The sequence below is a fragment of the Marinobacter sp. genome, from assembly GCF_041687235.1.
Taxonomy (GTDB): Bacteria; Pseudomonadota; Gammaproteobacteria; order Pseudomonadales; family Oleiphilaceae; genus Marinobacter.
This window is the reverse complement of the sequence record NZ_JAWLCH010000005.1, coordinates 165,672-219,458: the sequence shown is the minus strand read 5'-3', so window position 1 is coordinate 219,458 and position 53,787 is coordinate 165,672. Positions and strand designations below refer to the sequence as shown.

Annotated in this window: 73 protein-coding genes (1 of these 73 cut by a window edge); 69 read left to right on the top strand and 4 right to left on the bottom strand. The window is 54.8% G+C overall.

Going from position 1 to position 53,787, the window contains the following annotated elements; all coding sequences use genetic code 11:
• The 9 genes from ACESMK_RS09865 to ACESMK_RS09825 form a co-directional block, all read left to right on the top strand.
• Positions 1-226, top strand: partial view of a DNA topoisomerase 3 gene (locus ACESMK_RS09865; RefSeq protein ID WP_372997738.1) — the final stretch only. It extends 1,964 nt beyond the left edge of the window; the window shows 226 of its 2,190 coding nt (coding positions 1,965-2,190); the start codon falls outside the window, past its left edge; its stop codon occupies positions 224-226.
• 95 nt (positions 227-321) lie between these two features.
• A complete protein-coding gene (gene ssb / locus ACESMK_RS09860) occupies positions 322-846 on the top strand; it encodes a single-stranded DNA-binding protein (RefSeq protein WP_372997736.1) in 525 nt (174 codons plus the stop codon).
• 387 nt (positions 847-1,233) lie between these two features.
• Positions 1,234-1,635 carry a hypothetical protein gene (locus tag ACESMK_RS09855; protein ID WP_372997734.1) on the top strand — a complete coding sequence of 134 codons (402 nt, stop codon included), beginning with the start codon at positions 1,234-1,236 and terminating at the stop codon, positions 1,633-1,635.
• 229 nt (positions 1,636-1,864) lie between these two features.
• The gene (locus tag ACESMK_RS09850; protein WP_372997732.1) at positions 1,865-2,449 is read left to right on the top strand and encodes an SCO family protein; all 585 of its coding nucleotides are present in this window, start codon (positions 1,865-1,867) and stop codon (positions 2,447-2,449) included.
• A gap of 10 nt (positions 2,450-2,459) precedes the next feature.
• Complete coding sequence (locus ACESMK_RS09845) at positions 2,460-3,965, top strand: methyl-accepting chemotaxis protein (protein WP_372997730.1); 1,506 nt, start codon at positions 2,460-2,462, stop codon at positions 3,963-3,965.
• A gap of 3 nt (positions 3,966-3,968) precedes the next feature.
• Positions 3,969-4,616: a DUF192 domain-containing protein gene (locus ACESMK_RS09840; protein ID WP_372997728.1), complete on the top strand. Its 648-nt coding sequence runs from the start codon at positions 3,969-3,971 to the stop codon at positions 4,614-4,616.
• A gap of 203 nt (positions 4,617-4,819) precedes the next feature.
• The gene (locus ACESMK_RS09835) at positions 4,820-5,356 is read left to right on the top strand and encodes a hypothetical protein (RefSeq protein WP_372997726.1); all 537 of its coding nucleotides are present in this window, start codon (positions 4,820-4,822) and stop codon (positions 5,354-5,356) included.
• Between the two features lie 20 nt (positions 5,357-5,376).
• The gene (locus ACESMK_RS09830; RefSeq protein WP_372997724.1) at positions 5,377-5,697 is read left to right on the top strand and encodes a helix-turn-helix domain-containing protein; all 321 of its coding nucleotides are present in this window, start codon (positions 5,377-5,379) and stop codon (positions 5,695-5,697) included.
• 110 nt (positions 5,698-5,807) lie between these two features.
• Entirely contained in the window at positions 5,808-6,671 is an 864-nt protein-coding gene (locus ACESMK_RS09825) for a hypothetical protein (RefSeq protein WP_372997722.1), read from the top strand.
• Between the two features lie 112 nt (positions 6,672-6,783).
• Here the strand turns inward: ACESMK_RS09825 and ACESMK_RS09820 are convergent, their stop codons facing one another.
• Positions 6,784-8,118 carry an IS200/IS605 family accessory protein TnpB-related protein gene (locus ACESMK_RS09820; protein WP_372997216.1) on the bottom strand — a complete coding sequence of 445 codons (1,335 nt, stop codon included), beginning with the start codon at positions 8,116-8,118 and terminating at the stop codon, positions 6,784-6,786.
• Positions 8,119-8,337: 219 nt separating this feature from the next.
• Between ACESMK_RS09820 and ACESMK_RS09815 the strand changes: the two genes are divergently transcribed.
• The 8 genes from ACESMK_RS09815 (at position 8,338) to ACESMK_RS09780 (ending at position 18,221) form a co-directional block, all read left to right on the top strand.
• Entirely contained in the window at positions 8,338-10,467 is a 2,130-nt protein-coding gene (locus ACESMK_RS09815; protein ID WP_372997720.1) for an adenosylcobalamin-dependent ribonucleoside-diphosphate reductase, read from the top strand.
• 60 nt (positions 10,468-10,527) lie between these two features.
• A complete protein-coding gene (locus ACESMK_RS09810; protein WP_372997718.1) occupies positions 10,528-11,217 on the top strand; it encodes an NrdJb in 690 nt (229 codons plus the stop codon).
• Positions 11,218-11,253: 36 nt separating this feature from the next.
• On the top strand, positions 11,254-11,952 hold the full coding sequence (locus tag ACESMK_RS09805) for a hypothetical protein (protein ID WP_372997716.1): 699 nt from the start codon (positions 11,254-11,256) through the stop codon (positions 11,950-11,952).
• Between the two features lie 23 nt (positions 11,953-11,975).
• The gene (locus ACESMK_RS09800; RefSeq protein ID WP_372997714.1) at positions 11,976-12,884 is read left to right on the top strand and encodes a hypothetical protein; all 909 of its coding nucleotides are present in this window, start codon (positions 11,976-11,978) and stop codon (positions 12,882-12,884) included.
• 3 nt (positions 12,885-12,887) lie between these two features.
• Complete coding sequence (locus ACESMK_RS09795; protein ID WP_372997712.1) at positions 12,888-13,325, top strand: hypothetical protein; 438 nt, start codon at positions 12,888-12,890, stop codon at positions 13,323-13,325.
• A 275-nt stretch (positions 13,326-13,600) separates the two neighbouring features.
• Positions 13,601-14,104, top strand: a complete 504-nt coding sequence (locus ACESMK_RS09790; protein ID WP_372997710.1) for a phosphohydrolase — start codon at positions 13,601-13,603, stop codon at positions 14,102-14,104.
• Between the two features lie 253 nt (positions 14,105-14,357).
• A complete protein-coding gene (locus tag ACESMK_RS09785; RefSeq protein WP_372997708.1) occupies positions 14,358-14,948 on the top strand; it encodes a hypothetical protein in 591 nt (196 codons plus the stop codon).
• 162 nt (positions 14,949-15,110) lie between these two features.
• The gene (locus ACESMK_RS09780; protein WP_372997706.1) at positions 15,111-18,221 is read left to right on the top strand and encodes a helicase-related protein; all 3,111 of its coding nucleotides are present in this window, start codon (positions 15,111-15,113) and stop codon (positions 18,219-18,221) included.
• Between the two features lie 89 nt (positions 18,222-18,310).
• On the opposite strand, the gene ACESMK_RS09775 is transcribed toward ACESMK_RS09780, so the two are convergent.
• Positions 18,311-19,555, bottom strand: a complete 1,245-nt coding sequence (locus ACESMK_RS09775) for an RNA-guided endonuclease InsQ/TnpB family protein (protein WP_372997704.1) — start codon at positions 19,553-19,555, stop codon at positions 18,311-18,313.
• Between the two features lie 317 nt (positions 19,556-19,872).
• Here ACESMK_RS09775 and ACESMK_RS09770 point away from each other — a divergent pair, with 317 nt between their 5' ends.
• From ACESMK_RS09770 to ACESMK_RS09740, 7 genes are all read left to right on the top strand, one after another.
• Positions 19,873-20,754, top strand: coding sequence for a hypothetical protein (locus ACESMK_RS09770; protein ID WP_372997702.1), 882 nt, complete (start codon positions 19,873-19,875; stop codon positions 20,752-20,754).
• Positions 20,755-20,763: 9 nt separating this feature from the next.
• A complete protein-coding gene (locus tag ACESMK_RS09765; protein WP_372997700.1) occupies positions 20,764-21,618 on the top strand; it encodes a hypothetical protein in 855 nt (284 codons plus the stop codon).
• Between the two features lie 2 nt (positions 21,619-21,620).
• On the top strand, positions 21,621-21,875 hold the full coding sequence (locus ACESMK_RS09760; protein WP_372997698.1) for a hypothetical protein: 255 nt from the start codon (positions 21,621-21,623) through the stop codon (positions 21,873-21,875).
• Between the two features lie 261 nt (positions 21,876-22,136).
• Positions 22,137-22,523: a hypothetical protein gene (locus ACESMK_RS09755; RefSeq protein WP_372997696.1), complete on the top strand. Its 387-nt coding sequence runs from the start codon at positions 22,137-22,139 to the stop codon at positions 22,521-22,523.
• Between the two features lie 231 nt (positions 22,524-22,754).
• On the top strand, positions 22,755-23,456 hold the full coding sequence (locus tag ACESMK_RS09750) for a hypothetical protein (RefSeq protein WP_372997694.1): 702 nt from the start codon (positions 22,755-22,757) through the stop codon (positions 23,454-23,456).
• Positions 23,457-23,685: 229 nt separating this feature from the next.
• Positions 23,686-24,219, top strand: coding sequence for a hypothetical protein (locus tag ACESMK_RS09745; RefSeq protein ID WP_372997692.1), 534 nt, complete (start codon positions 23,686-23,688; stop codon positions 24,217-24,219).
• Between the two features lie 3 nt (positions 24,220-24,222).
• Positions 24,223-24,780: a hypothetical protein gene (locus ACESMK_RS09740; protein ID WP_372997690.1), complete on the top strand. Its 558-nt coding sequence runs from the start codon at positions 24,223-24,225 to the stop codon at positions 24,778-24,780.
• 32 nt (positions 24,781-24,812) lie between these two features.
• On the opposite strand, the gene ACESMK_RS09735 is transcribed toward ACESMK_RS09740, so the two are convergent.
• Entirely contained in the window at positions 24,813-25,124 is a 312-nt protein-coding gene (locus tag ACESMK_RS09735) for a hypothetical protein (RefSeq protein WP_372997688.1), read from the bottom strand.
• 145 nt (positions 25,125-25,269) lie between these two features.
• Here ACESMK_RS09735 and ACESMK_RS09730 point away from each other — a divergent pair, with 145 nt between their 5' ends.
• From ACESMK_RS09730 to ACESMK_RS09605, 26 genes are all read left to right on the top strand, one after another.
• Positions 25,270-25,833, top strand: a complete 564-nt coding sequence (locus ACESMK_RS09730) for a hypothetical protein (protein ID WP_372997686.1) — start codon at positions 25,270-25,272, stop codon at positions 25,831-25,833.
• A gap of 210 nt (positions 25,834-26,043) precedes the next feature.
• Positions 26,044-27,144, top strand: coding sequence for a hypothetical protein (locus ACESMK_RS09725; RefSeq protein ID WP_372997684.1), 1,101 nt, complete (start codon positions 26,044-26,046; stop codon positions 27,142-27,144).
• On the top strand, positions 27,144-27,572 hold the full coding sequence (locus ACESMK_RS09720; RefSeq protein WP_372997682.1) for a hypothetical protein: 429 nt from the start codon (positions 27,144-27,146) through the stop codon (positions 27,570-27,572). The genes ACESMK_RS09725 and ACESMK_RS09720 overlap by 1 nt, the downstream gene beginning before the upstream one ends.
• Positions 27,569-28,003 carry a hypothetical protein gene (locus ACESMK_RS09715; RefSeq protein WP_372997680.1) on the top strand — a complete coding sequence of 145 codons (435 nt, stop codon included), beginning with the start codon at positions 27,569-27,571 and terminating at the stop codon, positions 28,001-28,003. The genes ACESMK_RS09720 and ACESMK_RS09715 overlap by 4 nt, the downstream gene beginning before the upstream one ends.
• Before the next feature lie 209 nt (positions 28,004-28,212).
• Positions 28,213-28,530, top strand: coding sequence for a hypothetical protein (locus ACESMK_RS09710; RefSeq protein WP_372997678.1), 318 nt, complete (start codon positions 28,213-28,215; stop codon positions 28,528-28,530).
• 14 nt (positions 28,531-28,544) lie between these two features.
• On the top strand, positions 28,545-28,757 hold the full coding sequence (locus ACESMK_RS09705; RefSeq protein WP_372997676.1) for a hypothetical protein: 213 nt from the start codon (positions 28,545-28,547) through the stop codon (positions 28,755-28,757).
• On the top strand, positions 28,754-29,248 hold the full coding sequence (locus ACESMK_RS09700; protein WP_372997674.1) for an exonuclease domain-containing protein: 495 nt from the start codon (positions 28,754-28,756) through the stop codon (positions 29,246-29,248). Before ACESMK_RS09705 ends, ACESMK_RS09700 begins: the two co-directional genes overlap by 4 nt.
• A gap of 180 nt (positions 29,249-29,428) precedes the next feature.
• On the top strand, positions 29,429-29,947 hold the full coding sequence (locus tag ACESMK_RS09695) for a hypothetical protein (RefSeq protein ID WP_372997672.1): 519 nt from the start codon (positions 29,429-29,431) through the stop codon (positions 29,945-29,947).
• 185 nt (positions 29,948-30,132) lie between these two features.
• Positions 30,133-30,285 carry a hypothetical protein gene (locus tag ACESMK_RS09690; RefSeq protein WP_372997670.1) on the top strand — a complete coding sequence of 51 codons (153 nt, stop codon included), beginning with the start codon at positions 30,133-30,135 and terminating at the stop codon, positions 30,283-30,285.
• A gap of 60 nt (positions 30,286-30,345) precedes the next feature.
• On the top strand, positions 30,346-31,785 hold the full coding sequence (locus ACESMK_RS09685) for a DNA cytosine methyltransferase (RefSeq protein ID WP_372997668.1): 1,440 nt from the start codon (positions 30,346-30,348) through the stop codon (positions 31,783-31,785).
• A 3-nt stretch (positions 31,786-31,788) separates the two neighbouring features.
• On the top strand, positions 31,789-32,193 hold the full coding sequence (locus ACESMK_RS09680; protein ID WP_372997666.1) for a hypothetical protein: 405 nt from the start codon (positions 31,789-31,791) through the stop codon (positions 32,191-32,193).
• Between the two features lie 24 nt (positions 32,194-32,217).
• Positions 32,218-32,553: a hypothetical protein gene (locus tag ACESMK_RS09675; protein ID WP_372997664.1), complete on the top strand. Its 336-nt coding sequence runs from the start codon at positions 32,218-32,220 to the stop codon at positions 32,551-32,553.
• Between the two features lie 201 nt (positions 32,554-32,754).
• Positions 32,755-33,903 (top strand): hypothetical protein, encoded by a 1,149-nt coding sequence (locus tag ACESMK_RS09670; RefSeq protein WP_372997662.1) that lies wholly within the window; start codon positions 32,755-32,757, stop codon positions 33,901-33,903.
• A gap of 3 nt (positions 33,904-33,906) precedes the next feature.
• On the top strand, positions 33,907-34,647 hold the full coding sequence (locus ACESMK_RS09665) for a hypothetical protein (RefSeq protein ID WP_372997660.1): 741 nt from the start codon (positions 33,907-33,909) through the stop codon (positions 34,645-34,647).
• Positions 34,648-34,916: 269 nt separating this feature from the next.
• Positions 34,917-35,120: a hypothetical protein gene (locus ACESMK_RS09660; protein ID WP_372997658.1), complete on the top strand. Its 204-nt coding sequence runs from the start codon at positions 34,917-34,919 to the stop codon at positions 35,118-35,120.
• 277 nt (positions 35,121-35,397) lie between these two features.
• Positions 35,398-35,757: a hypothetical protein gene (locus tag ACESMK_RS09655; protein WP_372997656.1), complete on the top strand. Its 360-nt coding sequence runs from the start codon at positions 35,398-35,400 to the stop codon at positions 35,755-35,757.
• Positions 35,757-35,945, top strand: a complete 189-nt coding sequence (locus ACESMK_RS09650; protein ID WP_372997654.1) for a hypothetical protein — start codon at positions 35,757-35,759, stop codon at positions 35,943-35,945. Before ACESMK_RS09655 ends, ACESMK_RS09650 begins: the two co-directional genes overlap by 1 nt.
• Positions 35,942-36,433 (top strand): thermonuclease family protein, encoded by a 492-nt coding sequence (locus ACESMK_RS09645; protein WP_372997652.1) that lies wholly within the window; start codon positions 35,942-35,944, stop codon positions 36,431-36,433. Before ACESMK_RS09650 ends, ACESMK_RS09645 begins: the two co-directional genes overlap by 4 nt.
• A gap of 136 nt (positions 36,434-36,569) precedes the next feature.
• The gene (locus ACESMK_RS09640; protein WP_372997650.1) at positions 36,570-38,156 is read left to right on the top strand and encodes a phosphoadenosine phosphosulfate reductase family protein; all 1,587 of its coding nucleotides are present in this window, start codon (positions 36,570-36,572) and stop codon (positions 38,154-38,156) included.
• A gap of 179 nt (positions 38,157-38,335) precedes the next feature.
• Positions 38,336-38,743: a hypothetical protein gene (locus ACESMK_RS09635; RefSeq protein WP_372997648.1), complete on the top strand. Its 408-nt coding sequence runs from the start codon at positions 38,336-38,338 to the stop codon at positions 38,741-38,743.
• 49 nt (positions 38,744-38,792) lie between these two features.
• Positions 38,793-39,275 (top strand): hypothetical protein, encoded by a 483-nt coding sequence (locus tag ACESMK_RS09630; RefSeq protein ID WP_372997646.1) that lies wholly within the window; start codon positions 38,793-38,795, stop codon positions 39,273-39,275.
• 214 nt (positions 39,276-39,489) lie between these two features.
• Positions 39,490-39,729 (top strand): hypothetical protein, encoded by a 240-nt coding sequence (locus ACESMK_RS09625; RefSeq protein WP_372997644.1) that lies wholly within the window; start codon positions 39,490-39,492, stop codon positions 39,727-39,729.
• Positions 39,730-39,797: 68 nt separating this feature from the next.
• Positions 39,798-40,628, top strand: a complete 831-nt coding sequence (locus ACESMK_RS09620) for a hypothetical protein (protein ID WP_372997642.1) — start codon at positions 39,798-39,800, stop codon at positions 40,626-40,628.
• Positions 40,629-40,630: 2 nt separating this feature from the next.
• The gene (locus tag ACESMK_RS09615; RefSeq protein ID WP_372997640.1) at positions 40,631-40,879 is read left to right on the top strand and encodes a hypothetical protein; all 249 of its coding nucleotides are present in this window, start codon (positions 40,631-40,633) and stop codon (positions 40,877-40,879) included.
• A 53-nt stretch (positions 40,880-40,932) separates the two neighbouring features.
• Entirely contained in the window at positions 40,933-41,394 is a 462-nt protein-coding gene (locus tag ACESMK_RS09610; protein ID WP_372997638.1) for a hypothetical protein, read from the top strand.
• A 25-nt stretch (positions 41,395-41,419) separates the two neighbouring features.
• Positions 41,420-42,754: an IS200/IS605 family accessory protein TnpB-related protein gene (locus ACESMK_RS09605; protein ID WP_372997636.1), complete on the top strand. Its 1,335-nt coding sequence runs from the start codon at positions 41,420-41,422 to the stop codon at positions 42,752-42,754.
• A gap of 144 nt (positions 42,755-42,898) precedes the next feature.
• Here ACESMK_RS09605 and ACESMK_RS09600 read toward each other — a convergent pair whose 3' ends face one another.
• A complete protein-coding gene (locus ACESMK_RS09600; RefSeq protein ID WP_372997634.1) occupies positions 42,899-43,450 on the bottom strand; it encodes a porin family protein in 552 nt (183 codons plus the stop codon).
• A gap of 378 nt (positions 43,451-43,828) precedes the next feature.
• Here ACESMK_RS09600 and ACESMK_RS09595 point away from each other — a divergent pair, with 378 nt between their 5' ends.
• From ACESMK_RS09595 to ACESMK_RS09505, 19 genes are all read left to right on the top strand, one after another.
• Positions 43,829-44,152 carry a hypothetical protein gene (locus ACESMK_RS09595; protein WP_372997632.1) on the top strand — a complete coding sequence of 108 codons (324 nt, stop codon included), beginning with the start codon at positions 43,829-43,831 and terminating at the stop codon, positions 44,150-44,152.
• Complete coding sequence (locus tag ACESMK_RS09590; protein ID WP_372997630.1) at positions 44,149-44,706, top strand: hypothetical protein; 558 nt, start codon at positions 44,149-44,151, stop codon at positions 44,704-44,706. The genes ACESMK_RS09595 and ACESMK_RS09590 overlap by 4 nt, the downstream gene beginning before the upstream one ends.
• A 10-nt stretch (positions 44,707-44,716) precedes the next feature.
• Entirely contained in the window at positions 44,717-45,313 is a 597-nt protein-coding gene (locus ACESMK_RS09585; RefSeq protein WP_372997628.1) for a hypothetical protein, read from the top strand.
• Positions 45,303-45,503, top strand: coding sequence for a hypothetical protein (locus ACESMK_RS09580; protein WP_372997626.1), 201 nt, complete (start codon positions 45,303-45,305; stop codon positions 45,501-45,503). The genes ACESMK_RS09585 and ACESMK_RS09580 overlap by 11 nt, the downstream gene beginning before the upstream one ends.
• Positions 45,500-45,988, top strand: a complete 489-nt coding sequence (locus tag ACESMK_RS09575; protein WP_372997624.1) for a hypothetical protein — start codon at positions 45,500-45,502, stop codon at positions 45,986-45,988. Before ACESMK_RS09580 ends, ACESMK_RS09575 begins: the two co-directional genes overlap by 4 nt.
• A 13-nt stretch (positions 45,989-46,001) precedes the next feature.
• Positions 46,002-46,607, top strand: a complete 606-nt coding sequence (locus ACESMK_RS09570; RefSeq protein WP_372997622.1) for a hypothetical protein — start codon at positions 46,002-46,004, stop codon at positions 46,605-46,607.
• 46 nt (positions 46,608-46,653) lie between these two features.
• Entirely contained in the window at positions 46,654-46,863 is a 210-nt protein-coding gene (locus tag ACESMK_RS09565) for a hypothetical protein (RefSeq protein WP_372997620.1), read from the top strand.
• A 216-nt stretch (positions 46,864-47,079) separates the two neighbouring features.
• Positions 47,080-47,277, top strand: coding sequence for a hypothetical protein (locus ACESMK_RS09560; protein WP_372997619.1), 198 nt, complete (start codon positions 47,080-47,082; stop codon positions 47,275-47,277).
• Between the two features lie 29 nt (positions 47,278-47,306).
• Positions 47,307-47,690, top strand: coding sequence for a hypothetical protein (locus ACESMK_RS09555; protein ID WP_372997617.1), 384 nt, complete (start codon positions 47,307-47,309; stop codon positions 47,688-47,690).
• Positions 47,687-48,355, top strand: a complete 669-nt coding sequence (locus ACESMK_RS09550) for a hypothetical protein (protein WP_372997615.1) — start codon at positions 47,687-47,689, stop codon at positions 48,353-48,355. The genes ACESMK_RS09555 and ACESMK_RS09550 overlap by 4 nt, the downstream gene beginning before the upstream one ends.
• Positions 48,352-48,870, top strand: coding sequence for a hypothetical protein (locus ACESMK_RS09545; protein ID WP_372997613.1), 519 nt, complete (start codon positions 48,352-48,354; stop codon positions 48,868-48,870). The genes ACESMK_RS09550 and ACESMK_RS09545 overlap by 4 nt, the downstream gene beginning before the upstream one ends.
• 74 nt (positions 48,871-48,944) lie before the next feature.
• Positions 48,945-49,223 carry a hypothetical protein gene (locus ACESMK_RS09540; protein ID WP_372997611.1) on the top strand — a complete coding sequence of 93 codons (279 nt, stop codon included), beginning with the start codon at positions 48,945-48,947 and terminating at the stop codon, positions 49,221-49,223.
• Position 49,224: 1 nt separating this feature from the next.
• Entirely contained in the window at positions 49,225-49,707 is a 483-nt protein-coding gene (locus ACESMK_RS09535) for a hypothetical protein (RefSeq protein ID WP_372997609.1), read from the top strand.
• Between the two features lie 210 nt (positions 49,708-49,917).
• Positions 49,918-51,480 (top strand): DNA cytosine methyltransferase, encoded by a 1,563-nt coding sequence (locus tag ACESMK_RS09530; protein WP_372997607.1) that lies wholly within the window; start codon positions 49,918-49,920, stop codon positions 51,478-51,480.
• A gap of 251 nt (positions 51,481-51,731) precedes the next feature.
• Entirely contained in the window at positions 51,732-52,055 is a 324-nt protein-coding gene (locus ACESMK_RS09525; protein ID WP_372997605.1) for a hypothetical protein, read from the top strand.
• On the top strand, positions 52,052-52,246 hold the full coding sequence (locus tag ACESMK_RS09520; protein ID WP_372997603.1) for a hypothetical protein: 195 nt from the start codon (positions 52,052-52,054) through the stop codon (positions 52,244-52,246). Before ACESMK_RS09525 ends, ACESMK_RS09520 begins: the two co-directional genes overlap by 4 nt.
• A 30-nt stretch (positions 52,247-52,276) precedes the next feature.
• Positions 52,277-52,561, top strand: coding sequence for a hypothetical protein (locus tag ACESMK_RS09515; protein WP_372997601.1), 285 nt, complete (start codon positions 52,277-52,279; stop codon positions 52,559-52,561).
• A gap of 82 nt (positions 52,562-52,643) precedes the next feature.
• Complete coding sequence (locus ACESMK_RS09510) at positions 52,644-53,045, top strand: antitoxin Xre-like helix-turn-helix domain-containing protein (protein WP_372997600.1); 402 nt, start codon at positions 52,644-52,646, stop codon at positions 53,043-53,045.
• Positions 53,046-53,726 carry an RES family NAD+ phosphorylase gene (locus ACESMK_RS09505; protein WP_372997598.1) on the top strand — a complete coding sequence of 227 codons (681 nt, stop codon included), beginning with the start codon at positions 53,046-53,048 and terminating at the stop codon, positions 53,724-53,726.
• Positions 53,727-53,787 lie beyond the last annotated feature (61 nt).

Genomic DNA, 53,787 nt, shown 5'->3' with positions numbered 1-53,787 from the left:
GGGATGCCAGGAACGCGATAAATGCGGGGCCACGTTCCCCGATGCCAAAGGGAAGCCCAAGCAGCGGGAGAAGCAGCCAGATAATGCTCCGGAATGCCCGGATTGCGGTAAAACCATGCGCCTGCGTACGGCAAAGAAAGCAAAAGGCAAAGGTAAAGGGCTGTCCAAGTTCTGGGGGTGCAGCGGTTTCCCCGAGTGTAAAAGCACAATGGAATTGGAAAGCTAAAAACCTCTTGCAATATACACCGTGCAAGGTGTATTATATGGGTTCTGGTTAGGAATTCACAGATTATTTTTCAGGATTAGGAAAGAGGTTAAATTATGGGCCGTGGAATCAATAAAGTCATATTAATCGGGAACTTAGGCGCAGATCCTGACACCCGTTATACACCAAATGGTAATGCCGTTGCGAATTTAAATATTGCAACCGATGAGAGCTACAAAGATCGCCAAACCGGCCAGCTGGTCCCTAAAACCGAATGGCACAAAGTCGTGATGTTCGGGAAGATCGCTGAGGTTGCCGGCCAGTACCTGCGCAAAGGCTCGAAGGTTTATATCGAGGGCAAGCTTCAGACCCGCAAATGGCAGAACAAAGAAGGCCAAGACGTCTACACCACCGAAATCGTTGTCGATATCAACGGACAGATGCAGATGCTGGATAGCCGTGGCTCGGACGGCGGCGCTAATCAAGGTGCTCCGGCTGGGCGTCCACAGTCATCAAACAATGGCCCCTCTGGCGGTCATCAGGGCAATCAACAGGGTCAATCTGGTGGCTACAGCAATCAGCCGGCCCAGGGCAGCATGCCTGAGCCCGTTGATGATTATGAGGATGACATTCCCTTCTAGCTTATTGATTTAAAAGGATTTTTATAAATACCTCTCTATCGTAGCTATCATAGGGAGGTATTTTTGGTTTTGCAAAGTTTTTCGCCTATCACCTATTTTCTGCCATGCAATCTCTTGTATACTTTGACTGTTCCGGGTCGGGAGTAATCCCTATCGATGCCTCGGTAGTTCTCAGTTTGGTGCCTCCTGTTTGTCCTAACCTGCAAGCTTGACTCCTTTCTGATCGGCCCGGAACTTCTCTTTCCTTCCCCCCCTCCCTGCTGTGAATTTTGTATACTTCTGTGATGTATTGCGCATTCTTGTAATAAGGCCTTGTTCGTTTTTGTCCGTTCTTAGAATATCCCCGCGTTACTAAAAATTGACCTTCAGGGGTCTCTGGAGATAGCCGTGATTGAGCTTACTGGGCGTGAATGCTTTGGATACTGGGAGCAAATCAAAGATGAGCTTATTGAGATCGGCGAGGAATTGATGGCCCGAAGAGTGATTCGTCACTATGAGGTTGAATGCTTCCCTGGTGTTAACAATATTGGCCAGGAGGTTCATGCTGTTTTTTACAATAGAGGGCATGACCGTAGCGTTAGCTTGTGGGTTACTGAGTTTTTCGGATCGAACAGAAGAGATGGAATCGGTTGTAAGGCACAGCTCTGGGGCAAACCAGTTCAGAGCAGACCAGATGCACACCACAGTGTTCGGCTCTCAAAGCAAGTGGCCATCCCCCTGTCAGGAGAAGCTATATCATCTACGATATGCGACCTTATTTTGGAAAAGACACCTGTCATGGTTGTATAGCCGCATAGCAACGAAAACACGATCCCGAAGCCGGAAATTAACCCCGGCTTTTGCTACCTTTTCTTGCATATCCTCAAAAGTTATAATATCATTTCGGTTAACTTAAACAGCTCCTAGGTTTTCTGGGGGGACTGGACTAACAACCCTCTCACGCACACCCCCAGATCCATTCAGGCCCGCTCAATGAGCGGGCCTTTACTTCTTGGGCTCCCTAGCTGGAAGGTCGACCATGACCATTAAGCAAAAATCCTCAGTCTTAATGATCATTCTGCTCCTGATTGCCATGGTTACCGGGTTGCCTTACCTCCAATTCTTGTTTCAATCCAAGCAGTTCTATGGTCACTACAACCCAAAGACTGTAATGAGCATCCCGGGTGTGAAAACTCCTGCTTCTGGAATAAATCTGGTTTTCTTTGGATTTGGCGACTGCACTGATACCTGCCCTACACAGTTAGCCAACTTGTTATCTATCCGAGAGCATCTTAATCCAGATCAGGTTGGATTCGTATACGTCGCGCTAGATGCAGATGCGCAAAAACAGGATGAGCTTCAAAAAGCATTTCGAACTTGGAATGCCGGCTTTCAGGTTTTTGTTCCAGATACCGTCAAGCAAGCACAGAAGATATTGAGGAACTATGGCGGCAGAGCCGCAGACAGGGGGAGTCATTTCCCATCATCTGAAAGGTTCTCCCATGATGGCTGGCTTTACGCCGTTAACGGAAATAGCGAGCGGTTGATTATTTATGGAACACCAGCACTTGAGATTGCCCTGGTAGTAGAGGATTTAACCAAACTTCTCGACACAAACGGCTGAGGTTAGCCCCATGTTTAAACTTGCTAATACTGCGAAGCAAATGGAAGCTGCTGACAAACAGTTGCTGGTTGTTTTGCTTCTACACATCCCCATTGTCGGCTTTCTCGTTCCTATGGGGTACGGGACTACTGTATTTGCTCTAACGGCTTCGGTGCTGGTTGGGATTATTGCAGGGATCGCGTACGCATCTCTTAAGGGCACTAGGGCCTGCGGGCTTGTCCTTGCAACCTGTCTAATGCTTTTCTCGGCAATCATGATCCAAGCGCAACTTGGTCGGATTGAAATGCACTTCCATATTTTCAGCGCTCTGGCCCTGACGATTCTTTATCGCGACTCACTGGTGATTTTGGCGGCAGCTGCCACCATTGCAATTCACCACCTTGCATTCACTGGATTACAGCTCGCCGGGGCAAATGCCCTTGGTCAGCCTATAACCATTTTTGACTATGACTGCAGCTGGGGCATCGCATTTCTTCATGCTGCCTTTGTAGTTTTTGAAGCTGGTGTATTGGTCTATTTTGCTTCTGAGATGGCATCGGAGCGTCGCCGAAACAACCGGATGATTGACCTGATAACAGAGTTTGATGAGAACAATTCAATCTCTCGCCGACTGGAGGATGATGACCGAACCAGTCTGGCGTTCAATAAAATGCTCGATGGGTTTGTTAATCTGATCAATGGCTTCAAAGGGGTCACCGAAGAGATTTCCAATCAGTCAGATAAATTGGCGGGCTTAAGCACACACACGAAAACTCTTACTGAATCACAGAATTCCGAGTCCCAACAGGCCGCATCGGCAACAGAGGAGATGTCTGCAACCATTCAGGAGGTTGCACAGAATGCCCAGCTGGCTGCCCAATCTGCTACTGAAGCGGCCGAAGCATCGGAAGAAGGACAAGGGTTGACTGAACAGGCGGTTGGTAAAACCATCAAGGCCTACGAGATGCTTGAGGATTCTGTTGAGAAAGTGAGGAGCCTGGCTCAGCAGATTGAAGACATTAACCAATTCATCACTTCAATAAACGAGCTTTCCGATCAGACAAACCTTCTGGCCCTCAACGCTGCAATAGAGGCTGCCCGTGCTGGTGAGCACGGCCGCGGCTTCGCTGTTGTGGCGGATGAAGTCCGTACGCTTTCCCATAGGACTCAGGAATTTACAAAGCAGATTAAGGATACGATTACGAATCTCACAGAAATTGCTGAAAGGAGTCAAAACAGCATTACGTCCAGCAAAGATGTTTCAGAAGAAGCTACGTCCTTGCTAGAAAAGGCTCAGATTTCTATCCAGCGTATTAACGATTCAGTCCAGAAGCTCCAGATGATGAATGAGCAGACGGCTTCTGCTTCTGAGGAGCAGTCGGTTGCCGCAGGAGAAATCAACAAGAGCATCCAGGCCGTTGCTGCCAGCAATGATGAGGTGCTTGAGGGCTCGAAAACCACAGCATCAATTTCTGAGGAGTTGGTTCGCATGGTCGAACAGGCAAGCTCCATGGTTGATAGGTACCGGGTGACTTAATTAATGGGACAGCCTGCGCAAAGCGATCTGGATAACAAGAGCCAGAGCAGCATTTTTGATCACTGGATTTCAGTTTTGGGGATTATCGCATTGGTAAGCTTTATCGGCGCCGGTCTGGGCATCTTCGCTGGTATCAAGCTTGAAAGCCTCCCCTCTAACAGGCCAATTCCTGCTCCTCCGATATCAACTGAGAATAAAACATCGGCCGAGCAGTCCGGCGATTCTTTGGTGCGATCTATCTTTGCTAGGGTCTCTGGCTGCATTATCACAGCCAGAGACGAGATCTCCGTCATCTTCTATATTGCAGACACACCTGAACTTAGGCAAAGAGGGTTGCAAGGTGTTCCAGGGCTCCCAAAGAATCACGGGATGCTATTCGTCTACGACACCATACAGCCATCAGAGTCACAATTCTGGATGTATCAAACGCCGATGAATCTTGATATCAGCTATCTTGACTCAGAAGGCCAGATTCAGAGCATTCAACAAATGCAGGCATGTTCTCTCGACTCTGACTCCTGCCCCCGATACAAGGCCGGAATTCCCTTTAAAGCGGCTGCAGAGTTTCCCCAAGGATTTTACCGCGCTAACGGCATAACAGTTGGCGATCGCATCTCACTCAACGCTTTCGGTTCTTGCGGAAACCCCTGATTTAGCAACAAATCTTCAATACCACCTTCCAATGCAATTTTCATCTTGCATATAATACACCTTGCAAGGTGTTCTTGTTTCTGTATAATGCTCCTTAGGTTAGGACAAAAGGAGATTCCAATGAACTGTAAAACAGGCACCGTAAGTCTGTTCTTTTTACCGCCAGCCCAGGACTTAGCAAGACTCTTTTGGGGAGGTCTGGCATGAGCTACAAGCGCATTATGAGCGGCTTTTTCGTTGAAGTTACAGATCTCAAATCCGACAAGTCTGGGGATATGGCTTCAGTAAAGGTTGAAGTTTTCACAGAGAATGGCGGAACACGCCTCTGTAAAGCTCACCTGAATGCTGGATACGTTGTTCAGGGAGTTGCATGGACTGACAACGGTGAGATGCATCAGCATGCGATCGCTAAGATCGGACTGAATCACCATAACGCCCACGCCCTTAACAACTCCAGGATCCAACGGTACCTTCCTCGTGAACTGGAAACTGATCGAGAAGTGTTCCAGGCAATGCTGGAGCATGGTATTGCGGTGCTGGTTGAGGACCGTTTGCGAGACGATTACTACCGGGCCCGGGCTGACGAATTCATCTTTGCCAGAACCTCAAAAGATCAGATTGCCAGCATTCCTGGCACCTATGATCCGAACAAGAGGGGTTGTTGGCGTGAATATATTAATGAGCGACTTCCTGATGATGAGGATGTCCTCGAGATCATCAACGACCGTTACATCAACTGAACGCACAACATTATTGGAGAATGACCATGGATAAAATTTCAAAGCAGATCTCAAACCGCCGGAACAAACTCGGACTCTATCAGTCTCAGGTCGGCCAGCAGGCCAATATGACCCAGCAGCAATATCAGCGGATTGAAGCTGGTGGTGAGTGCAAGCTGTCTTCTTTGGAACGTATTGCCGAAGCAATGAGCCTGGAACTGGCCATGATTCCCAAAGAAAAACTGGGCTTAGTTGAGGCGGTTTTGAACGCCAGTTCAGCTGCAGAAGCCATGAATGCGATCCACATGATCTCTACCCAGTTCGAAAATTCGGCCGGGAAGGAGTCGTCTGAAGCAGCCTAATAGGCATTTAAAGGTTCCTCAATGCATGTATTTCGGCTAATTTACTGTCGGTGCTCTATAATTTTGAAATTTATTGGACACTGCATGGATTATTAGCGGGAGACAACCCAATGGATGCGAACTACCTCTATATCCCATTGAGCGTTGATGGGGTTAACGGCCTGGAGTCTGTACTGGTGCACAAAGACACCATTAAGCAGGTTATCTTCAAAGGCTGCCGGGTAATCGAAAGTCCGCTCATCCCTTCAAGTGGCAGCGTTGAGTTGCCGCCAATTGAAGAAGGAGTGGTAATTCAGCTGATGTCGAAGCTGAAGCCTGATGAGCTGAGTGACCTGATCGATGACAACTCTCTGAGTTGGCAACAGGGCTACGTTCTACCAATGAACGCGATCGAGACAACTGTTGACGAATCTGAGGAAGTGCAGCCGGTTGGCGCGGGCAAGCTAATCATGGCTGGCACGCTTGATGATGACGGCAATCTCTATCATGTCCTTTCGGCTAATATGGAGCTTGCTCGCCGGTACTGCAGGGTGCACCTGTTGCCTGAGATCATCTACGATCCAGAGGAGGCGCTTGAACGGTTTTACACTTTGCGCCGCGAACTTGAGATTTATCTCGGCTACGGCGTCAAGAAGTTTACCGGATTCCAGAGCAACTATTTCGATTTAAGCCAGGACAAACTCATGAAGGCTGTCCGACTGGTCGAGGTGGTTACGGAAGAGAAGTTCCCGAAATTCAGGGACTGCCTCTTTGAGCCGGCTTTCCGGCAGGATTTCCTGTCTCAATTTTCCGCAGAGATGGATGAAGATGAAGGTGATGGGATAAGTAAAGAGCGCGGAGCTGACCTCTTCATTCTTTTCTGTCTCATCCGTGATCTTGAGGGCACTCCGGAAGCCCTAGAGAACCTGCCGAACACTGTTCCCAGTGCTCTCAAGCAGTTCCTGGGCCGCATTGTGTATCGTCAAAGCGATTAACCAGGCCCGGCAAACGTTCGCATTCTAAAAGGGGCCGATCGGTTCCCCTTTTTTGTGCCTTGAACCCTCCGACGACTCATTCGGAGAATTGAGTCGCGGATTCTGATCACTCTCACGCGGCGTTGGCGGTAGGCCAAAGCACGGAGAGCGTCACCGGGGTTCCCGGTGTACGGGCAGACGTTGGCTGACCCGCACGGGCAGACGGCTTACGCCGACCGCCCTGAAAATAGACCAACCCTCGGGCCGCGATGTTGTAAGCCGCGTTGAGGTCGGCGTGGTACCGCTTGCCGGAGGCAAAGGTACACAGGCTGTAGTTGCTCGCATCCCGCTTCACAGGGCCGGAACCATCGAACGCCTGGGCGCTGGTGCCTCGGGCATAGACCAGCACCGACCGCAGCCCGGCTTCTTGCGCCTTGCTCTGAATCCGATCCACCAGCATCCGGTGAAACCACCGATGGAAGCGAGCTTTCATCGCAGAACGCTTGCGACCGGCTTTCGGACGCCAGCCTTTCAGGTTTTCGGCTACCACGGCTTCGCAGTCATGAGCCATCGCCAGATTGACCAGTTTCCGGCTAATCTGATGCGCCTGGTTATCCGCCAGCCGCTTGAGGCGCTGGTGATCCCGGGCACAAAAACCCGCGGGCAGCCGGCTACCGTGGCGCGTGTGTTGTCGCGCCTTCGAACGGATGCGCTGCATCAGTCGATGTTCCCGGTCTTTATCACTGCGCCTGAGGAATCCTCGGGCGTGGACAGTGCCTTGATCATCGACTACGGCCCAGGTCGCTGCGGTGTTGATGCCTACATCCACGGCCAGCACCCGTTTCGGTGTCCTGGCCGGCGCTGCCGGCGTGAACTGCTCCGGCAACGATAACCCCCACTGTTTGCCATTGAAGGTCAGCAGTGGGGACTTGGCGGTTCCGCGACCGCGATAACGGAGCTTCCCGGACAATCGAAAGCTCATCCAGAGCCAGTCGTTGCGATATCGGACTTTGATGAAGGCCTGCGTGGCGGCCTCGTTGAGCTTGATGCACTGGCCGCCGTACAGGCTTGGAAAGGTGTTGGTGCTGGCGGTCAACCGTGGTGGCCGCGAATGCAGATGCCGGCGCTGGCCGTCGAGCCAGTCGCCATAGCGACTCATGAACGACCGAACCTGGCCGACGGCATCCATGATGGCCACACGGCGCAGGTAAGAGGGGAGCTTGTAGTACCGGTTCTGGAAGTAGCGGTAGCGAACACTCGGACGCTTCGAGGTCGGATGGATCAGCCCCTCGATCACGGCCACTGCCTCGTTGCCTTTGGCGGGGCCAACCGATGGCCAGTGCTTGAAAGCCACCGTCATCAGGTCTCGCACCAACCGACGATACAGCGCCAGCGTCTCGGCCAGCGCGTCGCGCTGGGCCGGACTGTCGGCGTGGATTCGGAGTCGATCGGAGCGAATAATGGTCATGCGAACACTGTATAAATAAACAGTCCCAAAAACAAGCCGCCTTGACTAGCGACTCATTCGAAGAATTGAGTCGTAGAATGCGGCGGCATTTTGTTCAAGAAAATCTCCCCGCTGTTACATTCCAAAACATAAAACTTGTTTTACATAAATCCTCCGCTTTGGTAGTATTATTTTTAACCAATATGCAGAACTACCTTCTTAGAAAAGTTGGAGAACAGAATGAACGCTAAGGCAGACATCGGAACACCCTTCCAGGACGCATCCATTGATATCTGGTCCAGCAAGTACCAGCTGAAGACCAAGGAAGGCGAAGCCGTTGATAAAGACATCAGCGCCACCTATGAGCGAGTGGCCACCGCTATTGCAGAAGTCGAACCCAAGGCAAAGCGGGCTCAGGCGAAAAAAGACTTCATGTGGGCTCTGCGCCACGGCGCCATCCCCGCCGGCCGCATTATGTCCAACGCGGGCGCACAGGATCACAAGCCGGCCACCTCAACAATCAATTGCACCGTCTCCGGCACTATCCAGGATTCCATGGACGACATCCTGAACAAGGTTCATGAAGCAGGCCTGACCCTTAAGGCCGGCTGCGGCATTGGCTACGAGTTCTCCACACTCCGGCCGAAGGGCGCCTACGTCGCCGGCGCTGGCGCGAACACTAGCGGCCCGCTGTCCTTCATGGATATCTTCGATCGCATGTGCTTCACCGTCTCCAGTGCTGGCGGACGCCGCGGTGCCCAGATGGCAACCTTCGACATCAACCACCCGGACGTTATGGACTTCATCCGCGCCAAGCGTGAAGACGGGTTCCTCCGTCAGTTCAACCTCTCCCTGCTGATCACAGAATCGTTTATTGAGGCTGTCCGAGACGGCAAGCCGTGGCCTTTGTCTTTCCCGGTCACCCAGAAAGAGGTTGAGAAAGAAGGCCTCGACCTGTCCGACGAGTCTCAGTTCCTGTGGCGGGAATTCCCGATTCACGACAACTACGTGGTCAATGACGAAGGCCTGGTGGCTTGCAAGATCTTCCGCACAGTTCCCGCGCAAGAGATCTGGGACACCATCATGACCAGCACCTACGACTATGCCGAGCCGGGCTTCATCCTGATCGATAAGGTCAACGAGATGAACAACAACTGGTTCTGCGAAAACATCCGCGCTACCAACCCCTGCGGCGAGCAGCCGCTGCCGCCGTATGGTTCTTGCCTGCTGGGCAGCGTGAACTTGACCCAGTTCGTCGAGAATGCGTTCACTGAAGATGCCTACTTCAATTACGAGAAGTACGCCAAAGTCGTCGCGATTTTCACCCGCATGCTGGATAACGTTGTTGAGATCAATGGTCTGGCTCTTGAGAACCAGCGCAATGAGATTGTTTCTAAGCGCCGTCACGGCATGGGCATTCTGGGCTTGGGGTCTGCGCTGGCCATGCTGGGCATCAAGTATGGCTCCGATGAATCTGTTGCGTTCACCGAGGAAGTAACCAAGAGCCTGGCAATCGAAGGTTGGAAGGAAGGCCTGAAACTGGCGAAGGAAAAAGGCCCTGCCCCGATCCTTTCCCAGGAATTTGAGGTCACCGGTGAGATGCTGCGTAAGCGTCCGGAAATGAAAAAGGATGGCTACAAGGTTGGCGACAAAGTGCCTGGCCGCATCCTTCACGCCAAGTACAGCCGATACATGCAGGCCATTGCCAAAGTAGAGCCCAAACTGGTTGAAGAAATCGCCGAAACCGGCGCCCGCTTCACTCACCATAGCTCTATCGCACCGACCGGCACCATCAGCTTGTCACTGGCTAATAACGCCTCCAATGGTATTGAGCCGTCCTTCTCGCACCACTATGCGCGGAACATTATTCGCCCGGGGCGCAAGACGAAGGAGAAGGTTGATGTCTTCGCATACGAGCTGCTGCATTACCGTCATACGGTAAACCCACACGCCATGCCGTTCAGCGATGATCCCGAGACCAAGCTGCCGGATTACTTTGTTGGCGCAGAGGAAGTGACGCCGACCCAGCACGTAATGGTCCAGGCCGCGGCTCAGAAGTGGGTAGACAGCTCAATTTCCAAAACTGCCAACGTGCCTACTGAATTCCCCTACAAGGACTTCAAGGGCATTTACATGACTGCCTTTGAGCAGGGCCTGAAGGGTTGCACCACGTTCCGCTTCAATCCCGAGGCTTTCCAGGGCGTGCTTGTTACCGAGAAGGACCTTGAGAACACCATCTACGAGTTCACGCTTGATGATGGCAGCAAAGTACAGCTCAAGGGCAATGAGCAAGTCGAGTACGACGGTGAGATCCACAACGCCGCAAACCTGTTCGACGCGCTCAAAGAAGGCACCTACTCCAAGTTTTAAACTGGCTGAATGACACTGCTGGGGGTGTGAGAACCACCCCCAGTGAACGGAGAACTCGAGATGACTGAAGTAGCAAAGAAGATTGAGACCAAGATTGTTGGATTCCGCGTCGCTGGCAAGGACGAATCTCCCGCCCCACAGGAGCAGGCAGCCGAGTCTAACGTTGTCCAGATGAACGAAACCATTGGCCGCCCGGAAGTGCTAATGGGTACAACCTACAAGCTCAAGCCGCCAGTGGCTGAGCATGCGATGTACATCACCATCAATGACATCCTGCTCAACGAAGACACCGAGCACGAGCAACGCCGCCCGTACGAGATCTTCATCAACTCCAAGAATATGGAACATTTCCAGTGGATTATCGCCCTCACTCGGGTTATCAGTGCCTGCTTCCGTAAAGGCGGGGACGTGACCTTCCTGGTCGAAGAGCTGCGGTCTGTATACGACCCAAATGGCGGTTACTTCAAGAAAGGCGGTGTGTTCATGCCTTCCCTGGTCGCGGACCTTGGCGCCGTCATTGAAAAGCACATGAAGGCGATCGGCCTCATTGAAGACGAAGAGATGAGCGAGCACACCAAGAAGATCCTCGAAGAAAAGCGAATTGCCTTTGAGAGCCAGGGCAAGCAGGAGCCTGACGGTGAGCAATACCCAGCAAACGCCACCGTTTGTGGTAAGTGCAACACCAAGGCGGTGATTCGGATGGATGGTTGTGACTCCTGCCTGGCCTGCGGCGAAAGCCGTTGTTCATAGCTAATACAACAAATCGTGGATTTTAAGGGATCTGAAATGAGCGAAGAACAATTGCCGATTTCAGCGATAGTACATGATGCTGCTGCACATTTGTTTTGGATGATGGCTGAAATTTTAGGAGTACAAGAAACAACAGAGGCAGTTATAGAATCCTCAGGGTACTGTCTCATGCAGCAAATCTTTACATCTGAGGTGCTAAGCAAATATAACTTCCATAACCTGCCAAAGGAAGACAGAAACCTTTTTTGCAAAGCGATCGCAACGGAAGCTGAAGAATTTTCAATTAAACGTCAAAATATGGAAGGCATCATTTATGGAGACGATGCTGAAGCAGGTCGATCGCCGAGTGCTCAATATGTAAATACGGCTGATCTCGAAGTCTTGCCTCGCTCTATAACTGCACTTGGTGAAAATATTGAAAAGATTGGGCGACTTTGTATTCGACATCCACTGCCCGCTGTTGTTTTCTCAGATGAATGCCCGCCTCAAGATATAATTCAGGTCGCTTGCACATCTGACGCTTTGGGGTTTCAGTATCCGATCTTCCTTGGCCACATTTCTACACAACAGTTAACTGACGGGCTCTTTGCGTCATCTGGCATCTTCTTTATTCCGGCTCCAAACGGTGAGATCGGCAAAAAATGGAGCCAGGTAATTCAAAATTCAGGTCGTTTTTTTAAAGAAACTCTATTTAATCGGGAATTTGGAACTTCAACCTTGAGAGTTGACTGGTAACCTCAACCTAACAGGGGTGGTATATGAACCGCGGAAGAACGGAAGTTGAGACACTCAAATTGAATGAGTGGGTTCCTGGTGACATCTTGGAAGGTGACGAGGGCCATGGCCCGGACCAGATCAAGATCATCGCTATGGGAAATGAGAAATTCATCTGCCAGTGGCGGGATCGGGAGACCGGTCTCTTCGACCGGGAAAGCAGCAACACCACCCTTACCTGCCGGGAATGGCGCAAGGTTGGCCATGACTCTGATTATCACGTCACCCCCAGCATTGGCTTACGCAAGGCCCAGCAGCTTGGTGAGGTTTGCGGTGTACTGGTGAGAACCAATTCCGGAAAGCAGGCTGCTGTGAGTAATATGGGGCGTGTCACATGGGTTCGAAATCCGGATACCGATCAGGCCGAGACTGATCAATCCACCGATTGGCGTGCGGTTGCCAACAGCGCGATCGCCGATATCTCCGAAGTGACCGAACTTCTGGGGGTGCCGGAGGAAGAATCTTTCAGGCCAATCACTGCCCTTGTTCGTGAGTTCAAGGCAAAGAATCGTATCGAGGACGGCTGGGAAGTCCTGCCTGAAGATCTCCGCACGCACCTCAATGACTTCCGAGAGGCTGTTTCCCAGGTCATGGCTACGGGTGATGAGGATGGCTACTGGAAGCACCAGCTTCAGACGCTGGACCGGGTTCAACTGATGCTGATCGATCGGGCGCTGAAGGACCCAGAGAAGGACACAGCATCAACTCTCAGTTGTGGTTACCCGGAGCTCGATGCCGGCGCCGAGGAGGAGTGTGACGAACACTGTGCCGGCTGCGGCCTGGCCACCATGGACGGTGATTTCCCGATTTGCGACGAGTGCGAGATGTGCGCAGAGTGCGGGCACGAAGACGACTGTCCGAACGTAAACCAATCTGAAACGGAAGCGGCTTGAGCTATGAAAAACCGATTCGGCGTAGACAGCGATTACTTCACTGAGAAACTGGGCATCCTTATTCGGGATATGCCTGGCTACACACCGAAAGAGTTGGCCCGATCGCTTGCCCGTCTTGCCAATACCGCCAGTAGTGAGGTTTTCCAGGAAGCTGAGTTCAGGCCTGCGGTTGAGCCGGTACCAACTCCAGAAGGCTTTAGCCTGGTACCCAGTCGCATGACCTTGGATCTTGAAGCGATGGGCCGGCTTGTAGCCATGACGGGTGACAGCATGGAGGAGGAAGATTTCGGCGAATGCACCCTGTGGGTTGGAGAAACCCAGGACGACGATGGAGAGCGTTTTTATGGTCTCAATGCCTCCCTGACGGATTATCCGGAAGAAGGAGCGCTTCCGATAATTGAATTTCAGCCGCCCAGTTTGGAACCACCGAGCAAGTTCTAACCCAAAATCCAGATTACAAAACCTGCTGAATGCAGGTTTTTTTGTGTCTGGCGTTCCGCCAGCCCGGGCGCACGCGCCCTTTTTTGTGCACTGACGCAGTGGCGTAGCCACCGCAAGCGGTGGGATGATACACCTTGCAAAGTGTATGTAATCGGGTACAATAGTTTCAGGTTAGGACATTTCAGAACACAGAGGCAGGCATCATGGGCTACTCAGCGTTACGCACGGAGATTTCCACTCATTCAGGCAGGTATGTTGACCTAGCCAATCCTCAGGTGACCTCCTTCGTCATAGAGGACATAGCCCGTGGTCTATCTAACACCTGCCGTTTTGGCGGCCAGTGCAATCAGTTCTATTCCGTGGCCCAGCACAGCGTTCTGGTGAGCCACTTGGTTCCCAAGCAGCACCAGATGGCCGCTCTGCTGCATGATAGCAGTGAGGCGTATGCACCGGACCTCCAGTCGCCATTGAAGGCCATGCTGCCTGAGTTCAAAGAAATCGAGGAGCGCATTCAGGCGGCCATATTTAAGCGTTTCGGCCTGCCTTACCCGATGGACGCTTCGATCAAAGAAGCCGACCTGAAGGCTCTGGCGACCGAGAGACGCGATCTTACGCCGTGGGGTGAGGATTACTGGCCGCTGCTGGGTGACGTGAAGCCCCTGCCCTTTAAGATCACTGCCATGAATCCTCAGGAGGCTTTCAGTGCCTTCATGGATCGGTTCTACGAACTGGCAGACGCCCTGATCTTCGATAATTCCGCAGGACTTGGGTATGCTTGAGGGGCAATGCTGACGTTCTCGGCATCGCGGAATAGGCACTTTTGAGCCCGCACAGTTTGTGCGGGCTTTTTTACGCCTGCATGCCCGCCAGCCAGGGGCGCGGGGCGCCCTTTTTTTGTGCACTGAGGCCGGTTGGCTACGCCACGGCTGCGCCGTGAAACACCGGATGTGAAACATACACCTTGATTGGTGCCTTTGGCATGGTAAAGTGATACCCGGTTAGGACAAATTTACGAATTACCAGGGGCATTGCGTGGGCTACCGCATCCGATCATTGAATGAATTGACTGATCGCCAGTCCGGCAATCAGATCAACCCGAAAATAGCCGAGCGAATCGAGCGCGAGCTCAAGGAAATTAAGGAAGAGTCCGCCAGCTCTCCGCTCAAGCGAGCCAAGAAGCAAAAGCGCCCTGCCAACGAAGCGGAACTTCTGGGCCTGCCTTTCAGCCCGGTACCGCCGGAGAATCCTGCAGATATTCTTTACCAGGGCATGGTACGACGCTGGGGACGCTTCTACACCGGCGGCGAGGTTGTCTGGGAGCTCCGGCCGTTTACCGATAGTGACTACCGGCTTGATGCAGCCCTTCCCTCCTGGAGGATTGGCTGTGAGCTGGACGGGTGGCAATTTCATGCGAAATACGTGGAAAGCTTCAAGAAAACCCGGGAGAAGCAGTTCTTTTTCTGCCGGCGCGGCTGGCTGCTTTTCCAGTTGTCAGCAGAACAGGTCAAGGAATCGCTTGACGAGGTTCTTGATGGGATTGCTGAAGCCATGGAGCACCAGGCCTACCGTAAAGATTTCCGGCTACACCAGTACCCCAAGGGCTGGTCAAAGATGATCAAATGAGTGATTCCTGAAGACCAAAGAACAAGGCGAGATGCGGCCGGCAAATACATCATATCTGTTGTTTTGTTGGCTGCATTAGACCACCAACTAACACCTTGCATGGTGTATCTGTATTTGATAATATAACTCTCAGGTTAGGACAAGTAATCAGAGGGTTTACCAATGGCAGGCACTATTCAGGGTTGGCGCAACAAAGCGCTTGAGGTTACCGCCAAGGGCACGATCGTACGTAAAGCTGACAGCCTGGCAGATCTACACCGTCGACGGGATGAGGCCGAGGGCCAGTTTTACACCCCGGATTGGGTTGCTGCCCGGATGTGGTCCCTTCTCTCCCCGGTCTTTGAAGCCGTTCAGGCCGCCAATGAGCGCAAGCCTGTTGTGCTGGATACTTCTGTTGGCTCAGGCCGGCTGCTGCAGTATGCAGACCCTGAGCGCCACGTACTCTACGGTATCGATGTTGACCAGCGCTGTGTTGATGCACTGTCCGAAGACGCCTCGGCCGCTGGCTTTGAGTTCGAGCTCGAGTGCGCCGGGATGGAAGAGGTGAAAGCCAAGAACTTCGATGCGGCCATTATCAACCCGCCTTTTGGCCTGCACCTCGAGCACCCCCAGATGCAGCCCTATCCTTGCACTACGTTCGGAATGTTTGGCCCAAATACCTCAGCGGTAAGCCATCTGTATGCGGTTGATCAGGCCCTGGCTGCCTCTCGCTATGTTGTGGCACTGCTGCCGACGTCTGCTCGTGAGGAATGCTTCACCCGGCGCCGGATGTGGGCGGAACTGGTATTGCCCATTGATACCTTCAAATCCGAAGGCGCCAGCGTACGCACGGCGATCTATGTCTTTGGCCCCAACAAGCCGGCATCTTCCCCTCAGTCTCTGGAAGTGTCGTCCGAGGGCCCCTGGCCTGCGCTGTTCACCGGTACCGAGATCCCGCACACCAATGACCGGCCCCGGCTGACTGTTGGCGGCGTCGATGTCTCTGAACCGACCATCCACACACCGGTTACCCATGACACCCGTGTAGAGCTTCATCATCACCGCCGAACTATCAAACTGAAGTTTGCCTGTGGCCTGACAGAAGCGAAGGTACGCAACGCCATCTTGCGGGAGCCAGTGGAGCCGGTTGAGGGGCAGAAGCGTGGCAGTCTCAAGCACCGGTACCCGGAGAGCATTCAATTCAAAGGCGATGGCCTTCTGATGTTGGACGCTTACCTACTGCAGGATAACCCACAGCAGGCCTTTGATGAGCTGCTTGATCTGATCCGTAATGCAGGCGGTAACCCCCAGGTCTCGCCCACTCTGGCCGGGTACTGGGAAAAGCTCAAGCGTAAGCATATCCGGGCCCTGACCCCGTTCCGCCATGTCGTTAAGGCTTCCACCGTTGCAAAGCTCGAACTGACCGCCAAGCGTGGCATGCTGCTTGAGCAGGGTAACGTGAAGTCTCCGGCGATCCGGAAAGGTGAACAGGTTTTTGCTGAACCTATGGGAGGCGATTACCTGGTTGAGAAGGACGGGTTCCGCGTTCAGTACCGCCGAGACCAGCTGCAGCGGCTGTTTGCTTTTTCTGGGGGTGAGGACGAGCGTTCCTCTACGGATTGGCAAGTAGCTCATGAGGGCCTTTGCGCTGCATTCCCTGAGCTGGCCCACCAGTACCGGGAGCAAATCAAGGCAGCGGGTATTGATTGGCTCTGGCCGTATCAGCTCGAGGGCCTGATTGAGTTGCTGATTAACCCCTATGGCTGCATTTCTGCTTGGGAACAGGGCACCGGTAAAGCTCGCCTGTCTCTGGCGCTGGCATTACTGTCTGGCCGGGGCCTGATCTGCGTTGAATCCGGGCTTGTTCCGGAGATGGTCCGAGAGTTGAAAAAGATTGGTTTGCCGGCGGACCAGTGGAAAACCATCGACTGCCTGGCGGATACTCGGGAGCTGCGTGCAATCAACATTGTCAGCTACAACCGGTTAAAAGCCGTTGTTAAGGGCAAGAACCAGACAATCGCGCACCACCTGCGGCGCCGGGCCCGGGTTGTTATCGCCGATGAAGGCGGGATTCTGTCCAACCCGGGCAGCCAGCAGAGCCGCGCCCTGCTCCAGCTTGCCGCTCGCAAGCTGTACATTCTCGATGGCACCCCCTGCGGTAACTACCCCCGCGATATTCTGCCGTTGGCGGCGTCCTCTGCCGGCGGTTCCCGGGCCCATCAGCCATTCGGTATTCGCTCAGACGTGTTCATGGAGCCCCGTCTTCTGACCAGCGCCCAGGCTGCCGGCCGTGGCATTGATGTCTTCCGGGAGCGTCATGTATCGCTTGAGTGGGCCACCAACGAATTCAAAGACGACCTGCGCGGCGGCGCCAAGCGGGAAATTCCGAAGATCAACAACGTGGTTCAATTCCGTGACTGGGTAGCGCCGTTCATTCAACGCCGTTTGCGTAATGAGCCGGAAGTTGAGCCGTTTGCCGGTTGCCCGGATCCGGAGAAGAGCACCGTAACCCTCGGCTGGGACCAAGAGCACCTTCGCCACTACCTGACGCCGGCGGTTGATTTCGCCCGTTGGTACGAGCAGCACAAGAAGGAACGCAACATGGAGGGCAAAGGCTCTAACCTGGTTGCGGTTCTCGCCCGGATCAACGCGGTTATCCAGGCCGCCAATGCCCCGCATGCCCATGACGCCGGTGTAGGCCGTTGCTATACGCCCCTCACCAGTAAACAGCGGTGGACGATCGACCGTCTCGAGCAGCTGACCGCCCAGGGCAAGAAGACCATCGTTTACGCGAGCTCGCCTGAGACTCTGGAGCGTCTGCAGCAGGCTCTGGCCGATCGAGGCATTGAAGGGGTCATCTTCACCGGCAAGGGCTCCATTAAGGCCCGCACAGAGCGCCTTGATAACCGGTTCCGGTTCGGCCCTGCCCCGGTGCTCCTCGCCTCTCTGGGGGTGAGCCAGCGCGGCCTGAACCTGCCCCAGGCCAGCCACATCATTTTCTACAACCGAGACTGGACGGCCGACGCGGAGGCCCAGGCCATCGCCCGGACTACCCGCCCGGATCAGGAAGCGACGGTACAGGTCGAGTTCGCCCATCTGCGAGGTAGCATTGATGTGTATATGGCCCAGGTGGTCGAATGGAAGCAGGCAGCGGCCGACAGCGGCCTTGATTGGGGCGACGGGGCCACCGAGTCCGATGTGTTCCAGCACATGGACGCAGTACTTGAGGCCTTCTGCCATGAGGTTCTGGAAATGAGCTCCAGGGAGACCTACGAAACCCTGTGTGCTGCATAGGTTAGTAGGAAAACGAGATACAACACACTTTCATGATTAAGGACTTGAACGTTGACATCCTCCCCCACCTAGCGTCGGTGGGGGATTCCTTACGCAGCGTGCGCTGCGCCGGGTGCTACTTCCTCGCGGTTTTGCACAGGTTCCTGCTTCTCGGAGTCCGGCAACCCAGACTCTCCACAGGCTAAGACGCGATGCCCTCGCGCTTTAACATTGATCGCACCGACCAGATCGGCATTCTCCTCGAAGCCACACTGAACACACTGGAACCGCGCCTGAGAGGTGCGACTGTCTGGACTGATATGCTGGCACTCTGGACAGGTCTGACTGGTGTGGTGCGCGGGTACGGCTAGCACTCCACCACCGCGAAACGCCTGCTTGTATTCCAGTTGTCGCCGGAACTCGAACCATCCCTGATCCAGTATGCTCCGATTCAGCCCGGATTTGGCTTTGACGTTCACGCCCGGATTTTCTGCATCGCCTTTAGCCGAGCGCGACATATTCCCTACCTGCAAGTCTTCGATCACGATCATCGCGTGGTTTTTGCTGAGTCGATCGGAGGCTTTGTGCAGGTAGTCGCGCCGGATGTTGGCGATCCGGGTATGAAAACGGTTGATTTTGGCCTTCTGCTTGTGCCAGTTGGCCGAGAATTTTACCTTCCGGGCCAGGGCGCGTTGCGCCCGGGCCAGCTTCTCCTGATTCGCTTTGAACGCGGATACCGGTTCGATAAAGGTGCCATCGGAAAGCGTGAGGAAGCGGGCAATGCCCATATCCACACCAATCATCGAGGACGAGGGGTGCGCGGGTTCCGGTATCTTACGCTCGGTCTGAAAGCTGATGAACCAGTGCCCGCCCTCAAAGCCCACGGTGCAGTTCTTGATCGTGCCGACGATCTCGCGGGATTTGCAAAAGCGCACCCAGCCGAGACCGGCTGGCAGCTTCACCCGCCGATTGTCGATCTGGCAGTATTTGTTAAAGTTGACGAACCGAATGCTGTCGCGGGACGTGCCTTTCTTCTTGAAGCGAGGGCGTTGCGCACCTTCCACTTTCTTGAAATACCGCTGCCAGGCGGTATCCAGGTCTTTGAGCTTTTGTTGCAGATTATCGGTGTAAGCCTCTTTCAGCCATTCGCTCTCCGGCTCCCGCTTCCAAGCCGTGACCCACTTGGCCATTGTCTCGTACCGAGGCACATACTCGCCTTCGGCCTCTGCGGCCTGATTGCACTTCGCTAAGGCCTGGTTCCAGACAAACCGAGCATGACCACAAAGCACCCGCAAGCGGGCACTCTGCGTGTCACTGGCATCCAGTCGGAATTTGAAGCCTTGGCGAATCATCATGCCGTCACTATAGCAAGCACTGTCTATTTGTACAGCATGCAGCGCTATCAATCTGTTAGAGAAATCGGTAGCGCTGAGACGCTACACCGCATTCACCCCACACCTTCTTCGGTGTGGGTACCCTGCGGAGGCTTTGATGGGCGTCACCACATTCTTGATAACACGTTTCATAAGCGCCCGGTAACCAATCACCACCCCCAGCGATCAAGTGCCGCTCAATGAGAGGCGTTTTATTCCTGCCTAAATACACCTTGCATGGTGTATATTATCTGGTACAATGGTTTCCAGGTTAGGAAAAAAACGCAGGAGATAAAACCATGTTGAAGATCGCCATTTTCGGAAAGCCCATTCTTGAGTTCACAGGTGCAGAGCTCAAAGAGCATTGTCGCTCATTCTTTGAGAACGGCATGAACAAATTCCTCGAATTCTCGATCAAGGGTCACCAGCTTGAATCATTCCATGGCATTGAGGTTCGGATTCCATATAGCATCGAAGCTGCTGAACGTCTTCTGTCCACCTGGAAGCGTGAATTGGTTGCCCGGGCCTCCAGTGAGAATAACGGCGGCCTGGACGCTGAGATACGCCTTCCCGACCCTGACGATGGTTGCGGCTATCCAGATCGCATTGACGATCCTCACCGGATGCCGTGGGTTGACCTGGAAAGGCAAGGCTTCATTGAGGAGCACATGGAGCTTTTCGATGCGATCATGAAACCGGTGGACTTCGATATGATCGCGAAGGCCATTAAGGACCAAGCAGGCTCTCTGGTTGATCTGGGCATGAAGTCTGCGGCCCGGGACCTTACAAGTTTTCTCAACCTTATGCCACGAGGCACCAACCCAGTGATGAAAACTGCCGGCCTCGAGTTCAGCAAGTATGGCGGCGGATCGCACGAGGGAATGGATCGGTACTATCTGATTCGTGATCTGGAGGAAGCACAGAGTGCGCTCGGTGTGGCTGAGCAGGAAACCGGCGTTCACGGACTCTGTGATGCGGTTTCCCGGATCACCCGGGAACTGCACTCCTACGGTATGATTCGAGACATTCCGAGCCGTACCAAAATGGGCATTCCCGGGATTCTCACCGCCACCGTATTCAAGGACAAGACGAAATTTGTTCTTGCCCGTGACCATGCCGATGCACTTCTGAGCTTCATTGCCCTGCACGGTGATACCGAACTGCCAGAGCTGGTTGCATAAGGGGGCATCATGACAAACACTGAATTGGACCTCAGCAAGCTCAACGGAGAAGCCCTTAAGGTTGATCTTAAGTGGAGGCTCACGGACGCCTACAAGGCACTTCAAAGCGCCGTTGAGGTAAATCGTCAACTGTCACAGCTGGGCGTTGGGATTTCAACGCCTGACGCAACCATTGTTGGCTCATTGGTTATCAGCGCCTTCTTGAAGGAATGGGAATCAAAGCTTACACGGGAATACTCGGGAGGTACCCATGCTCGAGTCGACTTGCGCACGGACTTCCAGATGAGCACTCGCGAAGCCCGCGATGTTCTGTACAAAAGCCAGATCGATGAGAACGATTTCTCCAGCTGCGCCGATGCTCTTCTTGCCGCCTTCCCTTTCGAAGAGTGCGCCAAGCATGCACGGTTGCAGGCGGTGACGCTCGAAGACCGGGGACTGCAAAAGTGCGCTGACCAGCTGGCCACCTCTTTGCACCTTGTCCGCTACGAGTACTCAAATTTCCGGCCGGCTGTGCGCACCCAGGATACCCGGTTAATTTGCCCGTACAACTTTGGATCCTTCTACTTTGGCGATCACTATGCCTCGGAGGATCCCCGAGCCATGCAGGACCTGGCCCAAGAATTCCGGGTGCTGGAACAGGAAATGGGCGACGTCGGCATTACCGCTGCTTTTGCTGCCTGCGCTAAGGCCCTGGAAGGTGCAAGACTCGCTTCCCGTACGAAGATCTGCGAGGGCGGGCCCGTTGAGTTTGTCGCCTTCAAGAATCACTTGGATATGCGGTTTTCCCCTGAGGCAACCGATATGCTGCTTGCCTTTCTGAAACTCCATTCCAGTAAGCCAGTCATTGATTTGAGCGAGGTGTGATCATGAGTCCGCATTCCCTGACGGTTTCAGTCGACCTGTCCTTCGATGAGACCATTGCAACTGTACGCTTCGGAGATCGCACCCCGATCGTGTCAAAGGTTCTGGGGGTGGACCGGGAGGACGGTTCAGTAGTTCGGGTCTATCTCGACCGATTCATTCACAAAACAGTCCGGAGCTACCGCCTGGAGAACTGGACCGCCACGGGCGCCATCTCCACGATTCTTGAAAAAACTCCGGCTTTTGCAAAAAACTCCTAAATTACTCCTTGCATGGTGTCTTTTTTTCATTACACTTGAGATCAAGAGTTCAGGAAAACCTGAACCACGATTTAAGACCGGGTGGCCTCTCTCCTGCCTGAGACCTAACCTAACCTCGCCACCCGGTCGCCTATCCCAGAACCCCGCCAAGAGCGGGGTTTTTAATGCCTCCTGCTTGATAATACACCTTGCACGGTGCATAAATAATGGTAGAATAGCCCCAGGTTAGGACATTTCTTTGAGCACCTTACGGGAGGCTCCATGAGTGACATTTCGAGTACGTATCTGGTCCAACAGGTCATCAATGAATGTGGCGGCGATCCCCAGGCTGAGCACCCGGATCTGCCCCGGGATTTCTGGAAGCATCTAGTTTGTACCGGGGAAACACGGCTTGGGTACTGGGAACTGGCTACCGTTGAGCAGTTTCCGGAAGTGAAAGAAGAAAAACTTCATACCAGCCATGTCTTGAACGTGATTGAAGACAACGGCCAGTCCATCTGGGAGGTTTACCCAGGCATTCCCCCCTGTGACTGGATCGAAGACGTCGAGAACGGCGAAACTCTTCTGGGCTACTGGGAATATGTGGTCGAGAGTGTAACTGGATCCTTGCGGATGCTTCGGGCCGAGCGGGCTGCCGGCCGGGCTTGACCGGTAAGCTTCATTTCAACCCTACAATTTCTTCTGCGCCCGACTAATGCCGGGTTTTTGTGCCTGGCGTTCCGCCAGATGGGGCCTTCGGCCCTTTTATGTGCACTGAGGCCGGTTGGCTACGCCACGGCTGCGCCGGTGTTCTTGATTCTTAATACACCTAGAAAGGTGTATTTATGCTGGTATAATAGTTCTCAGGTTAGGCAAACAACGATCTGCAGGAGAATCACTATGCCAGCGCTTATTACCGCAAACAGAGTTGAATGCACCTCTTTCCCGGTGAACGCCAAGCTGCGCGACGGGAAAACGAATATCAGGGTCGACAAATGTGCCGGCAGCGTCTATATCACTTGCGGGGACACCCCGCGTCCGTCAGCCATCCTCGCACGACACGACCCTTACTCACCCTCATACCGGACGTTTCTTGAGTTCTGGGGGTGCGTCTTTGCCGAACTATCCGATCAATCGCTTGCGTTTAACCAGTTGGTCACGGAATTGAAATACGGGCGGATCCGACAAGACAAGGACTGCCCTTACCTGTTCATGGATATGATGCAGCCCCACCCCGAAATTGATGGAGCTTTCGCACTGCTAAAGGCGGACAACTACGGGAATCTGTCTGAATACAACCCAGATGACCACTATGTAAATCGGGGCTATGGGTTGGCGGAGGATCCCCGAGTGAAGTTCTATACAGTGATCGATGATTTTGATGGGCATGACTTCCCGGTTGGCTATGCAGTCAGTGTGTCCCGCGTGCCGGGCAGAGTGCCGGAATTCGATTTCGATAGCATCGTTCAGGACAAGGAAGGGATCCTGAAGGTGGGCAAGCGCAAAAAATCAGGTCACTCCATGGTAATTACGCCAGAGATGTACCTTAACAAACGTGTGCCAGAGCTGGCTGGAGACTTTGATGACGACTCCCCCTTCTAGGGATTGAGCCGAACTCCAGGCTACACCGGTGACCCCTATCGAGCCCGCATTGCGGGCTTTTTTGTGTCTGGCGTTCCGCCAGCCGGGGCGCGGGGCGCCCTTTCTTGTGCACTGAGGCCGGTTGGCTACGCCACGGCTGTCGCCGTGAAATTCACCTTAACATATACACCATGCGCGGTGTATTTTGGTATACTGTTCACCGGTTAGGAAAAACAGCAGGAGAACAGTGATGAATGAATCCGCGTCGATTATCGACAAGACGGCCTTTGGCATGGCCGCGTCTGACCACCTCGCCTTCCTAGATGGAAGTGGCTTCGACAAAGAGCCGTATACCGGCTACCTGGCATTTGAGAAATTTGCCAACGACAATCCGGAAGCAACCGATTTCCCCGAAGATTTTTGTCCCTGGTCCCAGCACGAAGGCTTTACAGCTCAGGAGATCCACTACTTCATCCAGTCACAGGCGGCCGTCCTGAAAAACACCTTCCACGACATTCTGAGCCTGACAAAACAAGGCATCGTGTCGGCCGCTATCAACGACGAGCTCCCTCAGGACATGAACGAGCTGAACCTTGAGGAAGCGGCTAACCGAGGACATCGCGAAGCCCAGATTGATGCCATGCAAAACGAGCTGAGCCAATTGCAGGCCATCAAAACGGACTACCGGAAGGTTCTTACCGATCTGCAGAAACGCCGATATGAGGAGCTGGTAGGAAAGCTCCGCGATCGTGGCATTGAAATTCCTTTCAACGTGGAGTTCTGAATCATGAACAAGCGTATTTTTTTCAGCAACCGTGAAACCCATAGCCGACTGAGAAATGGCCTGGTCAAAACCATCGGGGTCGAAATTGCTGACTTGCGATACCCCAGCGTCCGAAGCCGCACGGAAGAGGACGGGGTTCTCCAGATCCAGGCGGTCAACTCAAAGGAGAAGGTCGCCACCGGCTATGTGGAAATCCCCTTTCAGGAATCGGTTCTGCGCGGGCTGGCGTACCACTTACTCAAGCTGGCTGCCGAGGCTTCAGGCTCTGAAGTTGATGCAAAGGCCCACGGCCTGGAGCTGGTTGTTGACCATCAGATCAAGAGCCAGTCCATGGCTTACGAAGACTTTTTCGGCATACTAGACGAAATCCTGGGGCAGTTTTTGAACGGCGATGAAGCTGCAGCGCTTGCCGATCAAGGCTTGGAGGCACAACTGAAAGTCATTGTGACTCATGGTCTGGTCGATCGGCTTCTGGATGACCTGACAGAAGAAGGCATCTGGGATCGAAACGTTGTTGATTCGATCTATGAGCAAGGCTGCCAGCGAGTTAAAGCAGCCTGAGCGAAACCACTGAAGCCCGCGTTGCGGGCTTCTCAGTCGAGGGAATACGGCCCCATCGCTTCGTTGATATTGGGCCAGACCATGTAGGCATCCCAATGCTTATTATCGGCAGAGCACACTGCCAGGTACTCGCCCTTTTCTTTGGAACTTTCCCGATACTTGATGATCCCGCAGCCGCGAGCACCGTTTCTCGAGAGCGTCTTGGTGATCGACATATTGAAGTTTGTTTGCCAGGGGCCGGGATAACGGTTTTCTACGGTAGGTTTAACTTTGGGGGTGTCGGCAAATGTGTTGGCGGAAGCCAGACAGATCAATAAGACAAACGCGGCAGCAGTCGATTTCATAAATTCCCTTTATTTTTCGATTTGCTCTGCGAATACTCCCACAGATTAAGGTTCCAAGCCATAAATGCACCTTGAATGGTGTATCTTGATCTTGGTAAAATTTGCGGAGGTTAGGATTTTTGTAACAGGATCTGGAGGCACTGTAATGAACGCAAAATCTTCATCCGATAACCAACCCGGCACTCAGATTGGCGAGGATCAGCCAAAGAGTGAGTTGCGCCAGAAAGCAGAAACCCTTCTTGCCGAGGTCTCAGGGTTTGCAGGTTCGATTTCCCAAGTCGACATCAGCCTCACTTTAACTCCCAGCGATTTGCGTGAAATTCGAGAGCTTGCCAGTGATGGCCTGAAGAAGCTGGAAACGACCTCCAGCATGGACGACTACACCCTTCAGATGTTGGGCCACACCGGCGCTGAGATCGACTCCATCCGGGAGCGTTATTCCTCTGGTATCTCAGTTTTGGAAAAGCTCGATCGTATTCTTGATCGCCAGCACGCGCCTACCCAGGAGAAGTTGGAAGCAATTGCCGACGCAGCACGCAAAGCAAGCGAGACAATAGAGGATCAGGGCATTCTGTGTGAAGAGCGATTGCCTTCGCAAGAAGACGCCAACGCTCAAGGAATGGTGGAATGGCTTCGGAGTGGCGTCTGGATGCACGGTGCTTTTGATGAGCTGCCGGTTGACGCCACCAGATGGCGGAAAATCCAATAGGATAATCTTGGCCTTCCAAAAGAACCCGCTTCGGGTTTTTTGTGTCTGGCGTTCCGCCAGCCGGGCGCGGGCGCCCTTTTGTGTGCACTGAGGCCGGTTGGCTACGCCACGGCTGCGCCTCGGAAAACCGAGTAAATACACCTTGCACGGTGTATGATGCATGGTAAAATGGCTTTCAGGTTAGGACAAATCAGAAAGCAGGAGACAGACATGCAGTTACGCACCCGCGACGTTCAAGCCCTGATCAATGAGTTTGGCGGCAGCATTTGGGAGGAAAACGGGGACTACCCGGTCGAAGATTGGGCCAGCATTGTTCTGAATGACGGCACCCGACTTGGTTATTGGGAGCACGTAGCCAACGAGATGGAGCAGGAATCGACGACTCAGGCGTTATCGGGTATCAGCGTGCGCACCGCGGATGTAGAGGCACTGATGAAGCGTTGTGGTGGTTCCATTTGGGATGAGGACTCTCTGGTCCCCGTTCGTGACTGGAAAGCCGAAGTGAGAAGCGGTGAAACGCGCCTTGGTTATTGGGAGTACGCTCTGCAGAACCGCCCTCGGCCCTGGGTGCTGAAAAACAGCAACGATGTTCCTCCGACGCACAGGTTCTGGAATGGAGGCACCAGCGAATCCTATTTTTGGGGCGACATCCGTTCTGCTCGCCGCGTTGCGAGCGATGAACTGAACGAGGTAATGAACAATCCGATATTCTCCGGCATGTTGGGCCTTAACTGGATTCACGTTCCGCTTGCCGAACTCATGGAATCAGCTGATCCGCTCGATGCAATGACGGATGAGCTCAAGGCCTTTGTTATGCGGGAAAACCTCCCTCACTTATCCGCTGATGAATTGGTGGTTTCGGAGGAAGTGAACGGCATACAGCGCATGTATCTGGAGCAATTCCTGCAGCAGTGGGAAGAGGCCGAGGAAAAGGAATCAAGGGTTGTACCCAGCAATCCAAATCATGCGGAAAAAGAGTCGGGGATCGCCACGGTTCAGCTGGATCTGCGAGTGGACTACGAACTCAATGGTGAAAGCGTGACCGCGATGGCCAGCAACCTTCGATCGGCCATCGAGCGCGAAATCGGAAATGGCGCTTTGACCGGTGAGACAATGGCCGAAGTGGATGAATACGCCATGGATGTCATGGACTCGCCTGCCGAACTGGAAGAGCTGGCGGTCAAACGCCTGATCAAGAACGGATATGACCCGCTGTTAGCCAAGGCTGTTGCCCGATATGGAATGATGTCCCCTTCTGATTTCATCGAATCCATCGCCGGCAGTGCCGCCCTACTCAGGAGGGATGCCTGATGTCTCGACAGATTTTGCCGAATGAGCTTGCTGAGATTGTCACCGGGCTCCTGGTGAAGCCGGAACTGCTTGGCCAATTTCCCGATGAAGAGCGTCACATCGAATTCATCCACCAAATCGGCAACGTGGTCGCCGAATTTTGCGGCGGCCTGATTAACGGAGTTCACGCACCAGACGGCAGTTTTTCCGGTCAGCCATTCTGTGATGCTCCGCTTATGTCTGTCTGGCCAGATGACCGTCTGCCTGATTTGCAGCACTGCGTTTGGGGCCCTTATGATCCTGAGGGCTGGGAAGGCGTCACTGCCGACACGATCGGCATTGAGCAGGCCGGCGAACCGCTTTCCATGAAATCCAACGAGATCCGAAAAGCGCTTCAGTCTATCCTCGCAGAAGCACACCGGGCGCAGGTCTCGGAGAGTCGAGCATGAGCGAGACCATCCCAGCGTGGGAGTCCTTCCAAGGACGCCCCCGCCCGCACAAAGGCATGAAGGTGAAGTTGTACAAGAACCTGAACCGCCAGCGACGCTTCTCCCTTGTAGCCATGGAGGGCGAGCATAAAGGCAAAGTGCTGGGCTACAGCCCTGCTGTTCTGGTGCGATCGGTGGAAATGAAGGTGTCGGAAGCCGGCCGACAAACGGTGATTCGCCAAGGCGTCCGAAACGTACACGCACACTGCATCTGCTTCGTCGAAGATCTGGCCTCAGAGCTGCCACCAAACGTGGCCACGGAGAAAGCAAAGCGCATCACCTACCAACCTTTTCTGTGCGGGCATTTTTGGGATCGCGAGGATCCCAAACAGCCAATCTGGAAGCTCGACAGCGCTTGGGCCTATGGGCCTGATCTGATCAGTCCGACCTAACATCCCTAGCCCATCATTTGGCTCGCATCTTGCGAGCTTTTTCGTGTCTGGCGTTCCGCCAGCCAGGGCGCGGGCGCCCTTTCGTGTGCACTGAGGCCGGTTGGCTACGCCACGGCTGTCGCCGTTAAAATTTCACGTTATACACCTTGAAAGGTGTCTATGTTTTGCTAAACTATACACAGGTTAGGACTACGCAGGAGAAAGAGATCATGATTTCCAATGCCGCTACATCTGTAAACGACGCCATAGGCCGGTTTCTGGACTCCGATGAGGAGTTGCCAGCTTACCGGGTGACCGATGAGCGTGATCGATACAACAATGCCGTTACTCGCCTGACAACTGGTTCCGCAGTAAACCGGATTGAGGGCATTTCTGTCGCTGCTTCCGAGTATCGGGACGGCTCCGGAGCGATCTGTTTCGTTACCAGCGCTTCTCGACCGGGCTTCCCCAGTCAGCGCTTTTCCGGTGCAACCTGGCAGGAAGCGTTCCGAAAAGGCGCGGCCTATCGTCGCCAGTTTCTTTCTTGATCCCGGGGGCAACGATGGAATCAGCCAAATCACTCAACGTGCTCATCCGCCAACTTCTCTCCAATACTGAGGCTATGGATTGCCTCAGCGGGAGCGATCGGAACTTCATCACCAGTCTTATTCAAGTTCAGGAGCGCAGCGGCAACAAGAAACTGACTTCTCGGCAGAAGAATCAAATCCGGGGCATTCTGCAGAACATTCCGGGATTTCTGGAGGACACCCCATGAGTCTTGCGGTAATCGACACAGAAACTACAGGCCTCGATACAGAGCGCGATGAGATCCTGGAGATTGCCATTCTCGACGAAAATGGCGATGTGCTGCTGAACAGCCTGGTCCGGCCAACTCGCCACACTGCGTGGCCAGACGCCCAGCGGATTCACAACATTTCGCCAGAGGATGTTGCCAACGCCCCGACTCTGGCGGAGCTGGCCCAGCAGATCCACGATTCAGTGGACGGTCGTACTGTGGTCATCTACAACGCCGACTTCGATTCCGAGTTTTTGAAAGGATACCTTGATGGTGCCCGGGAAATCCGGTGCTGCATGGAAGCTTACTCTTACCATCAGGAAACGGTAACCGGTGAACCCTGGCGCCGGCACAAGCTTGTCCAAGCAGCTTACGATGCAGACCACGATTGGGGTCAGGATGCAGCTCACCGAGCTATCCACGACGCCAGCGCGACACTCACCGTCTGGCGTTGGCTCGACCGGCAGTAGAAAACGCCCGGGAACCGTCAGGTTCCCTTTACTTGGGCCTTTGGCCCTTTTGTGTGCACTGAGGCCGGTTGGCTACGCCACGGCTGTCGCCGTGAAATCCCAATTAAATACACCTTGCATGGTGTTTTGCGGCTGGTAAAATAGTCTTCAGGTTAGGCAATTACACAGCAGGAGAACACCATGTCAGGTAACGAATTCGGACTAGAGTCACTTCGCGTTATGGAAGCAGCCAACCTGCTTCTCGCCAAAGCTGGCAGGCGCCAGCAACTTGTCAGATGTACCGGTGCGTTCGAGCGGGCATACGAGTACAAGTCAGCCACCGGTAAAACGATTGTTGTCCCCTGCTACCGCCGGCAGGGGTGCATGACCGGTATCCGCAGCGTGCTTCAGCGTGTGAACGAGAAAAAGCCCTGCAACTGGCTCATCAATGGCCAGGCCAGCACCAACATGAAGGAGCTGGCCTTCTTTGGTGAAACGGTCATCATCCAGTTCGACCGCAAGGAAATCTTGACCCAGCAGTACGATCAGGCTGTTGCCTTCGGCATCCCGAACCCTATGAATGACGCTCAAAGGCGCACGGCGATCATCGAAGGGCATGAGCAGACCCCTCCCCTCCCGGAGCAGACCATCCTCACGATTCGTAACATGCAGGATCAGCCAGTCAGTTTCGTTCTCACCTCATATTCCAAAGTTGCCTGATTCACCACGGCTCTAGTCTGGCGTTCCGCCAGCCTGGGGCTTCGCCCTTTTTGTGTGCACTGAGGCCGGTTGGCTACGCCACGGCTATCGCCGTGAAATTCCAGCCATATACACCTTGCATGGTGTACTGATAATGGTAGAATGGACCCATGAATCGCTGAAGCCACAACCCAAAGGAGGACGTCATGGCCAAGCAGAAGTCAGCCACCCAAGAGTCCGCAGTAAAGCGGGATCTGCGCAGCCCGAAGTATCGGATGCGCGTGGTCAAGGACGCGACCAAATACGACCGCAAGCGCATGAAGCGGTCAGGCATGGAGAGTTATCAAAAGGCAGCGTGATCGCTGTTTTCTGATAGCTCTTCATAGGTAGGACTAGGTTAGGACAGGCAGGAGATGAACATGCATTCGCACGCAATCGAAGATTTCCACGTACCCAGTGTTGTCACCAAGAACTTGAAACTGAACATGGTTTCAGGCCGGAGCACGCCCAAGGTCCGGGTGTCCTCTAACTTTCTCCCTCTGATGGGCTTTGATGAGGGCCAGCGGATTATCACTACCCCTTGCCTTGATGGCGGCTTTATTGTGCGTCCAAGCGACCAGGGCGACCACAAGATCTATAGTCGCCGCTACAACCGGCCCCGTACAAATAAGCCGTTTGAGGCTGTCATGGAATTTGCCAATAAGCAGTTGATGCGAACCTTTCCGCCGGCTTGCGAGCGCTTCCATGTGAAAATGCGCCACTCTGACATTAAAATCAGCCCCATCCCCAACAGGACCGCAGCGATCATTCGCCGCCTTTCCGGCCACAACCCGCTTAATGCACTGGCGGCCATGACTGGGGGCGTCGACATTCACGCGATGGAGTCGGTTGGCATGAATGTGGATGCCGTGATCGAATACCGCCCAGACGAAGCCCGGGACGTGACTGCCGGCCGGTCCCTGACCGAGATCAATGCGCTTAACACCCTGCGCAACGGCACCCCCAGAATTCTCATGAACGAGGACATCTACCAACTGGATCCGCGGATGCTCCGCAAGCTGGCAGATGAAGGCGATCCAATCTCCATTTTCTCGGCGGGAATTCAGTGCGACGATTTCAGCCGGGCCAAGGGATCAAAGGCCAAGGCCAAGAGCGTGGAGGAGCTTTCCACGACGGTCGAGATGATTTATCCAACCCTCAGGGCCATCGAGGAGCTCGAGCCCATGTTGGTGGTCATCGAGAACGTACCGGCCTTCGGGACCAGCCCGGCGGGTGATATTTTGAAGACGACCCTGCGCCGCTGGGGCTACCATATATCTGAAGCGGTGATGGACGCCCGTGATTATGGCGGCATTCAGAGTCGCCGCCGTTACCACTTGGTGGCGAGTGTATTCCCCGGCTACGAACATCCGGCGCCACAGCAGCGTAACACCAACTCTATTTGGCCGATCGTTGAAGCCCGGCTATCGGAGTGCCGGGACATTACGGACAGCTATGCGATTACCAGTCCGAAGGCGGCTGAGCGGGGCGGCAACTACATCACCCGCGAGTCGACTTTCTGCCCTACTATCATCAAGTCTCAGGACCGTTTGGTGAAGGATGGATGCTATATTGCTGATGGTGGTCGGATCTATGCCCCCAGCCCGGCATTGATCAAGGACCTGATGTCTATCCCCCAGGATGAGGAGGGATTCGTTACCTCATGGATGGCCAAGGAACAGGAGGTCGAGCTGCTCGGGCAAAGTGTGGACTTCAGTATGCATAAGGCCCTTATGCAATCCATCAAGGATCATCTGATCGAGAACGCTGGGAACCGGACGATTGTCCGGACCCGGCAAACCGAGTTATTCGCGAGCTGAGATATGAAGCGTAGAGTACTCATTCTGATAACAGGGCTGGCACTCATTGGTGCCAGCCTCCCAAGCGCGGCCATCAGCGTTCAGGACTATTTCTCCATTCAGGAGCAGGCCAGCGTCCAGAACGTGGAGCAACGTCAGGCCCGAAATGCGTTGAATGGGGTTCACGCCGGGCTATATGATGCATTCTCTGCAATGCTGCTGGCGGGGGACGGCAAACTCTATACCGAGAGTGGTGCTCTTATCTGCATGGACTCCAGTTCCAATTTTCGGATCCAGACCGTTCGGGAGCTGTTGGTTAGCGCGATTGGGACTTATGAGCGCCCTGCCCTATCTTCCAATGCGCTTGAAGAATTCCCGCTGGGGGTGCATCTTTTAAAAGAAATGGCAGAACAGTATCCGTGCCGGTAGTGACCAGAGGAGCGTTCGAAGCTCATGAGCAGAGAACTGGCTGGAATATTCGCCATCAGCTGGACGCTGTTTTTGCTCTCTCTGGCCGAGATGGTGGTATCTCTTTCGATTAACCCAATCCCGGAGGTGGCGTTTCTCGCGCCTGTGTACCTGTTTTTAGGGATTGGCATCCCGTTCTTTCTGTATGCTCCTTTCCGATTTTTCAGCCGTCGTAGAATTCCTGCCCAGTCCGCATGGCATTCGGTTTCAATCAGCGTTTATCTCGCCATTAGCTTTGGAGACATGATTGCTGGCATCGTTGGTGTCTTCGGCGCCGATCTCATACGAAATTCCGTCCTGAAAAAATACCCATCTTTCTGATACCGAAGGACTCTCAGGCTTCTGAGGTGAAGTCGCGCACCGCTGTTTGCCCCAGGGCGCATGCGCCCTTTTGTGTGCACTAAGGCAGTGGCGTAGCCACGGCTGGCGCCGGAAAATGCTCCCTTAAAACACCTTGCAGGGTGTATCTGTCATGATAAAATGGGTACCAGGTTAGGACATCAAAACAGGTAGGAGATTTTCATGACAAGCAGCGCAAAACCAGCCGAGCTGGTTGTTCTTCGTATTCCGGTCGCAGCGGCAAAGGAGCTGCTGCAAGCCACCGAGTTCGTTTCATGGGAGAACGACGACTTCAAAACCGGCGTCAGGGCTTTGGAGGATGGACTTGTAGCCCCTTCCTCAGAGGTTGAGGCATTTCTGTTGTGCGGCCGTTACCTGCAGGCCTCAGGCTATGGCAAAACCCAGCTATACGAGCTGCTACGAAACTCCCTCCCCCCGTCGAAACATGAGCTGGCGGCCCAGGAGCGCACCATTCGCGATATGAAGATCCTTCGGGACCTGTTGCGTGGTGAGCCGATCAAGGTGCTGGCAGATCGGTACCAGTTGCCAAGCCTTGCCAAGAGTGATGCTGTTGCCATGGGCCTGAGGCGCCTGAGACAGGAGCGCGACTTCAAATTCACCATTGAAGAGCATCAAGCATTACGTAAGCAGTGCGAAGGCTCTGAGGGCATTACCCGCCGCGTGCTGGCCGAGCTAGAAAGTGCGTTGGCTGAGCAGGAAAGCCCCAGTGAGCTGCCTGAGAAGATCGTACTGGATGTTGTGATCGATTCCCTGGTGGATGACAGCGAGCATCACGAAGACGATCTGGACGTTCCCGATGTGGTACCCGTTTCGGTTGACGCCTCAACGCCTGAGCATCTGCTGGCGGATGCTGCGCTGGATGTTCTGCACGCCACGGTTGCCATCAAATGTCTGGACGACTTTGAGATCACCGTCATGCGCAACGGCGTGCCGCTGGCAACGAGCGACAAGCACGAGGCCTACTCTCTCGCGAATGCCGGTGATGTGGTTGAGCGTGCCGAAACCGTCAAGAGAAACCCATTGGCCGAGAAATTCCTCGACGTTTTTCAGGAAGCAGACGCGATCGAGATCAACGGATTCTTTGTCCGATACTACGACGAGACCATTCACAGCGGCTCTGGCGCACCAGATGAAACAGTCATAGAGCTGTCCGTTGAGACAGAACACGGCATGCTCGAACTGAATGTTACTGAGCAGGATCTTGACGAAATCGACATCGACGATGAGGGCAATACCTGGCGCGTAGCGGGCTGCAACGTGGAGTTCCACAGCGTTTCCCAGATTTCCACCAATCCGGTAGTGGAGGCCTGAGCCATGATCGACTCTATCGTGAATCGCGGCATTGAGGACCAATTCGGGTTGCACGTCCAGTTGAACGCCCCCGAGTTCTTCGAGCGAGAAGACTTTATCCGGTATATCGAGACCCAGACCGTCTTTTCGTGGCACCAGGCGGGCAGCTGCCCTACGGAATGGTCCGACGTAGCCGTTCTCGTGGAACCCAACCTCCAAGGCGAAGGCGACTGCTCAGATATGCCTGAGGATCTCTGGGACACCATTCTCGGCGCCCTGAGAGCGAAATTCGGGGAAGACGGCGAAGGCATCCCCCACTTTGCCAGAAACCGACACATCGTGGTCCGCCTTACCAACATGGAAGCGGTTGAACCCGAGGACACGGAATACCAGGATGAAATCGTCGATAACGAGGTTTACACCGTGGAGCATAACGGAGACCACTACCAGTCAGTGTTCCCTTCGGAGCTGGCGGATTACTCCGCACCGCACCGGACTTATGCTGATGCCGCAAGACATCTGGTGATGGTCAGAGATCTCTTTCCCAGTCATGCACGCTGGGGCTTTGCTGAGCCAAAAGCCATTGCTGAGGCTTTGTGGGAAACTCTCGGAGAGGTACCGGTTCATCACGACGGAACTCTGGATGATGAATGCCTGGCAGAAGACTGGCTGATCTTCACGGCCGGTACCCATCGTGAAGAAGTCTGGCATTGGTTTGAGGAGTACTTCGATATGTCTGTTGCCGACGATCTGATGAACGCCTAATTCTCATTTGAAGCCCTTGCCCAAGGAGGAACGTGCCGCTTAATCCTCGCGAAATCACCACCACATCCTAAAGCCTGCGTACGTTCTGCAGGCTTTTTTTGTGCCTGGCGTTCCGCCAGCTGGGCGCGGGGCGCCCTTTTGTGTGCACTGAGGCCGGTTGGCTACGCCACGGCTGCGCCGAGGAAAACATCGCTAAATACACCTTGCTCGGTGTACTCTGTCTGGTAGAATGGTTACAGGTTAGGCAAATGCACAGGCAGGAGAACATGATGGCTCAACCCAACACCCGATTCGGATTGAAGATTACCCGCTGCCCAGACGCCATGCGTTGGTATTCATCCCACATTGGCGAGACGTTTCCACTGCTGGCTGATCTCGGGGACGAATTCAAAAGTCGTGAACCGGAAGGCTACGTCAACTTCATCCAGAAGTCTGACTGCGAGGTGGTCGAACTGGCTGCACCCGCGAACTAGCACCAAGCAGAACCTCCGCATCGCCCGCTTTGTCGCGGGCTTTTTTGTGGCTGGCGGCCCGCCAGCCCTGGGCCTGCGGCCCTTCAATGTGCACTGAAGCCTTCGGCTGTGCCTGGCGTTCCGCCAGCCGGGGCGCGTCGCGCCCTTTTGTGTGCACTGAGGCCGGTTGGCTACGCCACGGCTGCGCCGCGGTTAATTAGCCTCAAATACACCTTGCATGGTGTACGCATTCTGGTACAATGGTTTTCAGGTTAGGCAATCACGCAGGAGAGTTCCCATGATTTTGACATTCCGTAAGTTTGTGAAGGCGAAGTACGACGCCCGCCCAAAGCTGAAGACCTACTACGGGTCGTTTGAGACCTATTTTCAGCACTACTTCCGGAACCATCGCTATGCCGAGTGGTTGGAGACCCTGCGCGATTCTGAGCCCTCACTGGGCTTTGTGAACAGCATCGCCCGGAACTACATCCAGCTCAGTGGTGTCCAGCCCCGGGAAATCTCCCAAATCCTGGCGGGCATTTCGCGCCAGTACAATGTCGAGATCCCGGCCGTCGAGGGCATCCTGACCCCAGAATACTGGGAAGAGAAGGCAGCCCAGATGCACTTGACCCCCAACGACATTCAGAAGGTGGCCTGATGAGCTATAGCGACGCCGAGATCCGGGCTTTCAAAAAAATCGCTGCCGGTGATACCGGCAGCGGCCGGAAGGTCAGCGACATTTTCAAACAAATGCGTGAGGGGGACAGGGCCGATCTGCAACACAAGGTGCGCGTTGGCCGCCTCACCCAATCACAAGCTGAAGCTATCTTCGGAGGACCGCTATGAGGCTCCTGATTGCCCTTCTGGGAGCCCTGCTCTTTTCCCAGGCCCAGGCATTCGATGTGCAGGGCTCCGGTTACATCTACCGGGCCGTGGACGGTGACACCTACTGGGTCTCCGGTATCGAGCCCCAGGTTTACCGACAGCTCTATAGCCAGTCACGCGATTCCGACCACTTCAACGACCGGTACCGGAGTGTGAAGATGCGCCTTGGCGCGGTGGATACAGCCGAGTCTGTCCATACCAATGAGGCCCGCAATACCCTCAGGGGCAAGTCGATAAGCGCTCACATGAAGCGCCTGACGGAAGACCAGCAGGTCACCTTCCGATGTTGGGATGTGGGTAAGTATGGACGCCCGATCTGCTCTGTATCTGCGGCCAACATTGGGGATATCGGCATGTACCTGATCCAGAACGGCTTTTCTGAGTATGTCACGAACTGGGGCCGGCACCCCTACATGGACGCCCAGTACCGCCGGGCTGGCGGCGGTTAGACCGCCAGTAAACAGCTCTGTCGCTGTATCTCTTTAATCCTTTTCCGGGGAAATAATTCACCGATACACCTTGCAAGGTGTATTTATTCTGGTAGAATGGTTTCCAGGTTAGGGCAATTTGAAGAGGCAGAGAGACATGGGCATTTACAAAGAGATCGCAGTTAAGCAACTGTTCGACATCACCAACATCAAGCGCATCTTTGAGAGCCATCTGGATCGCGAGACCCTGGAGAGCTACCGCCTCCCGATCTCCAACCCCAGCGCCCAGGTTATCGTGGGCCTTTCTGGGGGTGCTGACTCCTCCGTGCTGGCACTGTTCGCCGCGGCGTACCTGGCGCCCCACTACAAGAACCTGACATTCCTTTTCACCGACACCGGTGCTGAGCCGGATAGCTGCTACACCGCCCTCGATCAGATCGAGGAAATGACCGGCATCGCGGTTACCCGCCTGCAGCCGGAGAACGACCTGTTCGGCCTGATCGACAAGTACAACGGCTTCCTGCCGTCTGGCCGGGCCCGGTACTGCACCCGCCAGCTCAAGATCGACCCGCTGACCCAATATATGGCCACCATCCCGGCGGACAACGGTTACGTGTCGCTGGCGGGCATCCGGTACGACGAGGCCGACCGGGACGGCATCAGCTTCCAGTACAGCATGGAGACGGACGCCAAGGCCGCGTTCCCTTTCATTGACCTGAAAATCACCAAGGCGATGGTATTCGACATTCTGGACCGCACCATCGGCATCCCTGAGACCTACAAGTACCGCTCACGCAGCGGCTGCTACAACTGCTTCTTCCAGCGCGTAGCGGAGTCTGTGGGCATGCTGGTGAACGATCCGGACAACTTCGAAATCACCGAGCGCCTGGAGAAGCTGACAGCCGAGGACGAGAAGCGCTGGGACAATATCCCCGTGACTCTGACCGAAGCGGGTTTCCCGGCGGCATACCCGGTGCCGGCGTTCATCGATATCCGCAAGGACGAGAAGGTACCCAAGAAGGCCCCTGAGCGGGTTAAGACACGCAAGGATGACCAGACCGAAGACCTGTTTGGCTTCGAGCCTGAGACCGACGAGCTGGCGTATGACGAGCTGTTCGTGGCGTTCGCCCTCTACACCGACTCTCGCATTGCCCAGTTCACCGGCCGGGAGTTCACCCCAGGCACCTACTGGCAGGAGCTGATCACCCTCAGCCCTTCCCTGACTGGCATCAAGTCCGCCGTGGGCAACCACTACAAGTTCAAGGCCACCACACCCATGCCCCACTACGATCTGGCTGACATGAAGATTGTCATTACCCAGATCCGGTTCCCCAAGGGCACCATCGACACCGGGAAGCCGGCGGCTGAGTCCTTCACCTGGAAGAGCGAGACGGCCTATAAGCAGCTGCGCAACCTCGTTAAACACTGCCAGGCAGTCCTGCAGGAAGCTGACCTGAAACGCCGCTACGAGGACGCTCTGGCCGTTCTGGAGAGCAACCCGGCAGACGAGCGCACCGCCATGGACGCCGCTGAGCAGGTGGACGTACTGGCTGCCATGATCGCCCGACTGCCCAAGGTAACCGGGGAGCTGGCATGGGAAGGCCTCTACACGCCGAGCAAGGACGTCTCTGAGCAGGTCCAAATGCAATTGGACGGGGTTAGCGTCCAGACCGAGCGCAAGGCCGCCAGAGAGGGCCTGGAGCACGACGAAGTGCCCATGGCCTGCCTCGCCTGCTCAATCTGAGCGGGCGCAGCCCGGCAGGCTTCGGCCTGCCCCTCCGCTTCGCGGATTTCTTGTGCACTGAGGCCGGTTGGCTACGCCACGGCTGGCGCCGCTGGAATTAAGATATATACACCTTGCGTGGTGTTTAATGCCTGGTAAAATAGGTTTAAGGTTAGGCAAACAACAGAGGCAGAGGCATCATGAGCACCCCAGAACGCACCGCTATTTTCATCGATCCCGTTAACCGTACCGTCACCGAAGTTCCGTACGACGGCACCCTTGAACGATTCACTGAATTGACTGGCGCTGACAGGATTGAGGCGACCCCAGTTATAAACGCTGGGCCAGGGGGGCGACTCGATGAAGAGGGCTTTTACATCGAAGGAGAAAATCTGTTTGAAGGCTATCGATATGACGATTCGATTCTTTTCGATGGTGATGCTTTGTTTACGCACTTCTGTTTCTTTCGTTTTCCCCTATATCCGGGGCTGGTTGCAGGACCAGTTCTGATCGCAGGCGTAGACGAGAATGGCAAGAGTTGTGCTCCAGGAATCACTGCAGAACAAATTCAGAAACACATCAAATGGCTCGGGATGAGCCGGACTTGAGGCCTGCGATAGCTGGCGCTGTATCAACACAAGACCACAAGGACCGATGATGAGGACACTGAGAGATCTTTTCCGACACTACCAGATCGCCAACGAGCGGGTTGATCAGGAGATAATGCGGCTTCGATATGAAGGGGTGGATGAAGGCTTTGAAGCATATCTGGCCAAGTGCCTGCCAGAGTCCGAGTATCCGTGCGACTGGGTTACGATGCTGGCGAAGCCGATCGGGGAGCAAATCAAACAGGCTGGCGGGTTCCAGCGTGTGGAAGTGCTCGGCCCCATGGGCATAGGAGCTCGGGTCAGTTTTCATTGCTACAAGAACGCGGGCGATTCGATTCAAGACATCCAGGTGATGACTGTGGAGCCATGCCTGACTGATCTCTCGGACTCTCCGCTTCGTGTTGTAGACTACTCGACTAACACAGGTCGTTATGCGCCCGGGACTACCGGTGATGTTAACGGACTGAACCACCCGTGCCGGCCGATCGATCCCCGAACGGCCGGTGACGGCTGGCTGCAATATCTGAGCTGAAATAAGCCGTTGCATCAGAGCCCGCCTAGCGGGCTTTTTTTGTGTCTGGCGCTCCGCCAGCCGGGGCGCGGGGCGCCCTTTCGTGTGCACTGAGGCCGGTTGGCTACGCCACGGCTGCCGCCGTGAAATCCTGACTATATACACCTTGCAAGGTGTCTTAGATTTGCTATAATTCTCTACAGGTTAGGCAAACAAACACAGGCAGGAGAACACCATGATTAACTCAACCCCGATCCCTTTCTTCACTGATGACATCGCCATCGTTGCTCACACCACTTCCAGCGACATGAGCGACGCCATTGGCAAACCGATGACAATCCGCGAGTTTGGCGAGCGCGTTAACGGCCCGGTTTACCTGGGTACCACCGATAACGGCGAGCTGTACGCAGCTGCCGGCCGTTACCCGAACATCCAGTTCCTCCACGGCCCGGAAAACATTCAGGCCGCCGCTTAATTCCAGTTTTGGCTGGCAGTCTTTCCGCTAACGGGCTGCCAGCCCTTTTCGACTTCCGAGGTATCGATATGAGTGCCCAACTTAAACTGACAGACATCTTCTCTGCAGACGACAAGTGCGAGTTCCATGGCGCAGCCGCCCTCCCCTTGCCGAGCAGCTTCAATCCGGGATCAATCTATGTGCGCGTTCACATCCGGATCCACACCCCCAGCTATCGCATTGTCAGCAACAGTCACCCCCAGTTCCCGGACGACGAAAGCAATGACGCCTTCTATGAACAGATGGGCGCCCTGCTGAGTGCAGAACGTATGATTGTCGACGGAACCTACGCCAGGACTTTTGGCGAAGTGCCGGAGCGACTCCACATTCATCCTGACGACCTGAACGGCGTGGTTTCCCTTGACCGCCTGGCACGGATCGTTGAAGCAATTAAAGCCGGGAAAAGCAGTGCAAGCAGCCTGCGTTGGATCGACATTTATGCCATTTGTGAGGAGCTGGATGATGACGAGAAACTGAACCGGCTGACCTACTACCGTGAGGAGCTTGCCGAGGCCCTGCTCCACTTTGCTTACACAGGTAAACGAAAGACCTACCGAGACATAACAGGACATGGACTCTTGTACGAGTATGGTGCTCTTCGCACGGGCTTCCCTGGTCTGCAGTTTGTGGAGCATTACTCAACTGGCATGGGCGGATGCCCTGTTTCACGCCAGTTCGAGAAAGACCTGATCGATGACCTGATCAATCAGGGCCTTCTTCACGAGCGATTCAAAGACGGACGTCAATGGCACCGTGCCAGCCTGAAGACCGAGCTGAACCAGATTCGCAAAGGAGACCGAACGTCTCTATGGTCAGCAGCCATGCGGGTCGCGACACCTAAGAAGAATCCATGGGAGTGACAATGCCTCATATCGTTAGCCAGCAAGGACGCTGGGTTAATGTCTTTATCAAAGTCGATGACGCCACAACGCACCATTTTCTGGTGCGTGAAGCCCGTTTTGACGATGACATGATCACGCTGAAATTCATCCAGGATGAATCAGACGACGATCCGGTTTTTCGAAGCTACTTCCGTGAAAGTTACATCGGACATGGATACCGGATCATTCCGGAAGAGTCCGATGAGCTGGAAGAGGCGACGAAAATTTAGATTATGGACGCCGAATCTGCGCCCGCCCTTCCCAGTGTCAGGAGAGACTGAAAATGCCGTTATTGATCCGTGAAGATCTCGAATGGTCCGATGATGAGGATGAGAGCCGGGAATACCGCCGATTAGCTCGCAACTGGAATGCGATTCACCGGGCAATCCTGAGCCAGTCCTACCCGTGCTTCACTACGGATATCGACAAAGGATTTTTCTTCATTTTCGAAGATGAGCTGCTGTTTTGCGCCGGCTACCCCTTCGACGATTCAAGCAGGGAGCCGCATTGGGACCTGTCTTGCCCGCTGTACAACTTCGACGGCCAGGGCGCCGAAGATCTAGCAGACCTTTCGGAAAAAATGGAGAGCTGGCTGGAAAAGCCCTCTTTTGTACCGCTGCCGGAGGGTTTCGATCTAGCCTCTATCCCAGACATTCCCAGTCGCAAGGGTTTTGAACAAAAAAACCGCCGCATTCTACGAATCGATTCTGTGAATGATTCGGTAGTCAAGGCGATTTGCCTTTAGCACTGTTTATTTATACAGTATCGGTATGCCAATTTTCCGATCCGACAGACTCCGAATTCATGCCGACAGTTCGGCCCAGCGCGAAGCGTTGGGCGATACTCTGGTACTGTATCGTCGGTTGGTTCGGGATCTGATGACGGTGGCGTTCACGCATTGGCCAGCAGTTGGCCCTGCCAAAGGTAACGAGGCGGTCGCCGTGATCGAGGGGCTCATTCATCCCACCTCAAAGCGTCCATGCGTTAGGTACCGGTACTTCCAGAACCGGTATTACAAGTTCCCATCCTATTTGCGGCGTGTCGCCATCATGGATGCCGTGGGGCAAGTAAGATCTTTCATGAGTCGTTACAACGACTGGCTCGATGGCCAGCGTCGGACCACGCATTCGCGACCCCCAACGTTGACCGCCAGCACCAACACCTTTCCAAGCCTGTACGGCGGCCAGTGCATCAAGCTCAACGAGGCCGCCACGCAGGCCTTTATCAAAGTCCGATATCGCAACGACTGGATCTGGATGAGTTTCCGGTTGTCCGGGAAACTTCGTTATCGCGGTCGCGGGACCGCCAAATCGCCCTTGCTAACCTTCAATGGGAAACAGTGGGGCTTGTCCCTGCCGGAGCAGTTCACACCGGCAACACTGACCAGTACTCCAAAGCGTGTGCTGTCGGTAGACGTAGGCATCAACACAGCCGCTACCTGGGCGGTGGTCGATGATCAAGGCACTGTCCACGCCAGAGGCTTCCTCCGGCGCAGTGATAAAGACCGTGAGCATCGACTGATCCAGCGTATCCGCTGCAAGGCAAGGAAGCACACCCGCCACGGCACCCACCTTCCTGCCGGGTTTTGTGCCAGAGACCACCAGCGCCTGAAACATCTGGCGGACAACCAGGCCCATCAGATCAGCCGAAGGCTGATCAATCTGGCGCTGGAGCATGAGTGTCAGGCGGTGATTGCGGAAAACCTGAAACACTGGCGTCCAAAGGCCGGGCGCAAGCGCTCACCGATGAAGGCGAAGTTTCACCGCTGGTTTCACCGGATGCTGATCACCCGACTTCAAAGCAAGGCACAGGAAATCGGGTTACGCACAACCCTGGTCTATGCCCGAGGCACCAGCGCCCAGGCGTTCGATGGTTCAGGCACTGTTAAACGGGATGCGAACAACTACAGCCTGTGTACCTTTGCCTCCGGCAAGCGATACCACGCAGACCTCAATGCGGCCTACAACATTGCGGCCCGTGGGCTTGTTTATTTTCAGGGCAGGAAGCGTAAGCCTTCTGCCCGTGAGGGCCAGCCTAAGTCTGGCCCCACACCGGGAACCCCGGTGACGCTCTCCACACTTTGGCTAAACACTAAAGCTGCGTGAGAGTGATCAGAATCCGCGACTCGATTCTTCGAATGAATCGCGGAGGGTTCAAAAGCAATCGATGTTTTACCTGGTCGAGGCGGATAAAATCTGATCGGCTGGAGGGTTCGTTCCCGGAGGCGATTGCCTCCGGGATACAGCATGTCAAAAGGAAGTGCTGACACCGAATGACAAAGCGTCAAAGTCGGCGCCGTCTTTGCTGTAGAAGGAAATATACTCGGCATTCAGCTTCACAGCTTCAGTGACTGCGAAGTCCGCACCCAGGCCATAAGATACGTCGTTGCCGCTATCGGTCTCAGAACCAAAGCCTTCGACAGAAACAGTCGCTTCCACCCTCGTAAAACCGCCAACCACGTAAGGATACAGTTGATCCGTTACTGGATAGCCTGCGCGAAGATAACCACCCAGTAGATTGTCGAGCTCGAAGTCTACCGGAATGCCTGACACATTCACTCGATCATCATTGAAGCCGAGGCCTGCACGCGCTTCCACCGACAGGTACTCATTCAGGAAACCGCCAAACCGCACGTAACCGGCCGTTACAGAAGCGTCTTCACCAATACCGTCCTCACTGTATTCAACCAATGCCAGGTTACCGCCTAAATAGGCTTCCTGAGCGTTAGCAGTGGTTGCAACTGAAGCCATTGCAGACGCCAGGGCAACAGCCGCGAAAAACGATTTTTTTCCCTTGAACATACAGATCCTTACTATGTTGCTGGATTAGTCAGTGTGGGAAATTTAGAATATTATTTATTCATAATATTCAGTTTACCCATTGTTATTGAGCATAAATTTTCAAGTTCATGCCCAATTTCTAAATTATCATACGAACACAATTTTTTTGTCACATTACTGAAAGTTTAAATCCTCGCGCCCGCTCAGCTTCCCCAAACCTCGATCAGATTCAGTTTCGACGAACATAATCGCCCAGGGGCGCAAGCGCCCTTTTGTGTGCACTGAGGCCGGTTGGCTACGCCACGGCTGTCGCCGTGATGCTCCCTCTATATACACCTTGCATGGTGTACGGTCGATGGTAAAATGGTTTCCAGGTTAGGACATATAGAGGCATATCAAATGACCGGCACTTCCAATCGGATACAGCACTTCGACCGAGCACTGAAAACAGTGGCAGCCCATTTCTCTCGCTATGGCCGCAAGGCGGCCGTGGCACCGGTCACCCGGACTCTTGAGTGTGCGTTTGAGACGGATTCCCAGTTTTCAGATGCACTGGCGGCCTCACTCATGCTGAAGGCCCAGAAATCGCCTGCCCTTAAAGCTGGGCTTGAGGCGTGGAAGGTTTGGGAATCCACGGTCTGGCTCGACGGAGCCCAAGTGCATGAGGGGCGCTCCCTCTCTGAAATTCGCGCCAGCCTGATACCCGCAGGAGAGTCAGCATGAGCATTAACCCCGACAACTTACCCACGCAGGACCTCGAATATCTGAGAGCTGCGGCTGAAGATCTGGACAACGACAATGCGATCCGCACGGATACTGGCATCCTTGTCCTGATTTCCGAAGACTCCGAGAGCAACCTCTGGATTCATGGAAGCCAACCTTTGGCTGCCCTGGCAGAGCGGGCTCAGGCCGGCGGTGAAAACTCGTTCTTTGTTCAGAGCAGCGACATCACTCATGGTCGGCCTTTCAAAATACCGGCGACAGCGGCCTATACCAATCGCGGCAAGACATCCGGCTCCGAGCACCCCCAGGAACTGACAATCACCCAGTACCCGATTCTTGAGCGGCCCGGCGCTATCCATGCCTACGGCGTTACCGGCGGCACTTTCCAGCGCATCCGCACAGAGCTGGACGTCTTCAAGCGTGATGACGTCGATGACGAAGTGATCCTTGATGTAAACGGCTGGGACGAAGAACAACTTGCCCCGCTCTGGGACATCCTGAAACGAGAGATTGATGAGCTGCCCACCCACTTTCTCTTTTACGTTAGCCATTGAGGTACACCCCATGACCGCACCCAAAGTAACCATTGAAACTTCCACCATGACCGTGGAAAAAGCCCTGATGAATCAGGTTCGCGACATGCTGGCGGCGGTGGCCTCCGGGAACACCCCCTTCCCTACGGAAGTCAGCGCCCTCCGGAAATCGGTAAACGATGCTCTGGACAAGGTAAACGCACAGCACCTGATGCAGGGCCGGTACCGCTGCACCCACTGTTTCCATGAGTGGACCGTCGAAGACGACCTCAACGACGCCAAGGACTGTCCAGAGTGCAACACCCCGGCGATTGAGCCCTACTTCAGCGGGAACCCCTACGACTTCAACGCGGTACCAACGTACGCGCTGGCGGAGCATGAACGCCGGTACCCGGACCCCGCTGCCTATGGCACCTACACCTTCGAGGTTCACCGGACTGCCGTTCGCTGCCGCGAGATTCAGGTTGAGAACGAAATTGGCCCGGCCTCCGCACAAATCCATGCCATGGCCCTGGCCCCGGATCAGGTATTCAGCAGTGACATTGAGGCGGAATACCACGTAGAGGGCCATGAATTTGAGCCGGCGGTAACCGCGGAGAAGTCTGAGGGGGACACGGATGCTGTTTAAGTGCCTCCTCAAGATCCGGGGCACCAGTAACGGGGAAGCCCTGGCCGTGGATGAAGTCGAAGCCGACACCCGGCCCAGGGCCCGCGAAATCATGATCGAGCGGCATTGGGACGAACGCCTGACCATGACCTCAAGGCCCCATGTCGTGATTCTGGGGAGCCGAAAGGTTCCGGTATCGGCCGAAACATGAGTATTGAGCAGGCGGTCAAAGTCGCCACCTCCACGGTCACGTTTTATCACGGCGCGGCTGCTGGCGGTTTCACTGGCTGGCAGCCTGACCGGGGACGCAGTGACGAAGCAGACATGCTGTTCCTGTCCCGATCCCCCAACGTGGCCAGACGGTATGGCCGAGTGTTCAGCCTGGCATATCCCGCAGACGGGCTCCCGGCAATTTCTGTCGATGACTGGTTCAGCGGTGCATGCCCGGAGAGCAGCTTTTTGATCCTCGGCGACGGCGGGTATGACTTCCCGGTCGATACCCTGGTACTTCGCGAGGATCCCCACGCTGATTTCGTGCCGGTTGCAGATCTGGAAAGCCTCGATGACGGTCTGGCCTTTACCCACGATCCGTTATCACCCGACGACCGGCAATTTGAGGCCTACATCGCCGAGCACTACGCCGGCAACGTCGAGGCCTTCACAGCCGATACCCAGTACAACGCAGTAACTCAATGAGTTTGGAGACATTATGAAAAGCATCAAAATGGTCATGACCTGCAATTCCGGGCCCCTGGTACAGAACCCGATCGCCGTCGTTCTCAGTGTGAGCGAGGCGGACATAGACCGTATTGCCAAGGTCATTGCCCTGTCTACAGACAATGACCTTTCCGAGGCTCGATTCACCAAACCGGATGCCCAGTATTACGGCGGTGATTTCTCAGCCACCACCCCTGAAATTGTGGTCTCGGATGAACAAGTGTGGATTTCCGCCCTGTTTCACGAATTCGATGCAGAGGTACCTATCAACACGCCGGCGATCACCTTTCAGGAACTGAACTTCGCGTTTAACCAGTCCCAGGCCGGGGATATCTGGTTCCCCGGTACCGGAGATGACGTCCTGCTCGAGTCAGTGCTTGAAAACGCTGAGGACTGGGAGCTGTCCAAAAACCCGATCGGGTACCAAGTCTCGAATCCGGATACCGGCGAGCACTGGGATGACCGGCCGTCGTACGAGGTGATCCCCTACGCTATCGCCTTGGGCGAACTGGCGGATGCCCGCAAGGAGAGTCCGAAATGGGAACTCTGGACCATCCTCCCGGACACCATCGAAGAACCCACTCTGGCCCTCATGTAGAGGGCTGGAACCGGTTTCACCTTTAACGTTTTCGACAGGAGCACCCATGCCCAAGGTTAGCCAGAACACCCCGCCCCTATCCGTTGGCGATCGCGTCAGTGTTCCCGGCCTGAATGCCAGCGGCCGAATCCTGATGCAGGACCCGGATCCAGCATGTCACCCGAATGGATCCAATGAGCCCGTCTGGTACCTGAAGTTTTCCGATGGCACCGAGGGCGGCGGCTGGCGGGAATCGGAGCTGATGCGCCAGCCCTGAAACATCCTCTCACCTACTAACGACTAAGCAGGCCCTCCGAGGCCTGTTTTTTTGTGCCTGGCGTTCCGCCAGCCGGGGCGCGGGGCGCCCTTTCGTGTGCACTTAGGCCGGTTGGCTACGCCACGGCTGTCGCCGTGCATTTCAAGCTTATACACCTTGCATGGTGTACGCCGAATGGTAAAATGGTCTCAGGTTAGGACATTTACAGGGGGCAGCATGTCACAGAGACATACCAAAGAATTATTGGAGCGCCGGGCCATCAGGCTTGAAGAGAAGATTGAACGCTTGCGGGAATCCGACGCGGACGGCAACCACTGGGAAATCCAGAGCTGTTACGAGGAAGCTGGTCGACTCAGAGAGTGGGCCGAGCACGGATGCCTTATCGGCAATCCAACCAGCACTTGGCGTCCATAACGATGGGCGCCGCGAACCGGAAACTTGCCATGGAACCCGAGGCACCCGAATCCGCAGAGGAAGCGATCCGCGAAGCGTTCAGCTCAATCAAGGGCTATCAACTCAAGACGTGGGTACCGCTGAGCGTCACCTTCCGAAATAACACAGTCCACTTCTTGGCCTGCCAGAAACGGCAGAAAGCGTTTACCGAACCGGCCGCTGCCATTCATCTGGTCACGATCACGACCGGCCGACTCAAGCCCGTGCTTCCGGTGACCCACAACAGCCATACCTTCAGGCTGACCGGGAAGAACGAGCTGAAAGAAACCGGCCTTGTCAGCAAGGCCACCCCAGAATTGTTATCCAAGTGGGCTAAAGCCGGCTTACCACTTGCCGCCCTGCCGCACTCAGGACAGAAGGATTCAGAAAAATGACTAGCAACGCCCAGTTCAAGGTGACCAAGACCATCACTCTCAACATCTGCTGGAACACCACCGACCAGACCCCTGAGCGCCACATTGAGGCGCTGGAAGAAACCGGCATGGATCGGGCCCACGAAATGATGCTTCAGGGCTATCGCGAAGGCGAGCTATTCGACAACATCACTATGCCCGGAGACCCGGAAGGTGGCGTTGACTACCGTGGCTGGTGGACCAGCGAAGCGCATATTGAGCGCCAGCAGCCGAGCGAAAACCAATACGCCAAAGATGTTACTGAAGGCATTTTGCGCATTGATCATTTTGCCGAGGTCACGGCCGAGTTCATCGACCAAGCCGCCGAGGACAATCTATCTGTCATTCAGGCCGTTCAAAGCTGGTTTGCAGACTTCGCTTTCGACTGCTCTACCCTCAAACCCCTGACCGGATCAGTTGAGAAGTTCGGTATCAGCTTCGTGCACCTTGTTCGCCCCTATATCGCCATCAGCAAAGAATCCTATCAGCAGCTACTGGGGGTGGAATCGACCGACCTGTTTCTGACACCCTCCGGCGTTGTTGTTACCTACGGTGATGCCGACAATGGGTATGCTCTGATGCCGATTAACGAGGAAACGGCCAGCCTGGTCCTGAAACACCACATGGAAGCTGGAGGCTCCCAATGAGATACATGATTAACCTGAACTCCGTGGAGCATGAAGCCGACTCTCTGGATGAAGCCCTGACAAAGCTTGCGGACTTCACAGACTTCAATCGCCAGGACGTTGCACAGGACATTCTCTACAACGGCTCTGCCAGCGTTATTGCCGGCCCAGATACTGCCCTGGTCGTGGATAGGAAGTACAAAGAGGTAAAACAGGCTCGGGACGTCGCCCGCAGGATGTATGGAAGAGACGGAGAAGTCGAATTCGCTGATGACCTCCCCGTGGCCTTTGCAGATGATGGGTACCGGGTAATGTGCTGGGTCTGGGTCGATGCCGCCGACGCCGGGTGCGACGATCTGGACGAGGATGCCGACGAGGACAACATAGAACTCGCCTACATCTCAGCCGCCAGTCACATTGACGTGGAATTCGACGAGCACTCCGTGGCCTCCCTCGGGGATGACCCCGGTGCGTACGTGTCCGGCTGGGTTGAAGTGAGCTTCGGTGCCGTTGAAGATCAGACTTCCATAACCTAATATACACCTTGCACGGTGTTTTCTCTGTGGTACAATGGTTGTCAGGTTAGGCAATTAAGCGCAGGAGAACACCCATGACGAAACAAGATTTGCTCAAGGCACAGCGCCTATCACGGGCTATCCTTCTGGATATCCTCTCGAACGATAAGCTCAAGAAGATCGACAACTTCAGTGAGCTTCACGATCATGTCGATGCCAATTGTCTGGGCGGCGTCGGCCAGTCCTGGCACTGGTTGCACGATGAGGAGAACGAACTGGAAATCCTTAACGAGGCCCAGAATATGGTGAACCGGGCGCTGGGGGTGATCAACGCCAAGATCCCAGCCGACAGCAACAACGCAGAAGGACAATGAGATGAGCACCGACGACATTACAGCAATCGGGAAACGCCACGGCCTTGAGTTTGATTCGGTGGCCTCCGGTGGTCGCTACCAGCTGCTGATGCTCGCCCCAGGTGGCGACGAAAAGCCGGTGTTCGTTCTGGAGAATCCAGAGAACGGCGAAGGCCCCTCAGAACCGAATGCCCGGATCGGGATTATCTGTTACCCGAATATGGACCGGTGGACTGACTGCGTTGAGGCTGTATTCCCCAACGCTGAAGCCGCGCTGAAGCAGCTCGCCAACGCTGATTTCCGGACAGCCCTTATCTGGGAAGTAGCCGGCCTGCTCAACCCCGGGCCCACCATGGAAGCCACCCTTGAGGCTATCGCCCGGTCAGACGAGGCCCAGCGGGCGATCAAGAAGCAGGATTTCACCTTTGCCGAGATGGCCAATGAGATTCTGGAAAATTCCGGGGCTGAGATTGCCCTTATCCCACACCCCGGAACCCAGCCTTAACTTCGCTTACCAATCAGAAACCGCACTCAGTGCGGTTTTTTTGTGCCTGGCGTTCCGCCAGCCAGGGGCGCAAGCGCCCTTATGTGTGCACTAAGGCCAGTGGCTACGCCACGGCTGGCGCCGTGAAAAATCCGCAAATACACCTTGCAAGGTGTCTCTGTTTTGCTATAATTCTCTACAGGTTAGGCAGAAAAACAGGCAGGACAGAACATGAGCGTTATCATCTACTCCCGAGTTGGCGAAAACAACGGCACCCGCAGAATCTGGATGGAGGGCTTCCACCTCCGCCACGGCGGTATTGAGCCGGGCGTCACTCTGCACATCCGCAAGCACGAAAAGAGCAACGTCTTCCAGTTGCACCCGAAGCCGGGTAGCGACTCCCTCGGCACCGTGCGCGTTTCCCGCCGGACCCTGAAGGACGGCCGCACCAAGCCGCTGATCGAAATCAAAGACCCGACCGTTCTGGACGCCCTGCCGGGCCAGATGAAGCTCCGCATTGGCGTATTCAAGGGCAAGATCACCATCCGGGCGCATGTTGACGAAGAGCGTATCAAAGCCCGCGAGAAGGACTTTCTCGAAACCCTGATGAAGGGCGAGCCCCTGAAATTGGGGTCACTTTTTCACGGTGGGGGGATGCTCGACTACGCCCTTCACAGTGGCCTTGAGCGTGTGGGCATCTCCAGCTACACCAAGCTGGCGGTTGAGTGGGATCCGCGCTACATCGGCAGCAGCTACGCCAACAACCCCCAGTTCTTCCGGGAAGATTCCATCATTATCAATGGCCCGATTCAGGACTCTGTGCTTCCTGCAGACCTGAGCCTGCACATCTTGACCGGTGGCGTTCCCTGCGTAGGCGCTTCCAAGAGCGGCATTTCCAAGAACGGCCTTACCCATCCTGAAGAGCACGATCAGGCCGGCTCCATGTTTTACTACTTCCTCCGGTACATCGAAGCGATGAACCCGGCGGTGATCACGCTTGAGAACGTGGTCGAGTACGCTTCCAGTGCGAGCATGGCGATTATCCGCTCTGTTCTGAACCAGTGGGGCTACACCCTTCGTGAGACTGTCCTGAACGGCAACGATCTGGGCGCCTTTGAAAATCGGGACCGTCTGGCCATGATCGCCACATCCAAGGGTCTGGACGCTATGAACCTGTTCCCGGAAGTGCGCAGCGTTGCCAAGAAGCCGGACACGCTTGCGGACATTGTTGAAGAATTCAGCGCCGATGACGAAATCTGGAAGGACTACGATTATCTCCGCGTGAAGGCAGACCGCGATAAAGCCGCTGGCAAAGGCTTTGCAATGCAGGAGCTGGACCTTACTGCTGAAAAGGTCGGAACGATCGGACGCGGCTATGCCAAGGTCCGGAGCACCGAGCCGCGCATCAAGCACCCGACTGACGAGAAGCTGACCCGGCTGCTTACTCTGACCGAACACTGTGCGGTGAAGGGTGCCCCGGCCTCCCTCATCGCCGGCAACTCCAACACCGTTGGCCACGAGATCCTTGGACAGGGCGTGATCATCCCAGCCTTCGAAGCAGTCTTTGTCGAGCTTGGCATTGAGATGCTGACTCAGATCGGCCTGACCGTTGGCACCATGGCTGCAAATGATGAGTGGTTCGACAGCGACATCCTCTACCTGACTGCCGAGCAGCAGGAAATGCCGCAGGCCGCAGCCATTGATCTGGACCGGTACCCGCATGTAATCCACTTCGCCGACGACAGCATTGCGCTGATCGGCGGCTACCGCCCCGCACTGGCCAACGCCGCCTGACTCCCGTCACAGGGAATACCTGGAATTCCCTGTGACCCCTGAATGCCTGCCAACCTTTGCCCGCTATGCGGGCTTTTTTTGTGTCTGGCGTTCCGCCAGCCGGGGCGCGGGGCGCCCTTTCGTGTGCACTAAGGCCGGTTGGCTACGCCACGGCTGCGCCGCGGAGAAATTGCCCTATATACACCTTGCATGGTGTATTGCTTCTGGTAAAATGGTTTTCAGGTTAGGCAAATACACAGCAGGAGAATCCAATGAGAGATGTTACCGACACTCTACGCGCAATCGGTTACCAAGGGCCGGGCCCGGTCATGGTTGAAGGCGGTTACGTGGTATCGCCAGTTCGGCAGTTCTGGCCGAGCTTTTATCACAACGTCAAAGTTGACCATCTGATGGCAAACATTGAACCGGGGCGTACCGTCCGTTACGACGATCCGTCATTGAGGAGCAATGGCTCTGCAGAAGTCCTGAGCGTTAACGGTAAGTATGCCAAGGTTCGCTGGCTGCACTCTGGCATTACTTCCACCGAGCACATCCCCAGTCTTGAGCTGGTCGAAACTCAGGAGGTTGCCGCATGAAATCGCTGAAACAAAGAATCCAGGAACAAGGCATCGAATCCTGCATGCTGGACGACTTGGTGCACGAGCAAGCTTCACGGCGAGCCAGTGCGATCAATAACGACGGCATGTCCGCCCAGCTTGAGTACCTGGATCAGTGTGGCCTCTCAGACGAGGAGATTGCTGCAGAACTCGATATCAGCCTGGCCTAACGGCCGGCTGATCGGAATAGGATCAATACCGTGGCAGAAACAGCCGAAGTACCTGCAACCGAGATCCGGTTGCCGTTCGACATAGTGCTGTCGCTAGTCGATAGCGGTTGGCAGATAACCAGCGGGTTGCGCGGGCAGTTTGTAGACCCGAATGAAACCGAAAACCCGGACCTTGAAGAGGCACGCGGAGTTGCTGCCGCGGACGGCATGGAGTCTTTGCTGCTGGCCCTGGCCGCAGAAGGCATTGATCTGTCGAGGCCCGAGTTTATCCGGGCCATCCAGACAGCCGTTGAGCAAACCGGAGCTAATCTTTGACTAAATCTAGGTCTATTTATGGACTGTTTAGTAAAAATAGTCTATATTTGTACTTAGATAAAGATTGGTACCGGAGGCCCTTATGAATACCGTCAAGGCACAGAAAAGCTTCAGCAACAAAAAACTCAGCGTTGCTGGCCTGAAGGCCGCGTTTAACATCCTCGATAAGTGGGGATGCAGTGCCGAGCAGGCCCAGGCCATTCTGCGCATGAAACGGGCGACGTACTTCAAGCTGAAGGGCGATCCGGCCGGCGCAAATCTGGACGCTGACCAGCTTTCCCGGATTAGTATGCTGTTGAACATTCACCAGGCCCTGCGGATCGTGTTTGAGAACCCAGAGAACCAGTACGGGTTTATGAGGATGAAAAACCATAACCCGTACTTCTCAGGCCGGACCCCGATGGAAGTCATTGAGGGCGGTGAGTTCACCAAGCTCTATGAGACATTCAAGCGCGTGGATGCGCTGCGTGGAGGATTGGTTTAAATGGGCGCTTCCCTACCCACAAAAACCCTTGAGCGGGTGAAAGGTTATCGGCTGATCAATTCGAAGCTGCCGACCATTCACCTGTTTGAGGACGTGTCGAGTCTGGACGACTTCGAGGCACTGTACGCGCTCCAGGAGCTGACGAACCCGCGTCTGAATAACGAAGTGGGCAATCTTGATTACGTGTCTTTGGACGAAGTGCCGTGGGATATCCAGGGAACCAGTTATGCCGTTGCACCGTTCACCCACGTTGCGCCCGATGGCAGCCGGTTCAGCAATGGCGACTACGGTGTTTTCTATATTGCCGACAAGAAAGAGACCGCGCTGGCCGAGGTTTCCTACCACTGGGGTCGCTATGTTGCCGGAGTTGAAGACCTGAAATTCGATCGCATCGTGCTGCGTACTCTGGCCGTTCAGTTTTCAGGCGAGCTGGCGGACGCAACCGTTCTGGACCTGTCGGACCCGATCTACGATAAGGACGACTATGCAGACGCCCAGACGCTGGGCGCGAAACTGCGCAAGAACGATTTGGAAGGCATCCAGTACTGGTCAGTTCGTAATCCGGGTGCCCTGTGCTGGGGCCTGTTCACGCCGCGCCATGTCGAAAGTGTGGTTCAGGCTGGTCACTACGAGCTGATCATTTCTAACCGCCAGATCGTGGACACTGCTGAGCTGGTCTGACACCAGCGACACGTTCAACGGCCGGGCGGACTCCTGCCGCCTACCAACCTACCGCCCGGCC

Bases quoted from the DNA above. Each gene is read 5' to 3' on its own strand.
- ssb (WP_372997736.1), top strand. From the start codon at position 322: ATGGGCCGTGGAATCAATAAAGTCATATTAATCGGGAACTTAGGCGCA.
- ACESMK_RS09850 (WP_372997732.1), top strand. From the start codon at position 1,865: ATGACCATTAAGCAAAAATCCTCAGTCTTAATGATCATTCTGCTCCTG.
- ACESMK_RS09845 (WP_372997730.1), top strand. From the start codon at position 2,460: ATGTTTAAACTTGCTAATACTGCGAAGCAAATGGAAGCTGCTGACAAA.
- ACESMK_RS09840 (WP_372997728.1), top strand. From the start codon at position 3,969: ATGGGACAGCCTGCGCAAAGCGATCTGGATAACAAGAGCCAGAGCAGC.
- ACESMK_RS09835 (WP_372997726.1), top strand. From the start codon at position 4,820: ATGAGCTACAAGCGCATTATGAGCGGCTTTTTCGTTGAAGTTACAGAT.
- ACESMK_RS09830 (WP_372997724.1), top strand. From the start codon at position 5,377: ATGACCATGGATAAAATTTCAAAGCAGATCTCAAACCGCCGGAACAAA.
- ACESMK_RS09825 (WP_372997722.1), top strand. From the start codon at position 5,808: ATGGATGCGAACTACCTCTATATCCCATTGAGCGTTGATGGGGTTAAC.
- ACESMK_RS09820 (WP_372997216.1), bottom strand. From the start codon at position 8,118: ATGACCATTATTCGCTCCGATCGACTCCGAATCCACGCCGACAGTCCG.
- ACESMK_RS09815 (WP_372997720.1), top strand. From the start codon at position 8,338: ATGAACGCTAAGGCAGACATCGGAACACCCTTCCAGGACGCATCCATT.
- ACESMK_RS09810 (WP_372997718.1), top strand. From the start codon at position 10,528: ATGACTGAAGTAGCAAAGAAGATTGAGACCAAGATTGTTGGATTCCGC.
- ACESMK_RS09805 (WP_372997716.1), top strand. From the start codon at position 11,254: ATGAGCGAAGAACAATTGCCGATTTCAGCGATAGTACATGATGCTGCT.
- ACESMK_RS09800 (WP_372997714.1), top strand. From the start codon at position 11,976: ATGAACCGCGGAAGAACGGAAGTTGAGACACTCAAATTGAATGAGTGG.
- ACESMK_RS09795 (WP_372997712.1), top strand. From the start codon at position 12,888: ATGAAAAACCGATTCGGCGTAGACAGCGATTACTTCACTGAGAAACTG.
- ACESMK_RS09780 (WP_372997706.1), top strand. From the start codon at position 15,111: ATGGCAGGCACTATTCAGGGTTGGCGCAACAAAGCGCTTGAGGTTACC.
- ACESMK_RS09775 (WP_372997704.1), bottom strand. From the start codon at position 19,555: ATGATGATTCGCCAAGGCTTCAAATTCCGACTGGATGCCAGTGACACG.
- ACESMK_RS09770 (WP_372997702.1), top strand. From the start codon at position 19,873: ATGTTGAAGATCGCCATTTTCGGAAAGCCCATTCTTGAGTTCACAGGT.
- ACESMK_RS09765 (WP_372997700.1), top strand. From the start codon at position 20,764: ATGACAAACACTGAATTGGACCTCAGCAAGCTCAACGGAGAAGCCCTT.
- ACESMK_RS09760 (WP_372997698.1), top strand. From the start codon at position 21,621: ATGAGTCCGCATTCCCTGACGGTTTCAGTCGACCTGTCCTTCGATGAG.
- ACESMK_RS09755 (WP_372997696.1), top strand. From the start codon at position 22,137: ATGAGTGACATTTCGAGTACGTATCTGGTCCAACAGGTCATCAATGAA.
- ACESMK_RS09750 (WP_372997694.1), top strand. From the start codon at position 22,755: ATGCCAGCGCTTATTACCGCAAACAGAGTTGAATGCACCTCTTTCCCG.
- ACESMK_RS09745 (WP_372997692.1), top strand. From the start codon at position 23,686: ATGAATGAATCCGCGTCGATTATCGACAAGACGGCCTTTGGCATGGCC.
- ACESMK_RS09740 (WP_372997690.1), top strand. From the start codon at position 24,223: ATGAACAAGCGTATTTTTTTCAGCAACCGTGAAACCCATAGCCGACTG.
- ACESMK_RS09735 (WP_372997688.1), bottom strand. From the start codon at position 25,124: ATGAAATCGACTGCTGCCGCGTTTGTCTTATTGATCTGTCTGGCTTCC.
- ACESMK_RS09730 (WP_372997686.1), top strand. From the start codon at position 25,270: ATGAACGCAAAATCTTCATCCGATAACCAACCCGGCACTCAGATTGGC.
- ACESMK_RS09725 (WP_372997684.1), top strand. From the start codon at position 26,044: ATGCAGTTACGCACCCGCGACGTTCAAGCCCTGATCAATGAGTTTGGC.
- ACESMK_RS09720 (WP_372997682.1), top strand. From the start codon at position 27,144: ATGTCTCGACAGATTTTGCCGAATGAGCTTGCTGAGATTGTCACCGGG.
- ACESMK_RS09715 (WP_372997680.1), top strand. From the start codon at position 27,569: ATGAGCGAGACCATCCCAGCGTGGGAGTCCTTCCAAGGACGCCCCCGC.
- ACESMK_RS09710 (WP_372997678.1), top strand. From the start codon at position 28,213: ATGATTTCCAATGCCGCTACATCTGTAAACGACGCCATAGGCCGGTTT.
- ACESMK_RS09705 (WP_372997676.1), top strand. From the start codon at position 28,545: ATGGAATCAGCCAAATCACTCAACGTGCTCATCCGCCAACTTCTCTCC.
- ACESMK_RS09700 (WP_372997674.1), top strand. From the start codon at position 28,754: ATGAGTCTTGCGGTAATCGACACAGAAACTACAGGCCTCGATACAGAG.
- ACESMK_RS09695 (WP_372997672.1), top strand. From the start codon at position 29,429: ATGTCAGGTAACGAATTCGGACTAGAGTCACTTCGCGTTATGGAAGCA.
- ACESMK_RS09690 (WP_372997670.1), top strand. From the start codon at position 30,133: ATGGCCAAGCAGAAGTCAGCCACCCAAGAGTCCGCAGTAAAGCGGGAT.
- ACESMK_RS09685 (WP_372997668.1), top strand. From the start codon at position 30,346: ATGCATTCGCACGCAATCGAAGATTTCCACGTACCCAGTGTTGTCACC.
- ACESMK_RS09680 (WP_372997666.1), top strand. From the start codon at position 31,789: ATGAAGCGTAGAGTACTCATTCTGATAACAGGGCTGGCACTCATTGGT.
- ACESMK_RS09675 (WP_372997664.1), top strand. From the start codon at position 32,218: ATGAGCAGAGAACTGGCTGGAATATTCGCCATCAGCTGGACGCTGTTT.
- ACESMK_RS09670 (WP_372997662.1), top strand. From the start codon at position 32,755: ATGACAAGCAGCGCAAAACCAGCCGAGCTGGTTGTTCTTCGTATTCCG.
- ACESMK_RS09665 (WP_372997660.1), top strand. From the start codon at position 33,907: ATGATCGACTCTATCGTGAATCGCGGCATTGAGGACCAATTCGGGTTG.
- ACESMK_RS09660 (WP_372997658.1), top strand. From the start codon at position 34,917: ATGGCTCAACCCAACACCCGATTCGGATTGAAGATTACCCGCTGCCCA.
- ACESMK_RS09655 (WP_372997656.1), top strand. From the start codon at position 35,398: ATGATTTTGACATTCCGTAAGTTTGTGAAGGCGAAGTACGACGCCCGC.
- ACESMK_RS09650 (WP_372997654.1), top strand. From the start codon at position 35,757: ATGAGCTATAGCGACGCCGAGATCCGGGCTTTCAAAAAAATCGCTGCC.
- ACESMK_RS09645 (WP_372997652.1), top strand. From the start codon at position 35,942: ATGAGGCTCCTGATTGCCCTTCTGGGAGCCCTGCTCTTTTCCCAGGCC.
- ACESMK_RS09640 (WP_372997650.1), top strand. From the start codon at position 36,570: ATGGGCATTTACAAAGAGATCGCAGTTAAGCAACTGTTCGACATCACC.
- ACESMK_RS09635 (WP_372997648.1), top strand. From the start codon at position 38,336: ATGAGCACCCCAGAACGCACCGCTATTTTCATCGATCCCGTTAACCGT.
- ACESMK_RS09630 (WP_372997646.1), top strand. From the start codon at position 38,793: ATGAGGACACTGAGAGATCTTTTCCGACACTACCAGATCGCCAACGAG.
- ACESMK_RS09625 (WP_372997644.1), top strand. From the start codon at position 39,490: ATGATTAACTCAACCCCGATCCCTTTCTTCACTGATGACATCGCCATC.
- ACESMK_RS09620 (WP_372997642.1), top strand. From the start codon at position 39,798: ATGAGTGCCCAACTTAAACTGACAGACATCTTCTCTGCAGACGACAAG.
- ACESMK_RS09615 (WP_372997640.1), top strand. From the start codon at position 40,631: ATGCCTCATATCGTTAGCCAGCAAGGACGCTGGGTTAATGTCTTTATC.
- ACESMK_RS09610 (WP_372997638.1), top strand. From the start codon at position 40,933: ATGCCGTTATTGATCCGTGAAGATCTCGAATGGTCCGATGATGAGGAT.
- ACESMK_RS09605 (WP_372997636.1), top strand. From the start codon at position 41,420: ATGCCAATTTTCCGATCCGACAGACTCCGAATTCATGCCGACAGTTCG.
- ACESMK_RS09600 (WP_372997634.1), bottom strand. From the start codon at position 43,450: ATGTTCAAGGGAAAAAAATCGTTTTTCGCGGCTGTTGCCCTGGCGTCT.
- ACESMK_RS09595 (WP_372997632.1), top strand. From the start codon at position 43,829: ATGACCGGCACTTCCAATCGGATACAGCACTTCGACCGAGCACTGAAA.
- ACESMK_RS09590 (WP_372997630.1), top strand. From the start codon at position 44,149: ATGAGCATTAACCCCGACAACTTACCCACGCAGGACCTCGAATATCTG.
- ACESMK_RS09585 (WP_372997628.1), top strand. From the start codon at position 44,717: ATGACCGCACCCAAAGTAACCATTGAAACTTCCACCATGACCGTGGAA.
- ACESMK_RS09580 (WP_372997626.1), top strand. From the start codon at position 45,303: ATGCTGTTTAAGTGCCTCCTCAAGATCCGGGGCACCAGTAACGGGGAA.
- ACESMK_RS09575 (WP_372997624.1), top strand. From the start codon at position 45,500: ATGAGTATTGAGCAGGCGGTCAAAGTCGCCACCTCCACGGTCACGTTT.
- ACESMK_RS09570 (WP_372997622.1), top strand. From the start codon at position 46,002: ATGAAAAGCATCAAAATGGTCATGACCTGCAATTCCGGGCCCCTGGTA.
- ACESMK_RS09565 (WP_372997620.1), top strand. From the start codon at position 46,654: ATGCCCAAGGTTAGCCAGAACACCCCGCCCCTATCCGTTGGCGATCGC.
- ACESMK_RS09560 (WP_372997619.1), top strand. From the start codon at position 47,080: ATGTCACAGAGACATACCAAAGAATTATTGGAGCGCCGGGCCATCAGG.
- ACESMK_RS09555 (WP_372997617.1), top strand. From the start codon at position 47,307: ATGGAACCCGAGGCACCCGAATCCGCAGAGGAAGCGATCCGCGAAGCG.
- ACESMK_RS09550 (WP_372997615.1), top strand. From the start codon at position 47,687: ATGACTAGCAACGCCCAGTTCAAGGTGACCAAGACCATCACTCTCAAC.
- ACESMK_RS09545 (WP_372997613.1), top strand. From the start codon at position 48,352: ATGAGATACATGATTAACCTGAACTCCGTGGAGCATGAAGCCGACTCT.
- ACESMK_RS09540 (WP_372997611.1), top strand. From the start codon at position 48,945: ATGACGAAACAAGATTTGCTCAAGGCACAGCGCCTATCACGGGCTATC.
- ACESMK_RS09535 (WP_372997609.1), top strand. From the start codon at position 49,225: ATGAGCACCGACGACATTACAGCAATCGGGAAACGCCACGGCCTTGAG.
- ACESMK_RS09530 (WP_372997607.1), top strand. From the start codon at position 49,918: ATGAGCGTTATCATCTACTCCCGAGTTGGCGAAAACAACGGCACCCGC.
- ACESMK_RS09525 (WP_372997605.1), top strand. From the start codon at position 51,732: ATGAGAGATGTTACCGACACTCTACGCGCAATCGGTTACCAAGGGCCG.
- ACESMK_RS09520 (WP_372997603.1), top strand. From the start codon at position 52,052: ATGAAATCGCTGAAACAAAGAATCCAGGAACAAGGCATCGAATCCTGC.
- ACESMK_RS09510 (WP_372997600.1), top strand. From the start codon at position 52,644: ATGAATACCGTCAAGGCACAGAAAAGCTTCAGCAACAAAAAACTCAGC.
- ACESMK_RS09505 (WP_372997598.1), top strand. From the start codon at position 53,046: ATGGGCGCTTCCCTACCCACAAAAACCCTTGAGCGGGTGAAAGGTTAT.